Raw genomic sequence first — 57,671 nt, 5'->3', positions numbered from 1 at the left:
TATCAGCTCAGTCATGCGTTGATCGCATTCGGGCGCGGCGAGTGGCTTGGTGTGGGTCTGGGCGGCAGTGTTGAGAAACTGTTTTATCTGCCCGAAGCGCACACCGATTTCTTATTGTCGGTGCTGGCCGAAGAATTGGGTTTTGCCGGTGTGGCTACCGTGATCGTATTGTTTATCTGGCTCATTACACGCGCATTTGTTATTGGCCGTCTGGCGGCCAGGCTGGGCAGTCCTTTCGCGGCATTGGTGGCGCAGGGTATCGGTATTTGGATCGGTGTGCAGGCGCTGATCAACATGGGCGTCAATATGGGTGTCTTGCCTACGAAAGGGCTGACACTACCGCTGCTGAGTTTTGGTGGTAGCAGCATTACGGCGAATTGCATCGCATTGGCGGTTTTACTGCGTATCGACTGGGAAAACCGGCAGCGGCTGCGGGGGCTGAACGTATGAGCGCGCACACCATTTTAATTATGGCAGGCGGTACCGGCGGACATGTGTTTCCAGGTTTGGCGGTGGCTGATTACTTGCGGCAAGCCGGTTGGCGCGTGGTTTGGCTGGGAACCGAGGCTGGAATGGAATTAAAACTGGTGCCGCAACGGGGTTATGAAACCGAAATAATCAGTTTTTCCGGATTGCGGGGTAAACGGTTGGCCACGTGGTTACTATTGCCGCTGCGTTTGCTTAAGGCGTTCTGGCAGAGCCTGCGGATTATTCAACGCGTGAAGCCGGATGTGGTTCTGGGCATGGGCGGTTATCCGGCTTTTCCGGGTGGCATGATGGCCTCGCTGCTCAACAAACCATTGGTGATTCATGAGCAGAATTCGGTCGCCGGGTTAACCAATAAAATCCTGGCGAAGCTGGCGGATAAAATTTTTCTCGGTTTTCCCGGCGCTATCCGAGGCGATCAGGATAAAACGGTTTGTTCCGGTAATCCGGTGCGATCGGAAATTACACGCATAGAAGCGCCGGAGAAACGCTTCCAGGAACGGCAGGGCAAGTTGAATGTGCTCGTCGTGGGCGGCAGCCTGGGGGCGCAAGTTCTGAATACCGTGGTACCGCAAGCGCTTAAATTAATAGCGGAGAATGTGCGCCCGGCAGTGGTGCATCAAACGGGGACGGCGCAAATGGAAACGGTCAAAACGGCCTATCAAGCACTGCAATTGGATGGCGAAGTGACAGCGTTTATCGACGATATGGCCAAACGCTACGCGGACTGCGACGTGGTGTTGTGCCGCGCCGGTGCGTTGACAGTCGCGGAATTAAGCGCGGCCGGGGTCGCCAGCATCCTGGTGCCGTATCCGCATGCCGTCGACGATCATCAAACCGGCAATGCGCAATTTCTTTCCCGTCATGGCGCTGCTGTGTTGTTGCCGCAGCATGAATTGACCGCGCAAAAGCTGGCGGATTTATTGACGGATTTAACCCGGGAAAAATTGCTTGACATGGCGATGGCAGCGCACAGTCAGGCAAAACCGCAAGCAACCCGGATCGTGGCTGAAGGTTGTATCGAATTGAGCGGAGCACTGCATGAAGCATAAAGTCAAACATATCCATTTTGTCGGGATTGGCGGCGCGGGCATGAGCGGTATCGCCGAGGTTTTTGTCAACCTGGGGTATCAGGTCAGCGGCTCCGACTTGATGAGTAATCCGGTGACGCAGCGTTTGGCCAGGCTCGGCATCAAGGTTTATGCGGGTCATGCTAGCGAGCAAATTGCCGGAGCGGATGTCGTGGTGACCTCCACGGCGGTGAAACCGGACAATCCGGAAGTGGTCGCCGCCAAAAACAAAAATATTCCCGTCGTGCCGCGCGCCATGATGCTGGCGGAGCTGCTGCGCCTGCGCAGCGGTATCGCGATTGCCGGCACGCATGGAAAAACCACCACGACCAGCTTGATTGCCAGCATTCTGGCGGCGGCGGATATGGACCCGACGTTTGTCATCGGTGGAAAACTGGAAGCGGCGGGTTGTCATGCCAAACTGGGCAGCGGTGAGTTCATCGTTGTTGAAGCGGATGAATCGGATGCTTCGTTTTTGTATTTGCAGCCGATGCTCGCCGTCGTGACGAACATCGATGCGGATCATATGGAAACCTACGGTCACGACTTCAGCCGCTTGAAGCAAACTTTTGTCGATTTCGTGCAGCACTTGCCTTTTTACGGCATGGCGGTGGTTTGTATGGACGATGCCAATATCCGCGAAGTCATGCCGTCGATTACCAAACCGATCACCACGTACGGTTTGTCCGAAGAAGCGCAAGTACGCGCCATCGATATCCGGCAAGATCATCACCGGATGAGATTTACTGCGGTGGTCGGTGTGAACGGTTCCGCCCGCAAACTGGATATCACGCTGAATCTGCCCGGTTTGCATAACATTCAGAATGCCCTGGCGGCAATTGCGGTCGCCAATGAAATCGGCGTGCCGGATAGCGCCATCGTCAAAGCGTTGGCGGAATTCAAAGGGGTTGAAAGACGCTTCCAGCAATACGGCGATATCCGCTTCAGCGGACAGAAAAGTTTTGCGCTGGTGGATGACTATGGCCATCATCCGGCGGAAATGGAAGCAACCATCAAAGCGGCACGCGGTGCGTTTCCAGGCCGCCGCCTGGTAGTGGCTTTTCAGCCGCATCGCTATACGCGCACACGGGATGTATTCGAGGATTTCACCCGCGTGTTATCGCAAGTGGACGTGTTGCTGCTCACGGAAGTTTATCCCGCGGGTGAAGAGCCGATTGTCGCAGCGGATAGCAAATCGCTGGCGCGCTCTATCCGGGTGCAGGGCAAAGTGGAACCGATTTATATCGAGGAAGTGGATGATTTACCGGCAGCGATACTGGATATCGTGCAGGACGGTGATGTTGTGCTGGTGATGGGCGCGGGTTCGGTAGCGAGAGTGGCGCCGCACATTGCGCAAATGGGAAAGAAGCTGACCGTGGTTAATGGCTATGAATGCTGAGGATTGATGAGACATGACCGCTTTGCCGCAAAATACGAGATTTGCCATGCCGATAGCCGACCACACAACCGGTGAGACAGGCGTGTCCGCATTGCGGGGCGAAATGCGCCTTGCTGAGCCGATGAGCAAACATACAACCTGGCGCGCGGGAGGTTATGCGGATCGTTACTACCAACCGGCGGATCTGGATGATTGGGCGGATTTTCTGCGTGCATCGCCGCATGAAGTCATCCATGTGATTGGACTGGGTAGCAATTTGCTGGTCAGGGACGGCGGGCTGCGTGGCACGGTGGTGGCGTTGCATGCGCGCTTAAACGATTTGCGCTTGATCGAGCAGAATCAATCCGGCGGGCTCATCTACGCGAGTGCCGGTGTGGCCTGCGCCAAAGTAGCCCGGTTTGCCGCCAAACATCATCTGGCCGGTGCGGAGTTTCTGGCCGGAATACCGGGCACGGTTGGCGGCGCGTTGGCGATGAATGCCGGATGCTACGGTTCTGAAACCTGGGAAATCGTGGCGCAAGTGGAGATCATCAAGCGCAACGGGGAAATCGTAATGCGCCAGCCCGGTGAATACGCGATTGGTTATCGCAGTGTGAAACGGCACAGCGAACCGGCTGGTACGATGGAAGCCGAATGGTTTACCGGCGCCTATTTCCGTTTGGCGCAAGGCGATCAGATGCAATCGCGGCAACGCATCAAGGAGTTGCTGGCGCAGCGGGTAGCCGGTCAACCGCTCAATCTGCCGAATGCCGGTTCGGTATTTCGCAATCCGCCGGGAGATTATGCGGCGCGTTTGATTGAAGCGTGTGGTTTGAAGGGATGCCACATTGGCGGCGCGATGGTGTCGCCCAAGCATGCCAATTTTATTGTCAATACCGGCGCTGCCAGCGCGGCGGATATTGAGGCGCTGATCATGATGGTGCAAAGCAGGGTTAAAAAAGCAATGGCCATCGCGTTGATTCAGGAAGTCCGGATCATCGGTGATGCCAGGAGGCTGACGTAATGGCCGCGCAGCAATTCGGCAAAGTTGCGGTTCTGCTGGGCGGCCGGTCGGCCGAGCGGGAAATATCGCTGCAAAGCGGACAAGCTGTTCTGGATGCATTACTACGCAGCGGTGTCGATGCGTATCCTTTCGATCCGGCGGAGCAAGCCATGGAAAAACTGCTGCAACAAGGTTTCGATAGAGTCTTTATCGCGTTGCACGGCCGTTTTGGCGAGGATGGCACGATCCAGGGCGCGTTGGAGTTAATGGGATTACCGTATACCGGCAGCGGTGTGATGGCCAGCGCATTGGCGATGGATAAATGGCGCACCAAATTGATCTGGCAGGCAGCCGGTATTCAATCGCCGCGCTACGCAGTGTTGCAAGCGGATAGCGATTTTGAACAAGTCGCCGGGACATTGGGTTTGCCGCTGATCGTCAAACCAGCGCGGGAAGGCTCAACCATCGGCTTGAGCAAAGTGAAGCACAAGCAAGATTTGGCAAAAGCGTATCAACTGGCTGCTGAGCACGATGCACTGGTGCTCGCGGAAGAATTTATTGCCGGTAAGGAACTGACCGTGGCGATTCTGGGTGAAACGCCGCTGCCGGTGGTGCGGATTGAAATTGCGGGTGAGCTTTACGATTATGAAGCGAAGTATCTCTCTAATGAGACGAAATACTTCTGCCCGAGCGGTTTACCGATGGAATTGGAAACGGCGATTCAGAGAGAAGCGTTAAAGGCATACCAGATGCTGGGTTGTCAGGGCTGGGGAAGGGTTGATCTGATTTTGAGTGAAACCAATCAGTTTTATTTTCTCGAAGCCAATACTTCGCCCGGCATGACCGGCCACAGTTTGGTGCCGATGGCGGCAAGAACAGCCGGAATCCCGTTTGAGGATCTGGTTTTGAGAATATTGGATCTGGCTCATGTGGAATAACCATCACGCCTTGAATTTGTTATCCAGAATATTGCTCACTTTGGTGGCAATGGCGGTGCTGTATGCGATCAGTTTGCAACTCATCCAGCCACCGTTGTTCCCCATCAAAGAGATTAATGTGCAAGTTATTCACGGGAAAGAGAAAAATAAAGCGGAGTTACAGCACGTGACGCGCGAGCAAATTGAACAGCTGGTCAAGGATGAAATTGCAGGAAATTTTATTTCGGTAAATCTCACTGAAGTGCGCGAAGCTTTTGTAAAATTACCCTGGGTGCGTGAGGCCAGAGTGAAAAGAGAGTGGCCGCATGGTTTGAATGTGACACTGGAAGAGCATGAGGCCTTGGCCTACTGGGGGAGTCATGCCTTGGTCAATACGCATGGTGAGGTGTTCCGGGTGACGGCTGATGCTGATTTGCCGGTGTTTACCGGCCCTAATGAGGCCAGCGCGCATGAAGTGGCGCAGAAATTCCGGCGTTTTAACAAGATACTGACGCCATTGCAGCAGCATATCGCGGAAATAAGCCTGACGCCGCGCTATGCCTGGCGTCTGCAATTGAATACCGGAACGGTTCTGGAATTGGGGCGGAATGAGATTGAAGAGAGATTGGTTCGTTATGTTTCAGTATATAACCACAGTATTGCGCGGTTAAATCAGCAAGAACCATTGGCGTATGTCGATTTGCGCTATCCCAATGGTTTTGCCATCCGCATGCCTGAAGTGATGCAACAAGTACCACGTAAATCCGGCGCGAGGAGAGAAACGTGAGACCACGGAGATGGGATTAGATGAATAAAGCTCGAGAAAATAGAAATTTGATTGTCGGTCTGGATATTGGCACATCGAAAATTGTTGCCATTGTCGCTGAGGTGGTTCCGGAAGGCGGTTTTGAAGTGATCGGTTTGGGCAGCCATCCATCGCGCGGATTGAAAAAAGGTGTTGTGGCCAATATCGAGACGACGGTGAATGCGATTCAGCGCGCACTGGAAGAAGCGGAACTGATGGCGGATTGCAAGATACATGAAGTGTATACCGGCATCGCCGGTAGCCATATCAAAGGTTTTAATTCCGATGGCATGGTGCCCATTAAGGATAAAGAAGTTACCGAAAAAGATGTCGAGCGCGTCATGGAAGCGGCCAAAGCGGTCAATATTCCGGCCGATCAGCAGATTCTGCATATTCTGAACCAGGAATTCATCATCGACGGCCAGGAAGATGTGCGTGAACCGGTGGGCATGAGCGGCATACGGCTGGAAGTGAAAGTGCATATTGTCACGGGCGCAGTTTCGGCGGCGCAGAATATCGTCAAGTGCGTGCATCGCTGCGGTTTGGAAGTGCGTGATTTGATATTGCAGCCGCTGGCATCGGCCATGGCTGTGCTATCCGAGGATGAAAAAGATCTGGGTGTCTGTCTGGTCGACATTGGTGGTGGTACAACCGATATTGCGGTATTCACGCATGGCGCGATCCGGCATACCGCGGTGATTCCGATTGCCGGGGACCAAATTACCAATGATATTGCGATGGCCTTACGCACACCGACTAAGAGCGCGGAAGACATCAAATGCCGCTACGGCTGTGCACTGAGAAGTCTGGCCGATACAAAAGAGATGGTGGAAGTTCCCGATGTCGGCAACCGCGGGTCGCGCCAACTTTCGCGGCAAACGCTGGCGGAAGTGATCGAGCCACGGGCGGAGGAACTGTATTGCTTGGTGCAAGCGGAATTGCGCCGCAGCGGGTTTGAAGAATTGCTGTCATCGGGCATCGTCATCACGGGCGGATCCGCTTCGTTACGCGGCATGGTGGAATTGGGCGAGGAAATCTTTCACATGCCGGTCAGATTGGGGTTGCCCAATTATCATGGTAATTTGAAAGACGTGATTCATACACCGCGCTATTCGACCGGGATCGGCTTGATTCTGGCGGGTATCGAACAGTTGCAGCATCAGCATGGTTCAAGATTACAAGGAGGATCTGCCAAGCAGATTTTCTCCAGAATGAAGGGGTGGTTTCAAAGAAATTTTTAATATCAAATTTCACGGGTTGTATTAGCAGTCAGGCGGCTTTAATTTCAATGTACTAAAGGAGAAACACTATGTTCGAAATCATGAATAACGAAACTCAAGAAGCAGTCATCAAAGTTGTCGGCGTTGGTGGGTGCGGCAGCAATGCTGTGGATCATATGATCCAGAACGGCATGCAAGGCGTTGAGTTCATCAGTATGAATACTGATGCCCAGGCATTGAAAAGCAATAAAGCGCCGACCGTACTGCAACTGGGTACGGGCATTACCAAAGGATTGGGTGCTGGAGCGAATCCTGAAATCGGCCGTGAAGCTGCGCTGGAAGATCGCGACCGTATTGCAGAATTGATTCAAGGCGCGGATATGTTGTTTATCACCGCTGGCATGGGTGGCGGTACCGGTACCGGCGCTGCACCGGTGGTTGCGCAAGTCGCCAAGGAAATGGGTATTTTAACCGTTGCCGTGGTCAGTAAGCCTTTTGCATTTGAAGGAAAACGCTTAGCCGCCGCTAAAGCGGGTATGGAAGCATTGTCGCAGCACGTGGACTCGCTGATAGTGATACCGAATGATAAGCTCATGATGGTCCTGGGCAATGATATTTCCATGCTGGATGCATTCAAAGCAGCCAATGACGTGCTGTATGGCGCGGTCGCAGGCATCGCCGAAGTGATTAATTGTCCCGGCTTGGTTAACGTTGACTTTGCCGACGTCAGAACCGTCATGTCGGAAATGGGCATGGCCATGATGGGTTCAGCAGTCGCAATGGGTGTAGATCGTGCCCGAGTTGCAGCCGAACGTGCGGTATCAAGCCCGCTGCTCGAGGATATCTCCTTGTCCGGAGCGCGCGGCATTCTAGTGAATATCACCGCCAGCTCATCGCTGAAAATGCGCGAAGTGCATGAAGTAATGAACACGATTAAAGACCTGACCGCTGAGGATGCAACGATTATTGTCGGTACTGTCATTGATGAAAATATGGCCGATAATCTGCGCGTTACCATGGTGGCTACCGGGCTTGGAAGCTTGGTCAGCCAAAGCCAAAATTCTCCGTTAACCGTGGTGCATACACGCACTGGTACCGACGACAGGGATTCCGTTTTTTCTACTGAAGAACCGGCTGTGATGCGCACAGGCAGAAGAGGTAATGCCACCGTCGCAGCGATGCGTCAATCAGGCGTTGATCCAATGGATATACCCGCTTTCTTGAGAAGACAGGCCGATTAAATAGATTTAATTTCTCAAGATTTAATTTTCCACAGCTTTGGGAGTGAGAAATTGGAGATCAGAGAATTAAAGAAAGCAATGAATACCCCGCCGCATAAGGTGGGGTATTAAGCCCGGCAAGTCTGCTGCGATAGAGAAGTCTCGGGAATAACTTTAAGCTACAGTAGCTTCTCTGAAGAAACTGATTGCTGGACTTTGTGCCGCTTTGGGTAGATGAGTGTAATGGCTTAATAAAGCCCGATCGGGTTCGTAACGCCCTGTTATTTTGCTTGCTTCACATGTTCCCGTCAATCTGACCGAATATTGCGGCGAGCGGTGTATTTTGCAGCGATACGGCAAGAATCGTAACCGCGCCACGTAAAACTTTGCCACCATTCGCCCTCGATAGCGGGATGACAAGCTCACTGGCTAGCTGTCAATGCAGAATTATCGCATTCATTGCGAATACTTTCAGGGGAGTGGATGATGAGCAATTCGTCATTGCTCTTGATTTTGGAGCTTGTGACTTGTGGTAAGGATTGTTATAGCGATATGAGCGTTAGTGATTCAAGTTCAACATCAACATGAAATTCAATAACGCTCACATCTAAAAAGTTTAGCCCGATTATCCCAATGCAATACGGTTGTTAATCTGTCCCAGTGATTGTTCAACTTGATCGACCAGAATAAGACATAACTCACCGTCCTGCAAATTGGACAAAGCCGCATCGATGGCAATCGCTTCTCCAACGATTTCTCTGACTTTTTGCGTGCGTTTGGCATTACCTAAACCTTCGCGCAATAAAGACAATACTTCTCCATCCGCTCGGCCGCGTTGACATTGATCCTGATACAGCACCACCTCGTCAAATGCATCACCGAGGATTCGTGTCTGCTGACGAATATCCTCATCACGCCGGTCGCCTGCTGCACTAATGACGACTGAACGTTTCTTTGACGGAATATTATCAATCGCACTGACCAGAGCCTGGATCGCATCGGGATTATGTCCGTAATCGGCAATCAAGGTTGCATTGCGGTAATTAAAGAGATTAAAGCGGCCCGGCGCTGTTTGCGTATTGCTGACAAAACTGGCGACACCGGCGTGAATAACCGCCCATTCCAGACCGAGTGCCCAGCCAGCCCCAATAGCAGACATCACATTCTCAATTTGGAAATTGATACTACCGTTCTTCGTCAAAGGGATCTCGTTTAACGGGATACGATATTCAACCGTTTCACTCGCAGCGACAATGCAGCTGCTTTCCACATAAATAACTCGTTTATGCTGCGCGCGATGCATCGCCAGCACCGGATGATGGCGATCTTGAGCAAAGAAAATAACCGAACCGGGGCAATGTTCAGCCATGCTGGCAACCAGCGGATCAGCTGCATTAAGCACCGCATAACCGGTATTGGGCGTTACATTCTGTACAATAATACGCTTAACCACAGCCAGCTCTTCCGCCGTATTGATATAAGCCATGCCAAGATGATCGCCCATGCCAATATTGGTTACAACGGCAACATCGCAACGATCAAATCCCAGGCCCTCGCGTAACAAACCGCCTCGCGCGGTTTCTAACACCGCAGCATCGACATCAGGATGAAAAAGAATATTTCTTGCACTCTTCGGCCCGCTGCAATCTCCGGTATCCATGCACTGTTCGTCAACATAAACACCATCGGTGCAAGTAACGCCAACGCGCTTATGATCTCTCTGCAGGACGTTGGCAATTAAACGGGTTGTCGTTGTTTTACCGTTGGTGCCGGTGACGGCGATCACGGGAATGCGGGCATTTTCTCCTTGGGGAAACATGTAATCAATAATGGCTTCACCCACTGCACGGCCTTTTCCATACGATGGCTGCAAATGCATCCGCAAACCGGGTGCTGCATTTACCTCAATAACGCCGCCTCCCTGGTCTTCTAAAGAACTCATAACATTGTCGCAAACCACATCAACACCGCAGATATCCAACCCTACCACTTTCGCAGCAGCAACTACGCGCGCCGCCAGTTCGGGATGCACATCGTCGGTTACATCGGTCGCCGTGCCCCCTGTTGATAAATTGGCATTCTTGCGTAACACAACGCGCATTCCTTTCACGGGAATCGATTCGGCTGTCAATCCTTGCGCAGCTAAATGTGCGATGGATATCTCATCCAGATGTATCTTGGTTAATGAGGTGACATGACCTTCGCCGCGCATGGGATCGCGATTGATTTGCTCCACCAATTCATAAATGCTGTGCACGCCGTCGCCTATGACTTGCGGGGGTTCGCGCCGGGCGGCAGCAACCAATTTATTACCGACAACCAGCATGCGGTAATCATGTCCGGGGATATAACGCTCTACCAGAACATTATCACTGATTTCGGCTGCAATCATATACGCCGCTTTGACTTGTTCAGCGGTGACAAGATTAACAGTGACGCCTTTACCTTGATTGCTATCCTGAGGTTTTATCACGACAGGCACGCCGATTTCGCAAGCGGCTGCCCAAGCATCTTCGACATCCTTCACTTCCCGGCCAAGTGGTACCGGTATGCCGGCGGCATGCAATAAAGTTTTCGTTAATTCCTTGTCTTGCACAATCGACTCTGCGACGGCGCTGGTACGATCGCTCTCGGATGCTTGAATACGGCGTTGCTTGCTGCCCCAGCCAAATTGCACCAGACTGCCTTCAGTCAAACGGCGAAACGGAATGCCGCGCGCAACCGCCGCTTGTACAATAGCCCCAGTGCTTGGGCCCAGGCGGATATCCTCATTGAGTTCGCGCAAACGATGCAGCGCATCCGCTAAATCAAAAGCGCTATCATCAATAGCCGAGATACATAAAGCTTGTGCCAGCTCAAAAGCCAGCAAGCCAACCTTTTCTTCGCTGTATCCTACGATAACGCGATAGGTATCGGCTTCCGGTGTTTGTACCGTGCGGCTGAATGTTACCGGGCAACCTGCCTGAACTTGCAAACCTAGCGTCGCAAATTCAAGTACATGGGCCATGGTGACTGCTTCATGATGGCCGGCGGGCTGGAGCAAGGAGATCTCAGGAAAACGTTCACGTAGTCTTGCTTCAAAGCCAGGAATGGTATCAATACTATTTTCAGATCCACTACAAAAAACGGTAGCTTCAATCGAAGTATGCTGACTCCATAAATTGGGTCCGCGTAAAGCGCGTATGCGTAAAACTTTCATAACTTAATTCCTTGTGTTTGTAATTCCAGAAGATTCTGATTTTCAGGTTTGTACTTCTCTTGACTGAAACCAAATGTCTCAATTCCAACACGTATAAGATTCGGTTCAATGCCTAATGCCCAAGCGGCACCCACGGCTGCCAATATATTCTCGATTGCCTGCGTGCTTTTCGTCCCGCTTTCTGAAACGATCTCACGCAGATTGATCAGTATCAATTCATTTGAACCCGATACAAGTACAACTCTGCCATTGCGGACTATCACAGCGCGTTTGCCCTGCGTAGGTCCGGTTCCACTTGCGCAATGTTGCTTAATCACCGGTAGCTCCGGTTCGCTGCTGAAATAAATCACTTCACCGTGACACAGCTCGGACATTTCAACCAGCATTTCATCGTTCGCATTGAGGACTGCTGCACCGACCGGGAGTTTTACGTCTTTTTCCACATCGTCAATGGCCGCAGCGGTCGGTGTCACCATATCGACTTGCGAACGGAGCACTGTATAAACCTGTTTGTGCGTTTCAATACCGTGATGGCCAAAATGGTGCTCGGGATCAATATTGGTGATCACACCCACCTGGCAGCTATCGTATGCCAGTCCTTCATTCAATAACACATCAAAACCATTCTCAAAAACAGCAGCTTCAACTGTCGGATTGAGTAAAGTGCGATTAGCTGCCGCCCAGTTAGCGCTGTTGCTTTTATCAATTTGCCGATAGTCCAGATATAGTCCATCGCTGCAAGCCAAACCGGTTTGCTTGCCGGACAGTACAAGCAATCTGGCAACAAGGTAAGCAACCGATGTTTTGCCATAACTTCCGGAAATTCCAACAATGGGGATACGGCCGTTTTCCTGGCCTGGAAATAAGTGATCGACAATCGCTTTTCCGACCGGACGGGGTTTACCAACTGCCGGTCTAATATGCATCAATAAGCTTGGACCTGCGTTGACTTCAACAATAGCTCCGCCTTGTTCATGCAATGGACGTGAAATATCGCTGGTAACCAGATCAATACCGGCAATATCCAAGCCGATGACGCGTGCAGCAAGTGATGCAATAGACGCCGTCGCCGGATGAACCTGATCGGTCACATCAAACGCATGATTACCATTCCTTTGAATCAAAACCTTAATGCCGGTTGGCACGACGGAATCACGATGATACCCTTGGTGAGCGATTTCCATTTGTGCCGCGCTATCCAAACGGATCAAATTGAGCGGGTGATCTTCTGTCGACCCGCGTCGTGGATCAGAATTAATTTGAGATTCTATTAACTCGGCAATGGTTGAGACACCATCCCCCATGACTGATACTGAGTCACCGCGCGTAGCCGCTATGAGGCGTCCACCGACAATCAACAAACGATGCTCGGTTCCGGCAATATAGCGTTCAACCAGTACCTCCGTACCTTCCCGTAACGCCATGCGGTAAGCCGATTCGATTTCTTCCCGCTGGCTTAACTCAATAAAAACGCCACGTCCATGATTTCCATCGCAAGGTTTTATAACAACCGGCATACCAATATCATTCGCCGCTTCCCATGCAGCTTCGGCACTCTCGACAATACGCCCTTCCGGAACAGGAACACCGCAAGATTGCAGCAATGATTTTGTCAGATCCTTATCACGGGAAATACCCTCAGCAATGGCCGATGTCCGGTCTGTCTCAGCTGTCCAAATGTGGCGGCAGCGCGCGCCATAACCCAGCTGTACAAGATTTCCTTTTGCAATAAGACGGGTGGCTGGAATATTACGAGCCATTGCAGCATCTACAATGCATGCTGTGGAAGGTCCGAGCCAAAGTGAGTCGACCATATCACGAAGATGCTGGATTGCTCCCTCGACATCATAAAATGGGTTGGCGGATTGCTGAAAATTCATGGCGGCCAAAACCAATTCACGTGCGGAATGTAAAGCGGCTGTGGTGATTTCCGCTTGCCAGGCGCTTAGTGCAACTTTATAAACACCGCGCACCGAGGTTTCACGTGCTCTGCCAAAGCCGCCGCGCATACCCGCCAGGTTCTGAAGCTCCAGCGTGACATGCTCAAGAATGTGGCATGGCCAAGTACCGTCCTTGACGCGGCGTAAAAAACCGCCGCGCTCTTCATAGCTGCAACGGTGCTCTATCAGAGACGGCAACCATCCGGATAGGCGCTCATAAAAACCTGGAATCTTATCGGAAGGAAAATCTTCCAGTTCACCAATATCCACGGTTGCTTCCAAAGCGGGATAATAAGTCCACATGTTGGGACCATTTAAGTGTTTGATTTCAAGAAATTTGATATCTTTAGTACTATTGCAGTCTAAATTTAAGGAGTCGGACATGGCATTTGAATCGGTAAGAAGAGATGCTATTAACGTTACTCAAATTGATAGGTTTACAAAAAACAAAACAATTTTTACAAACGTCACCTAGGCCACTCTCAAGGAAACTAAAGTATAACTTATTAAGTTGATTATGAATCAATTGGATGAGAGTAAAATTTAATATTTAGAATGAAGTAACCGGCATAAAATAATTATCGATTACTTGTCTCATGGTTCTTTTGGTTGACAAAAATTTGCTTAGATTCAGAATATATAATGTTTGGGTCTTAGGAAGTTAAGCACTTACGGAAGTGTGTTAACTTACTGAGATGAATGTTAAAAATAGATACTATTTCCGTTCTCGGATTGGAGAAGCTAAATTCAGACAACTTATTCGCTATTTTGTTTTGGATTTTACCGCTACAAGTACCGCGCAATTGACCGGTATTTCTATCCGATCCGTCAATACGATTTACCTCAAAGTGCGGCAAAAAATTGCCTACTGCTGCGAACTTGAATCGCCGCTTCAAGGTGCTGTGGAAGTTGATGAATCTTATTTTGGCGCGCAGCGTGTCAGAGGCAAAAAAGGTCGAGGCGCTTATGGTAAAACCATTGTCTTTGGCGTTCTGAAACGCCAAGGGAAGGTATATACGGAGATTGTTCCTGATTGCTCCAAAGCCACGTTACAAGCTATTATCCGTGGGCATGTAGCACCCGATACCATCATCCATTCTGATGGCTGGCGCGGATATGACGGGCTGGTCGATATTGGTTTTGATAAGCACTTCAGGGTTTGTCATGGCAACAATGAATTCGCCAGTGGCGAGCGGCATATCAACGGCATTGAATCTTTCTGGAGCTTTGCAAAAAGGCGTTTGGCAAAGTTCAATGGTGTTCCTGAACATACCTTTTATTTGCATTTGAAAGAAACCGAATTTCGTTTTAATCATCGCCGTGATAATCTCTATCATCAGATTCTCAAATTATTACGTTTAAACCCGCTTTAACTTCCTAAGACCCAATGTTTTTATAATTCTCATTACTCGCTACAGGTGACTTTTGGAAGATATGCCGTTGCACATCATGCTGATTGCATTGGTGTTTTTGTTAGTCTTGTCAGGCTTCTTTTCCCTCTCTGAAACCAGTATGATGGCGATTAACCGCTATCGCTTACGGCATCTTGCCAAGCAAGGTCATCGCGGCGCCCGGCTGACCATCAAGCTGCTCGATCATACAGACCGCTTACTGGGTGTCATTCTTCTCGGCAACAATTTACTGAACACCGCTTCCGCAACTTTGGTCGCCATTATTGTTGCGACTCTATTTGCTCACGATGATTTCGCTTTGATTATGGGAACAATCGCTGTGACCTTTGCAATTCTGGTATTCAGCGAGATCACCCCGAAAGTCATTGCCGCCGCTTATCCTGAACGGATTGCCTTAGCCGCCAGCTATGTATTGACACCCTTGCTGATTATTTTCTATCCCATTGTATGGTTCGTTAATTTATTCGTCAGCGGATTGCTAATCCTGTTCCGGTTAAAACCGCAAAAAGGCAGCTTGGAACAGAAGATCAGCACGGAAGAGCTGAAAACACTGGTGCTGGAAGGCGGGCATTTTATACAGCACAAGCATCAAAGCATGCTATTGAACTTGTTTGACCTGGAAACGATCACCGTTGACGATGTCATCGTGCCGCGCAGCCAGATCGAGGCGATAGACCTGAATGCGGATGACGAAATTATTCATACGCAATTGCTGACTTGCCACCACACCCGCCTGCCGCTATATCGTGAACGCCTGGATAATATCGTTGGCATTGTGCATGTGCGCAAGGTATTGAATCAAATGCAGGGAGGAAAAATAACCGCGGCTACGCTTGAAAAAGTGATGCGTGAGCCTTATTTCATTCCTTCCGGAACATCCTTATTTTCGCAACTGCAATTATTCCAGGAAAACCAGAAAAGAGTCGGGCTGGTCGTTGATGAATATGGTGAATGGATGGGACTAGTTACACTGGAAGACATTGTTGAGGAAATCATCGGTGAATTCACCACACAAGCACCCACTCTGGCCAGCACTTTCTCGAAACAAGAAGATGGCAGTTTTATTGTGGAAGGCAGCACCTTGTTGCGCGAATTAAACCGCAAGCTGGGTTTTCAATTTCCATTGGACGGACCGAAAACTTTGAATGGTTTGATCCTGGAGTATTTCGAGGATATTCCGGAAGCCGGAACCGGTCTTAACATTGCCGGTTATCCGATGGAAGTGATTCAAACTAAAAACCGGGTGGTAAAAACTGTTAAAATCTTTCCTGTTGCTACAGCGGCCGAGTTAAAGCATGCCGAGTAGTTAAAAGGACAACGGGTTATTCATGCAGCGCAATCCCTGCAACGATCAGTAAACCGGGTTGGACGGAAATAACAAAAGCGGTTATCCTTGCGCCGCAATTATAACTTGAAGATTTATTCATCAAAGCGCCCATAGCTCAGCTGGATAGAGTACCGCCCTCCGAAGGCGGGGGTCGCACGTTCGAATCGTGTTGGGCGCGCCAAAAAAACTCCTAAATTCGCAACATCAATGCATTTTCGATTAAATCGCTTCGAAAATGATTATTCAGATCCTTTTCCTTGTTTCAAGAATCGTGTGATAAAAATCATTTAAGCAATGTGGTTTTTACTTCTATACTTTTTCTCGCCTTTGAACAAGCTGAAAATTCCTCAATATTTTTATAGTGCTGAGAACATCTTGTAGTTTGTCGAAGCTATGAGTGGTAAGTCGTTTAAATCTTATGTGAATAATAAGAAAGGAGATTCTGAAATGTTTATGAGATTTTTGATCGTTATGACCATTGCCGTTTTAAGCGGTTGTGCCAATTTTAATTCCGTTGGCCGCAGTAGTTCCCTGGGAGGTGGTAGTTATTCGGAAAACGTGGCAATCCACTTGGATGCTCAGCAGCGAGTGGTGCTTTCTAAAGGAAATATGGAAAAAATTTGTTCGGAACCGAGCCCGGACGCGATGGCAGCGTATGCGGCAGCATTAGGTCTGGGGGTGCAAATACCCAGAATTGGCGGCGGATCACTTGCTCAGGGTGGCAGTAGCTCCATCGCTGATATCGGTTTACGTACACAAACGATTACAGTAATGCGTGACGCCCTTTACCGGATTTGCGAAGCATCAATGAATGGAACAATTAATGAATATCATATGCCGCCTTTGTTAGTCAGAGGAATGGACTTGACCGCGGTTGTATTGGCGACCGAGCAGTTGACGGGCGCAGTAGCAGCTAGCCAAGCAGCATTAGTTGCTTCCGCTAAAGCATCCGCGACAGCCTCCGGGTCTGAAATGCTTCGTGCCAACGAACAAGCACTGGATATTGCTAAGACAGATGCTGCGAATGCAAAAGCCGATTATGATACAGCCAAAGGTAAACTTGCTATCCAGGATCAAGTAGTTATTGACAAACAAACTGCAATGAACACAGCAACCGATGAAGCAGCAAAGGCTCAATTAAAGAATGAGCTTGCAATTGAAAAAGCAAATCAAGAATCGCTTCAGAAAGAAGTAGCGGACAAGAAAAAAGCGCAGGAAAAAGCCGATAAATTGGTTGCGGATATTACAGAAACCCGGGAAGGCGTATTGCGGCAAATGAGTACTTCGACCAATGTTGAAACGGGTGGCGATAAAAGCTTTAACAATCCTGGCGGGGTTGGAAAGAGCTTGCATGATAATTCCGAAAAGAATATTGCGGCGGTTGCAACTGCTGTGAAGGAAATGGTTCAGCATGTGCTTGATAAAGATTACTCTGCTGAAGGTTGCTTATCGTTTTATGGAAATGTCCCCCTCGCGAAGTTTAAGAAAGAAACCAAAAATATTGATTTAACTCCGGATGAACAAGCTGCTGTCCTTAAAATAACTAACGAAGTTCATAAAAATTGTAGAGATGGTTTAGGTGAAAAGGCTAAAACAAAAAATCAAATTGAACTTATAAGAGCCAACAATGCTGTCAAAATACTTCAACATGAAGTAGAACTTGAAAAAATAAAAAACGGACCTAAAAAATTACTTGAACTTGAAATTGAAAAGCTGAAGTTAGAAAATGAAAGTAAAAAGCTTGAACTTGAGAAAATGAAGCAAGAAGAGAAGGTTAAAGATAAAAGTGCGGAAAGAACCAAATAAATTTAAGATTTCGGCAGTGTCAAATTTTCGCAATTAGGCTAGAAACCGAGATCTAAGCTAAACAAATCAATTATGGTTGAATTGAATCCAGACAAGTTAATAATTGTCTGGATTCATATTACATCAAAATCTCAATCGAAAAAGCGCACATTCAAATTCGTAATTGGGTGAGTGTTTAGGCAACAAGGTATACTTGTGGCCAATTCAAAAACAGAGTTTGACAAGTGTTTACCGGAATCATAGAAGCTGTAGGCGAAATAATTCAAATCCAACCGCTCAATAATTTGAGTAGTAGTGGTTTATCGGTAATAATCGCTGTCGGCAATTTAGATTTAAACGATGTCAAACTCGGCGACAGCATCGCTGTCAATGGCGTCTGCCTGACGGTTACAGCGTTAACCGGAGACTTGTTTACCGTCGATGTTTCACAAGAAACACTCAATTGCACCCAAGGGCTCGACCGGACCGGTGCTCACGTCAACCTGGAAAAAGCCATGCGCTTGTCCGACCGTCTGGGCGGTCATTTGGTTAGCGGGCATGTGGATGCTGTTGGCACTGTGGTGAAGTTTGAGCCTGCTGGCGAAAGCTTTGTTTTGGTCATTCAGGCGCCGGAATCCATCATGCGGTTTTTAACGCATAAGGGTTCGATTACCGTCAATGGCGTCAGTCTGACGGTCAACCGGATTGAAGGCAATGAGTTTTCAGTCAATCTCATTCCGCATACGTTAGCGATGACGAATCTGAAAGAACTTGCCCCTGGCATGCTGGCGAACCTGGAAACTGATATGCTGGCCCGTTATGTGGCAAGATTATTAAACATTGAAGGTTAGCTGGAGTAGACAGATATGAGTATCAGTGCCATCCAAGACATCATTGCCGATCTTAAAATGGGCAAAATGGTCATCCTGGTTGATGAAGAAGATCGCGAGAATGAAGGCGATCTGGTGCTCGCCGCCGATTTTGTATCACCGGAAGCGATCAACTTCATGGCGACGCATGGGCGCGGCTTGATTTGTTTGACTTTAACCGAGGAACGCTGTCATCAGCTGGATTTGCCCTTGATGGTATCTGCCAATCGTGCCCCGCTGGGAACCAATTTCACACTCTCCATCGAAGCCGCCAGCGGTGTTACGACCGGCATCTCCGCGGCGGATCGCGCACGAACTGTCCAAGTTGCCGTCAAACCCGATGCCAAGCCGCAAGACATCGTGCAGCCCGGCCATATCTTTCCGCTGATGGCGCAAAAAGGTGGCGTGTTGGTACGCGCCGGACATACCGAAGCCGGCTGCGATTTGGCCAGAATGGCTGGTTTGACAGCGGCATCGGTGATTTGCGAGATTTTGAAAGAAGACGGCAGTATGGCGCGATTGCCTGATTTGATGGTGTTCGCGCAGAAGCATCAACTCAAGATCGGCGCGATTGCGGATTTGATTCAATACCGCAGCCAAACCGAAAGCTTGGTGACGCGGGTCGCGCAACGCACGATTCAAACGCTGCACGGTGAATTCCTACTGACGGCCTACCGCGATGAAATTGCCAACACCGCCCATTTGGCCTTGGTCAAAGGTGAAATCAATCCGGCGGCCGAGACATTGGTGCGGGTGCATGAACCATTATCGGTGGTTGATTTGCTCGACATTCATGACAATACGCATTCCTGGAATATCCATGACGCGATGAAATTGATCGCCGAAGCGGGGCAAGGCGTTATCGTGCTGCTGCACCGGAAAGAAAGCCCGGCAAAACTGATTGAACGTGTACAATCGCAGGAAACGCATGTTTCTAGCTCGCTCAAACCGGATTTGCGCGACCATGGTATTGGCGCGCAAATATTGAAAGACCTCAATGTAGGAAAAATGCGGTTAATGGCGGCGCCCAGAAAAATGCCCAGCATGACGGGATTTGGTCTGGAAGTAACACGGTATGTGGAAAAATAAAAACCATGATTCTCCATTCCCGGCGATCACGCCGCCATTGCGACTAATTAACATAACAGGAGCCGGATATGCCGTACTATGATGAAATACTTGAATTTGAGCCTAATCTGGATGGATCGGATTTGCGCATCGGCATTGTCATGAGCCGTTTTAACATCGATATCGGCGAAGGTCTGCTCGGTGCCTGTACGGCGGAACTCAAAAAAAATGGCGTGCTGGATTCCAATATCCTGATCGCGACGGTTCCTGGCGCATTGGAAATTCCATTGACACTGAAAAGAATGGCCATGTCCGATCAATTCGACGCGCTGATTGCTTTAGGCGCCGTGATTCGCGGCGACACGTATCATTTTGAAATAGTGGCCAACGAGTCGGCCCGCGGCATCCTGATGGTGCAATTGGAAGCGGAAATTCCCGTGGCCAATGGTGTATTGACCACCGATAACGATGACCAGGCGATTGCCCGGATGAGCACCAAAGGCACCGAGTCCGCGCAGGTTGCGCTGGAAATGGCCAATTTGCATATTAAAATTGATGAAATCGATTTATGAACAGCGCCGTGACAGAAACTGATCCATCCATCGGCGGCAAAACGGAAAAATACAAAAGCCGCCGCCGGATAGCGCGCGAATTTGCCGTGCAGGGCATCTATCAATGGCAAGTTGCTGGCGGTTCGGCCAGCTTTATCGAGCAGCAATTACGCGAATCCGACGAATTCAAACATGTCGACGACAAGCATTTTGTGCATGTGCTGCATGGCGTGGTACAGCATGCCGAGGAATTGGAAAAAATCATCCAGCCGCATTTGGATCGCACTCTGAATGAACTCAGCCCGGTAGAGTCGGCGATTTTGCTGCTGAGCACTTTTGAGTTGATTCATCACCCGGAAATCCCCTATCGCGCCATCATCAACGAAGCCATTGAACTGGCCAGAACATTCGGCGGCAGCGACGGCTATAAGTATGTCAATGGCGTGCTGGATAAACTGGCCATTCAGTTGCGTGCCGTTGAAAGCTCGGCACCCAGACCGGTAAAAAACCGCCTCTAGTATCACACCCGCGTGGCCTCGGAATTCGATATCATCCGCCGCTATTTCAAGCGGCCTGTAACGAATGCAGTACTCGGAGCCGGTGACGACGCGGCACTCATCAGTGTACCGGCCGGAGCCGAATTGGCGATATCGACCGACACGCTGGTCAGCGGCAGGCATTTCTTTGCCGATGCCGATCCTTACCGGCTCGGCTACAAATCCCTGGCGGTTAATCTGTCCGACATGGCCGCCATGGGGGCCAAACCGCGCTGGGCATTACTGGCGCTGACACTACCGGAAGAGTTAGTAAACCAGAATACAACATGGTTAGCAGAATTCAGCCAAGGCTTTTTCACGCTCGCTGACCGCTATCATGTGGAATTAATCGGTGGCGATACCACCGCCGGGCCATTGAATATCGGTATACAAATCATCGGTGAGGTTGCAGCCGGGAAAGCGTTACGCCGCAGCGGCGCGCAAACTGGCGATGACATCTGGGTTTCCGGCAAGCTGGGCGATGCCGCTTTGGCGTTGCGACATGAATTACAACAGATCGTTTTAGAACCTGAAGAAATCGCGCAGTGCTTGCCGTCGTTATTGACGCCGGTGGCCAGGGTCGAGCTAGGGCAACGCCTGACCGGCCTGGCGCATAGCGCCATCGACATCTCCGATGGTTTGGCAGCGGATTTGGGGCATATTCTGGTTGCCTCAGAAAAAGCCGCTGGTATTAATATGACTGACATACCTTGTTCAGCGGTAGTAAAAAAATACCGGCAACAATCAATCGTCATCGATTGTCTGCTGGCGGGCGGGGATGATTACGAGTTATGCTTTACGGCAGCTAAAACAAAGCGCCGGGAAATTGAAAAACTGTCCGGCGAATTATCTCTGCCGCTCGCCCGTATCGGCGAAATTTATTCCGGCGCGGGATTGACGGTAAAAGATGCGCAAGGCAATGCAATGACATTGGATAGCAAAGGATATGACCACTTCAACACCTGAAATTGACAATTCACCCAATCCTCCAGCGCCGCAATTCCAGCCGAATGCGGATTTTGTCTACAGCCATGCCGTTCCTTTCATTGCATTCTCCGGCGGCGCGGGACTCAGTCCGTTTGCGCCCGGCACGGTGGGAACACTCGTTGCCTTTCCGTTATTCTGGTTATTCGATCATTATCTGAGTCCGGTTTATTTTCTCTTGCTGATCGACATCATGTTTATTGCCGGCATCTGGGCGTGCGGTCTGTGCGGCAAAGCGCTGGGCGACCCGGATCATGGCGGCATGGTCTGGGATGAAACCGTAGCGTTTCTGCTGGTGCTGTATTTCACCCCCGATCATTGGGCCTGGCAATTGGCGGCATTCGCATTGTTTCGCCTGTTTGACATCGCCAAACCCCAGCCGATCCGGTATTACGATCAACAGCTGAAAGGCGGGTTTGGCGTCATGTTCGATGACATGGTGGCCGCTTTCTTTACGCTCCTGTGTCTAGCCGGATGGAAAGCCTGGGTTTTGTCCGGAACCTATTTTTAGCAGCACCGGTTTAACCTGCCTTTTGCGCCGTAGCGTGCTTCCTGACGTTCGCGGAAGAATTCCTCGTAAGTCATGATGGACTGATTGGGATGAGTGCTTTTCATATGCTCGACATACGTGCTGTATTCCGGCATGCCGACCATCAATCGCAAACTTTGTGAGAAATGGCGCAAAGTCAGAGTAATTTTGTTATACATGGTTAATCTCCATTATTTATTGTTGTTTGCCGCGTAAATGGGCAATAATTCAAACGGCGCTTCCTGTGCGGTGGGATGCCGGACGATGCGCGCTTGCAGCACGGTCCGGACGCCAAACACCAGCATGCTGATCAACACGGCCATGAATAGGCCGGCCAGCGAGGTATTCACGTAGTCATTGAAAATCACCTGCTGCATCTGTTCGATGGACTTGGCCGGTGCTAACACGATGCCTTGCGCCACCGCTTCCTGGTATTTTTCCGCATGGGCGAGAAATCCGATGCGCGGGTTGTCGTGGAAAATCTTTTGCCATGCCGCCGTCAACGTGCAAACGCTGACCCACACCACCGGAATGGCGGTCACCCAGGCAAAGCGATCCTGTTTCATTTTGAACAACACGCAGGTTGCCAGAATCAATGCGATCCCCGCCAGCATCTGGTTCGCGATACCGAACAACGGCCACAGTGTATTAATACCCCCCAGCGGATCGATAACCCCCTGGTACAGAAAGTATCCCCAGCCAGCGACGCACAGCCCGGTGGCAACCAGACTGGCAACGACTGAGTCGGTGCGTTTCATGGCAGGAACAAACGATCCCAGCAAATCCTGCAACATGAAACGTCCGGCGCGTGTTCCGGCATCGACTGCGGTCAGTATGAATAACGCTTCAAACAAAATCGCGAAGTGGTACCAGAAAGCCATCATGGCCGTGCCGCCGATCACTTCCGACAAAATCTGCGCCATGCCGACCGCCAGCGTCGGTGCGCCGCCGGTGCGCGAAATGATGCTATGTTCGCCGACATTCTGTGCGGTCTGATGAATCATTTCCGGTGTCACATAAAATCCCCATTGGGTGATCGTTTGCGTCGCCGATTCTGCGGTGGTGCCGATGATGGCCGCCGGACTGTTCATGGCGAAATAGATACCAGGTTCCAAGGTTGCCGCAGCAACCAATGCCATAATGGCAACGAATGACTCCATCAGCATTGCGCCGTAACCGATGAAGCGCGCATCCATTTCCGACGAAATCATCTTAGGCGTGGTGCCCGAAGCAATCAGTGAATGAAAGCCGGAAATCGCGCCGCAAGCTACCGTCACAAACAAAAAAGGAAATAAATCGCCCGACCAGACCGGGCCGGAGCCATCGATAAACTGTGTCAATGCAGGCATTTTCAGTTCTGGTGAAATCACAATAACACCGATGGCCAAGCCCACGATGGTGCCGATCTTCAAGAAAGTCGACAAGTAATCGCGCGGTGCGAGCAACAGCCAGACCGGCAGAACCGCGGCGATAAAGCCATAACCGATCAACAACCAGGTCAATTGCTCGCCGCTCAACGTGAACATCGCCCCCCACTCGGGATCTTCCTGCACATATTGCCCGGCAACGATAGATAACATGAGCAGCACAAAACCAATGATCGACACTTCACCGATGGCGCAGGGACGGAAATAACGTGCGTAAATCCCCATGAACAACGCAATCGGAATGGTCGCCGCCACCGTAAACGTGCCCCACGGCGATTCGGCCAGTGCCTTAACCACGATCAAGGATAATACCGCCAGCAAAATGAGCATGATGAAGAATGTGCCAAACATGGCAATCATGCCGGGCAATTGACCCAGCTCGGATTTGATCAGATCTCCGAGCGAGCGGCCATTACGTCGCGTGGAAATGAACAGCACGATAAAATCCTGCACCGCACCGGCAAATACCACACCGGCCAACAGCCACAACATGCCTGGCAAATAACCCATCTGCGCCGCTAGGATTGGTCCCACCAGCGGCCCCGCCCCGGCAATCGCCGCGAAATGATGCCCGAACAGCACATACTTATTGGTCGGCACATGATCAAGGCCGTCGTTATGCTTATACGCTGGTGTCATACGCCTTTCATCCAGCTTTAACACCCGGTTCGCGATGAACAAACTGTAAAAACGGAAAGCGATGAGATAAACGCACACCGCCGCGATGACGATCCAGATCGCGCCGATCGATTCACCGCGATTCAGGGCAATGACCGCGAGAGCGGAAGCTCCGGCGAGAGACAGAGCTATCCAGACAAGATATTTTATTAACAGATTCATAAAGGTTCCTAGTAGAAAAACTGTTCTTATTTTACTGAGAATTGCGAAACCGCGTCATTCTGATCGAATGTGACCGCCAGTTTCTTAACACTGTAAGAATTAATATTTTAAGGCGCTGGTGATTTGCCAAAATTTTGCACCTAAGATTATCCAGATTGCGCTTTTAAACGCTAGAGGTGGAAAGTCACACTAACTTGGATGAAGTATTTGAATTAAGATGAAGGCGGATCAAGCGGATTCCAGCGTTGGAATTGAAATGCAATTGCACCATGTTGTTGCGGTGCGCATCAAACCCGGTGAAAACGAATTCCTAGGTTTGATGCGATCGAGCACGGCAGCTAGTGATCGGTGACAGCTTGGCGGAATATCGCATTATTGCAGCCCGCCGCACACTAAAAATCTCCGGAAAAACCGGAGCGGCTCAGAATTCGCTGCCTCGACTGTTATCGACATCTTCTGGACTCACCAGACTGCCGCGATTTCCCCATGCGTTCCTGATATAAGACACAACTTGGGCAATCTCAGCATCGCGAATGAAATGCTGATACGGTGGCATGCCATGGGGTCTCGGATTACCAGCCGTGGCAGGGGGATATCCGCCATACAGCACGTTGCGGATAGTGTTCAGCGAGGGGCTCATGGTCACATTGCGGTTTCCAGCCAGCGGAGGATATATTTTCGGTATGCCTTCGCCTGATTGGCCGTGACAGTCCTGACAGTGTTTTTCATATACTTCTTGCCCGAGTGCTAGATATTGGCGCACCTGTTCCGGCATTTTGCGAGCTTTCCGGGGTGCCTTGGCGTCGCCTTTTTTCTCGCCCAGGGATTGAAGGTAAACCGCTATCGAACGGATATCATAGTCCGACAGATATTGCAGACTTTGCCGGACAATCGTGGCCATAGAGCCGGAAGTCACGGCATGGCTGTTTATCCCAGTGGACAGCAGTTCGGCAATATCCTCGACCGGCCATTCACCCACTCCGGCTTCCAGCGGAGATATCAAAGAGGGTGCATACCAGTAGGTACCCATGATTTTACCGCCGGACAGTTTATCATCCTGACTTGCTCCCAATACATTACGGGAGGTGTGGCAGGCGGTGCAGTGTCCAAGTCCCTGAACCAGATAACTACCCCGGTTCCACTCATCGCTTTTCGATTTATCCGGCTGATAAACACCTTCCTTGAAGTATTGAGTTCGCCAAAGAAACAGGAGAAACTGATTATCGTAAGGTGAACTGATCTTGTGGGGTGGATTGGTCTGTGCGACAGGCGGAAGTGAGCGTAAATACGCGAAAATCGCATCGGCATCCGGCCGGGTAACCTTGGTATATTCGGTATATGGAAAAGCCGGGTACAAATAGCGGCCATCCTTCGACTTTCCGTAATGCAGTGCCTGCCAGAAATCATCGCTGTTCCAGCGGCCGATTCCGGTTTCGTTATCCGGCGTGATGTTCGGTGTGACGAATTGACCGAAAGGCGTATTCAGCTTGCGCCCGCCCGCGTAAGGTTCGCCGCCGCGCGTGGTATGGCACCCCATGCAATTGCCTGCCCGGGCAAGATATTCGCCGCGCCGGACTTGCTCCGTATCGGAGTCAGCCGGTGTCTGAGCCGATGCAGTTTGCACCAGGGATAGCAGCAAACCACCCGCAACCCAAGCGATAATTGGCCACTTGCTCATAAACTCTGCTCCGCTTGAATTTCTCATTGTGTCACTTCCTTTCCGGACAAAATAGTCCGGCAACGCTGCGCCAATTCCGGAGTAAGTGCATCCGCTCCGGCGGATTGCTCCGATACCGGCTGCCCGGGCAGCCACTGCACCAGCGCATTAACTTCTTCCTGAGTCAGTTTCTTGGCTATTTCCGACATGCAATCCGGTACCTGGCCGCGCATGATTCCGCCATTGCGCCAGCCGCCGAACTGTGCCGCCAGATAGGCATGCGGCAAGCCCAGCAGGCCGGGAATGGCCGGTTGCACGCCCATCAGTTTTTCGCCATGACAAGCACCGCATGCCGGAAGATCGCGTCCGGGGTCGCCGGAATACATCAGTGTTTCCACGGATTTGATTTCATCCGGTGTCAGTGCGGGCACTACCGGCTCCAGATAAGCGTAGGGTTGGGCAGCAAAATAATCCGCGATTTCCCGCATGTACTCATCCGACATGTTTTCGAGCAAAATGGCCATCGGCTGATAATAGCGCCGCCCATCGCGAAAATTACGCAATTGATTAAAGAGATAACCAGCCGGTTTGCCCGCAATACGCGGGAAATAGGCATCCCGGTCTATCCGGTCGGCATCTCTGTGGCAGATGATGCAGGGTTTTACCCGCTCTTCGAGGGTATCGGATAGTCCGGATGATGACGGCTCGGCAGCACTTGCCAAGCCGGGAATCATCGCTAACAAGATAAAAGCAAAAAACTTCATTGACGTGGGTCCATGAAAAAAATTAAAACACCGGTAAATCTTCAGAATGTTTTCCTGAAGTTCCGTATTGGCGTCACACTGTCTTGTGGAACGAGCGGGTAAAACTATCAGCCATTCCGGCAGCCGACGTGCAGAATTGCGGCACAGTATTGCAGTGTATATCACTACCTGCAATCCAGACAACCGGGTGATATCCCTCCAGAAAACCTGGGGATACGCTGAGAGACTACTATGTTGGGGGATGCTGCTTTGAAATCAAATTCAAAACGTTTATTGATCACTCGCAAACGGTATGCTATTTCGTCTGATTTTGCCTTCTGATCGTCGCATTAACTTTGCGGTGTTTGAGGTGACTGAGCGCCACCTCTTGCCGCAACTTGTTACTAATGACATTCTCCGGCAGGAAAAACTGCAACGATTGTCATCTGGTTGAGAACACTTCTTAACGCGATTTGGGGCTCTGTACGCGGAAGTTAAGGGTATCTTTCATTCCTTGGCTGCAGGAGTTTCCTGAACATCAATCAGTTCAAATTTGTTATCGCCAAGATATTTGAGTCTTGCTTGGTAATATGAGCCCAGTGCTTTGACTCGTTGGATAGTTAACATTCCTGTTTCCGCGACGAAAACGGAGTTGTCTCTCAGGTCTGCAGCTGCCGAGACTGCCAATTCAAACTTATCTTGCGTAAGCCCGCGATTAAAAACGATTGCGATAGGAGAAGCGGCAATAGCAACCGAAGTATCGCTGTTGGCTTTAGATTCGAATAATTTGAGTTCGATGCGATATGCGCCGGTACTGCCACCCAAAGTATTGGATGCATTGAAAATAGACATGCTTAAGTGATCGTGCAATCCGCCATCGCTGCCAATTTCCCCGATAACCCCTGGAATACTGCTTGTGCCATCGGCGTGATACGAAATGATATTATCAAGCGCGTCGGTGATCTCGATCCGCTCTCCATTTGGTATTGCCGGACTCCATTCGGTGCCATTCCAGAATAATAATTTACCGACAGGCTGAAAACGCAGCCAGTTGCCAGGGGTAAATGCGCCTTTTTCTATGTGAACATCAAACCCTGGTTCATCTGTTGCATATGATCCTCCGCCGATATCACCAAAATCAGGCTCGAATAAATTGCTGTTGACGAATATTTCGGCACCGATTTTCCAAGGTTGTATGTCACTCTCATGATGATGCTCAACCGCGCTAGCGGATGAAAAGAACCCGCTAGCAACTACAGTTACTAACCCAAAAAGTATTTTTTTAAACATGATCAAGCCTCTTAAATTTTTTAAATTACTGTTTTTATTGATACGTGCTGCAAAATTAATTCTGTCGTTATCCTCCTGGCAAAATCGCCCTTACTTAAAAATTGTGTCAATTTCTTCAAAGTATTCCAGCCGGAACTTCGAATCCCCTATGTTGCGCAGGATCGCTTTATAATTTTTTTCATTAATATAGACTGAAGGGATTTCCAGAATTGCCGCTTCAATGTCATAACGTGCGGGTATGGCATAGCGTGATATATCCAACTGCGCCGAATTCAGCTCGAATAAGCTGTTATCCTTTAATTGCAACTGCGCCCGATAATGCAATTTACCCACTTGAACATCGTTCAAGTCCAATAGACTGTTCTTTTCATCGTAGACCGCCGCCACATTCAAAACGGTGGCGGGAGCCAATACCGGAATGTTGCACAGCCTCAGCGTGCATAATTGTTTAGCCAGAAATGCGTCGGTGCGATTAATAACACCGTCACGATTGACGTCGAGCATGGCATTGCTGGATCGCACCGGCTCATTGTTTTGTGCGGCCAGTAAAATCAACGCTACATCGAGTCGATCTACATCGCCATCGAAATCAACGTCACCCGGAATGGATACAGGAATGACCGGTTGTGGTGGATCCGGATCAGGCGCTACGATGCCGCCAGTAAGCGCTAACAATGCTGCGGCGAATTCATCTTCACGCAAGCCCGCGTTGAATAAAATGAAAAACGGTGCTGAAGGAAAGTAACGGGCATTGGAGATCAGTTGCATTTCGATGAGATAAGCACCTGCGGGGCCGCCTATTTCACCTTTCTGGTTTTCCAGGAAGAAACTCAGATGCGTATGCAATACACCATTGCTTCCCGTAATATCTACAACCAGCTCCGGATTGCCCAAGATACCATTGGCAGAAAAAATGGTGCTGCCATCACTACCGAAGATTCCGTCGCTGAAGCATATTAACTGACCGGCACATTGGGATAGATCATTGATTATGTCAGCACTTGCTTCCAGTCCGCCAAACAGTCTGATTTGTGTGCCTTCGGGCGGTTTTCCCCAAGAAGATAAAACCGGGTCCCAGTATTTGAGGGCTCCCAGCGCCCGATAACTCAGCAATTCATTCGGTAGCAATGCATTTTGAATTGACTGGAATCCTGGGTTTTTAGTTTTGAAATCCCCGCCCGGCAGATCTTGAAAATCGGCTGGAAAAATCAGTTTCCCGGTAACAGCTTCTATCGGCAATGTACCCGCTGGTAAATGCAATACTTCGGCTAATCCGTCCAGATCGCAACCTACCGCGCCGGGTGTGCGGCAATAGCCTGTAAACAGAGCATTGCCTTGCCCCCAGACTTCGACATCCAGATGCACGGCAAAAGCTTGCCGGCCGGATAGTAAAACAATGGAGAGTAGATAAAAGCAAAGATAAGTTTTACCGGCTGATGTTTTCAATATAACGATTCCCTGTCGAGATTCCGGATTGTGGCCAGTTTTAGAATGTGGCGCGCGCGCCCAAGATGAAACTTCGTCCCGGTTCCGGTGCAAAATTCCGCAAAAAAGAAACCGAGTTACGTATTTCCTCGTTCAGCAGATTGTGCCCTTTGGCGAATAGCCATAAATTGCCCCATTTGCTCGTTGTGATTTGATAATCTGCCGTTGCGATCAATAAATGGTAGCTATCAGTGGGTGTTTCGTTTTTTCCCGGATAATGTTGCGCTTCAGCCCGGGTATACCTTACGGAGGTATTCCAGGTGGAGTTGCCGTAGCCCAGTTCAGCGCCGTAACGAAGCGGCGGCATACGCGGCACATCGTCGCGGTCGCCAGTGACAAAACGGCCGCGTACATAATCGGAAAATAAACTGAGCAGCAAATTGCCTTGTGGCATTTCATAAAGCGTTGCGTCAATCCTGGATTCGAAGCCGATGAACTCAGCATGCCGTTGATCATAGGCGAGGATCGATACACATTCCGCTTCACTGACACAGCGCTGACGAATTACCTCGTTGTCAATCTCATACACCAAACCGGTATTCCGCAGGTAGATAAAATCGTCAGTGCGGTTGTAGTAACCGTTAGCTCGCGCGCTGATACGTCCTGATTTCCATTCCATTCCTAAATCGGCCATATTCACGGTCTCATTCTTGAGCTGCACATTGCCAATTTCAAAACTGCGAGTCGACAAATGCGGCCCAAGTGCCAGTAGTTCCTGGATATCCGGCGGGCGCTTTCCGCGATTTAAGGTCAGCGTCAATGCGGTATCTGTCCGCGGATTCCATTGCAGTGCCGAGGAGGCGGACAGTGCCTGGTAGTCAAGTGAGCCGGGTAATGGTACTGGCGGCAGGGCGCTGCCGCGTAGTCTCAATTCGTTTACACTGGGATCGATATGCGCGTGTTCAAAGCGGAGCCCGCCACGCAAGATCCAATTATTCCAGGCGTAATCTTGCGTCGTGTATAAGCCCAACGACTGTTGTTTGGTGCGAGGTGCAAACGTTTCTACACCCAGCGCGGAAAAATTGCGATGTATCCAGTGCGCGCCAAAGGTGCCGGTTAGATTCGGAAACGCATGATGACGTACTTCAACACGCCCTTCACCGACATCGTTTTTGAACTTTGTGAAAGGGGACCCGCCTTCCATCTCAGTATGCCCATAGTCGACCAAACCATAGCGGAAACTGACACTTTCAATGCCGCGTGCTGGCTCGTACCACTCAGACTTAAAGTCATAGCGGGTTTGCTGCATGTTAAGGCGAATATTGGGAAACAATGCTTGAGGACCGAAGATATCTTCAAACCCTCTCAAATCATTCAGTTTAGGCAGGATTGTTTCCAAACCATTCAGGTGATTGGGGTCCAGATGATGACTGCCTTTGGGCACGCCGTAGCGATTATCCGTGTGGCTGACCGACATGCCCGCCATGATGTTATGGCCAAGCCATGATATACCGGCAAAACCGCCGATTCCTCTGCTATTGGTATTGGGGATTGTGCCACTGACATTTTGTATCTCTGATAGACCGAATTGTTGTTCTACCAAAGCTTCGTCAATTGCTTTTCCTGGAATTTGAGTATTACCCCGTTTGCGAAAGAAACCGCCCAGATTGAATGCCAGCCGGTCTTTTCCCAGATTCAATTTGAAGGCCGAATTTGTGCCGTCTCCGTTAGTGTCATAGCGGTTCTCGACAGAGCCGCTGATGGGTTTCGTGGTGCGCTTTCCGGGTATGCGATGATCGTTAACATCCACAACACCGCCGATTGCGTTGCCGCCATAACGAACGATTTCCGGGCCTCGCATGATTCTGATTTCTTCGGCAAATAAGGGATCAATCGCCACGGCATGATCCGGGCTCAAGCTGGTGGCATCATGCGTGCCAATACCGTTTTGTAAAATGCGCACCCGCGATCCGGTTAAGCCACGGATCACCGGAATACCTACTCCGGGGCCAAAAGAAGCATTGCTAACACCGAGTTCCTCGTTTAAGGTCTGCCCCAGTGTATTGCCTTGCTGCAAGCGTAGTGAACGGCCTTTCAGTGTACTGGTATTGGGCTGGGAGGGTTGATCCGGTGTGACACCGATAATGTTTATCGGTGTCATTTGAACAGCGGAATTGTGCTCGTTGTTTTCAGACCTAACTTTGGTTGCTGCCGAATCCCCGGCAACTTGTTCCGCTATTACTTTGTCCATTGCACTCATCGTCATTGCCAAAATCATGCTGGCCGCTATTTGCCGCGCGGAATGGAACATATTGGACTGTCTGTTGGCATTTGAAGAATTTTTACGATTAACCACTCGTCATTCAACCTGCTTAATTTTTGCGAATGCATGCTGGTCACTGTAATTTTTAATGGATTCATCGGTTATTAATTTCAGTAATCTGTTTAATTTTGTAAAAGCGCATTTCAAAAAAACTTAAGAAAGCAGCCGTTGCAAGTTACTGCTGAAGCACCAATTCCTGATTGAGTCGTGCCGGAAATTGACGGATCCTTAATGGCTAGAAAAGATTATATTGTGTTACCTTTTTGATATGTTATATCATAACAAATATCAATTCTACTAATTTAAATTAAAATGATGCCAACTGATCGACTACCGGTGACTGTGCTTTCCGGGTTTCTAGGTGCGGGTAAAACGACCGTATTGAGTCATATTCTGAATAACCGGCAAATGCTGCGTGTTGCGGTCATTGTGAATGATATGAGCGAAATCAATATTGATGCTTCCATCATCGAGAAAGAAATTTCATTTAACCGCGCAGAAGAAAAACTCATTGAAATGAGCAATGGCTGCATTTGCTGCACATTGCGCGAAGATTTGCTCATCGAAGTACGGCGGCTAGCTATCGAGAAAAAGTTCGATTATCTGGTTATTGAATCTACAGGTATATCCGAACCGCTACCGATCGCGGAAACATTTACATTCGCTGACGAAAAAGGAATCAGTCTATCCGATATCGCCCGGCTCGATACCATGGTAACGGTTGTGGATGCGGTTAATTTCATGAAGGACTTTGAAGAAGCAAAAATGCTTCATGAGACAGGGGAAAGCTTGGGAGAAGAAGATGAGCGCAGTGTCGCTGATCTCCTGATTGATCAAGTGGAATTCAGTGATGTCATTTTGATCAACAAAATTGACTTGATCAGTCCGGGTGAGTTAATTCAACTCCAAGGTACCTTGCGCAGTTTGAATACTGAAGCTGAAATTATTGCCATCCAAGATGGCCGGGTTGAATTGCACAAGCTTTTAAACACCGGAAAATTCAGTTTTGAGCATGCGCAACAAGCGCCCGGCTGGTTAAAGGAGATGCGCGGCGAACATATACCCGAAACGGAAGAGTACGGCATCAGCAGTTTTGTTTACACAGCCAGGAAACCGTTCCATCCACAACGGTTCTACGATTTCATCCATCAACCTTGGTCAGAAGGAAAATTACTCCGGTCGAAGGGATATTTCTGGCTGGCAACCCGGCCGGATTATGCGGGCCAGTGGAGTCAAGCCGGTGGCATCGCGCACTATGGCTATGCCGGTATGTTTTGGAAAGCTGTGCCCAGGAATGAATGGCCGCACGATGAAGATTATTTGAAATCGATACTGGAGAAATGGCAAGAGCCGCACGGAGACCGGCGGCAAGAATTGGTTTTTATCGGTCAGAATATTGATCAACAAGCGATATGCCAATGGCTGGATGAATGTTTGGTGACCGATGAAGAATCGCAAGCTGGCGAGAAAGATTGGTTAACTTTGGAAGATCCATTTCCTGCGTGGATTTGATCAATAAAAATAGCTTTGATTTTCAACTGAATTTAGGGATTTGTACATAGAATTTCTCTAGCGTGATATGCTTTTACCGGTTAATCACAAGAAGTATTTCTGATCATTCCGGATACTGAAATTTTTAAAAATGTCAGTCGATATCGAACAAATCATCAAAAAATCACGGGAAGTTTGTGCGTCGGCAGGAACAAAATTAACGCACAAGCGAAAAAACGTGCTCATGGTGTTGTTGGCTTCTGCTACGCCTCTTTCGGCTTATGAAATTGTGGACCGATATAAAGCGCAATTCCAGGAATCGTTACCGGTGATGTCCGTTTATCGCATGCTGGATTTCCTGATTCAGGAAAAACTGGTTCATAAACTGGAAACTGCCGGGCAGTATATGTCGTGTGCGCACATTGCATGCGATCATCAGCATGAAACACCGCAATTTCTGATCTGTGATCGCTGCGGCAGTGTCAAGGAAGTCGGCATCAAGAAGCCCATCATCGAGGAACTTGAACGTAGCATTCAAAGCACGGGTTTTATGTTGGCACAGAAACAGCTGGAACTGCATGGAGTTTGTGAGCACTGCCAAAGCCATCCAGCGTGAGCGGTGCCTTATGGCTTGCTACTCAGCTTGTTGAAGGATTGTGGATACAGTGACAAAACCATCATCGCCGATTCCGGTTTCGCTGCTGACTGGTTTTTTAGGCAGCGGCAAAACTACGGTGTTAAACCATTTGGTTCAGCAGCCACTGTTCAGACGAACCCTGGTTGTGATTAACGAGTTTGGTGCAATCAGCCTGGACCATTTACTGGTTGCGCATAGCAATGAAACGTTGGTGATGGAAGTGGGAGATGGTTGTATCTGCTGCGCGATGCGCGGTGATTTGGCCAAGGTGCTTAAAGATATCACCTGGCGCTTTTCCCGCAATGGGGTGCGCAACTACGACAGGGTGATCATCGAAGCCACCGGATTGGCTGATCCGGCTCCAATTTTACATACCTTAATGACGGACAAAAACATTACCGCGCATTATCGCTTGGATGCGGTTGTCACTACCATCGATTGTATCCATGCGATGGATACACTGGATCATCATCCCGAAGCCGTCAAGCAAGCTGCGGTAGCAGACCGGATTATTTTGACCAAAAGCGATTTAATCGATGAACAGCAACGCCGTACGTTGCAACAGCGCTTGGCGATTCTGAATCCCGCCGCTACACAATTACTGGCTGTAAACGGTCAGGTGGATGGGCCATCGGTATTCAGTACTAACTTATTTTCGATAGATCAAAAAACGCCGGATGTTGTCAGGTGGCTGAATGCGGAAGCGTATGCCGGAAATCCTTCAAGCCGGTACAAATTTGTGCGGTATGGTGCAGCGCAAACTTTGTATTCTTCCAAGAGATCCATCGTTAAACAACCGGATATTAATCGCCATGATGATCATATTTTGTCTTATTGTTTTACTTTTGACGAACCGATCGATCCCGAATGGTTTGAGGATTGGCTGGGTTTGCTGATGGCGGTCAAAGGCGCGGATATTTTGCGCATCAAAGGGATAGTGAATATGAAGAATCGTGCGGGGCCGATAGTTATTCATGGGGTTCAGCATATTTTTCATCCTCCGGTGGAATTGACGGGATGGCCATCGGATGACCGGCGCACCCGCATTGTATTCATCACCCGGAATGTTCCTCGTGCAGCGATCGAGGATACATTTTCCGCATTGACCGGATGCGCGGCATTACCGGCAAACACCCATTAGCGGTTTGCGCTAACGGGCGGGATTTTCTGCCTGCAATACTTGAATATGCGCGGCCGCACAGCGTGCTAATGACTTTAAATCGTATCCCCCCTCCAACGCCGAAACAATACGGCCGTGTGCACAGTGATCGGCAATAACCTTGATCTGCCGCGTGATCCAGACATAGTCTTCGTCTTCAAGTTGCAGCTGCGCCATGTCGTCGTCGCGATGCGCATCGAATCCGGCGGAGACGAAAATCATCTCCGGTTTGAAGCGGTCGAGTGCCGGTAACCAGTGATCGGTGACCGCTTGGCGGAATGCCGCACCGTTGCAGCCGCGCGGCAGCGGCACGTTGATCATGCGTTCGGTGGCGCTGTTTGCGCCGCTGTAGGGATAAAACGGGTGCTGAAACGTCGAGCACAGCATGACGTGCGGGTTGTCGTGGAAAATCTCTTCGCTGCCGTTGCCGTGGTGCACGTCAAAATCCAGAATGGCAACGCGTTGCAGATGATGCTGCGCAATGGCGTGCGCCACCCCGGCCGCGATATTGTTGAACAGGCAGAATCCCATGGCACGGTCCGATTCCGCATGATGACCGGGCGGACGGACGGCGCAGAATGCGTTATTGACGGTACCGGCCAGAACCAGATCGGTGGCCAGTACAACCGCCCCCGCTGCATGTAACGCGGCACTGAGTGAAAAAGCATTCATCGCGGTATCCGCATCCAAGGCAATCAAACCAGACGCCGGAGCGGCCTGGCGGATGCTTTCAATGTATTCCGGAGTATGCACGCGCGCCAATTGTTCCGTCGTGGCCAGCGGTGCCTCGTAACGCTGCAATTGCGCCAGCAGCCCGCTGGCATTCAATTCGTTTTCAATGACGATTAAGCGCTGCGGGCACTCCGGATGGGCCATGCCCATATCATGCTTGAGACAATCCGGATGGGTAATATACGCTGTTTGCACGCTATTCCTTGTTACGTTGAAATTCGATGTCGAGTGGAATCCTGGAGCATGCCGGCAGGTGCGGAAAGCCAAAGTTTATACAATCAAACGGCTATACCATGATAAATTATCACTATCCTGAATAATAGCTGTTATCTGTTACGTTTAATTGCATTTTTTCGTCATATGGGGAGTCGTTGATGAATGAGTTTATTGCCAAAATATTGAAGTTTGTTTCGTTTGAATCGCTGGTGGAAAGAGGCTGGCTGGAAATTGCGGAAATTTTAATGCCGGTTTTCCTTTTGGCTTTGGTATTTCTTGGGCTGAGTTTTTATATCCAGCACAAACGCTGGAAAACGGCGGCCTCTATTGTATGCGCTCTGATCGGACTGGTTTATTTGCCGTACGAGTTTTACCGCCAATCGATGGTATCCGCGAGAGCGAATGCCAATGTCAGTGAGATTCAAGGCAGTTTGCAGAGTTATCTGGATTCGGCCAGCTTATCGCACGCCAAGGGGATAGCGGATAAGGAAGCGGCTGCGAGTATATTGGACGAGATGATTCATGGCCTGAATCAGGAGAAGAAAAAAGAACTGGTGCTGATTTCCTGGCTGGTTGCGGAAAATGAAAAGTATGCGCTGAATCAGATTGACAGCAAGCAGAAATCGCTCGGCGACGACATAAAGTCTAATTTGGCTGCGGCAAAAGTTGAGATTATCGATTCACGTCCACCGGTTGATAAAATTTCCGATTCTATCGTTAAAAAGCTGGATGACGACGTCAAAGTCTTAATTGAAAGGAAAATGCAGGGATTCAAGCAGGAAATCGATAGTTCATTGGACGGTTTTAAAGAGAGCATTAATACCTTCGTTCAGGGAGAGCTGAATAATTACCAAACGAGGTTAGCCGGAATTACGCAACAGAATGTCGATGAATTAAGAAATTACTCCAACAAGGCCAATCAGGCGTTTACTGAGCAAGTCAATAAAATCAATCAGGTTTCGTTGAAAAAACTGGATGCGACCAAAGAAAGCATAGAGGGCGTCGGCGCTGCTTCGGATACCAATTTGAAGAATATCGCGCAGCAGGTCAAACAACTGTCGGCTTCGCTCGAGATTGCGCAGAAAAAGAACGATATTTTGTTTGAATATAACGAATGCATGCGAATGAAGGGGGTATTGGATCTGGGTGGAAAAGGCGAGCAATGCAAATCCAAGTATCAGCAGGATTTGTCTGGTTTGAAATAGTCAATCGCTGCCGGTCTGATGGCAGTTATTTGAGATAACCATCAGGCCGTGTCGGCACATCGTCATGTGCGCAGCATGACCAGCATTGTCAGATAGAAGATGTACGCAGTTACAAAAACAATCCCTTCATTGCGCGATACCATCCGCTCACTGCGAAATACCGGCAGGCAAGCAACGGCGACGATTGCCGCTAGCGGCAAATCGATCCATAAAATATCATCCTCAACGCCGATTCCACCAGGGGCGGCCAGCGTAGTCAAACCCAGGATCACCAGAATGTTGTAGATACTGCTGCCGATCAAGTTGCCGATCGCCACGTCCCGGTCATTCCGGTAAGTGGCTACGAGTGTCGTTACCAGTTCCGGCGCGGATGTGCCGATAGCAACGATTGTCAATCCGATGAAAGTATCGGAGACGCCGTAAGTCTTGGCAATGTTCACCGCCCCCGCGACCAGCAAATCCGCACCTAATACTGTTAGCGCCATACCTGTGAACAACAGCAATGACTGTAGAGCATATTGCGGATACCGGTGTGCTTTGGGAATGGGCTTCTCACCAAATTCCTCCGAAAATTCTTTCTTGGTTGCGGCACTTTCCTTGTGGCTTTCTTTGATCAGCAAGATTGTATAAAACACCGCCGCAAATACCAGCAACATACCTTCGATCCGGGACAGAACGCCGTCAAGCGACATTAGAATCAAAATGAAAGCCGATCCGATCATCACCGGCACATCGAGTTTGATGCTCAGAAGCCGGATTGGCAACGGGCGGATAACCGCACTCAGGCCCAGGATAAACAAAATGTTGAGGATATTGGTGCCAGCGATATTGCCGATCGCTAGCGAACCTTTATCCTCCGCGACCGCCGTGATGCCGACCGCCAGCTCGGGGGTGCTGGTTCCGATCGAAACGATGGTCAAGCCGATAACGATCGGACTGATACCGAGCATTGCGGCCACCCTGGTAGCGCTGCGCAGCAGCATCTCGGCTCCTAGGACGATGACTGCCAAGCCGCCGAGGAAGATGATGGCCGGATGTAATTGGATCATTCGCTTTGCTTATCCGTTGCGGGAACCACGAGTACATCCGAAGAAATCCATTGCAAAACCCGGTTAAGGGAATTTTTGAACAGTGTATCGAACAAACCGGTGTTTTCACTGGAGCCCATCACGACCAGATCGATCGCGTGTCGGCGGACATACCGGGTGAGTGAAGTTTCCAATGCTTCGTCCACCGGTACGATGTGCCTGATTCGTAACCGGGGGATGCCGCTGCCGGTGACGAACCGCTCACAACGTTCATGAACTGCGGAACTGGCAAGTTTTAACGCTGCGCTTTCCGGCGCGGAACCCATCGCTTTGGGACGCTCATGTGCGTAAAACACATCCATGGCGGATTGCGGGAACCACTGCGCGGCGGCAAGCAACGCGACACTGGAATTCCCGGATAAGTCGGTGACGGCGACAATATTGCGATACGGCCCATGGACACGATTGCGGACGATCAGCAGCGACTGCTCCAATGTCTGTGACAATTTCTCGACAGTGGATCCTAGCAGAAAACGCCCGAGTGGCTCGTCCCGCGCTACGCCGGTTATCACTAATCCAGCGCCGGTTTGCCTGGCAACGAGGGAGATCGAATCCGCAGGCGCGGTTGAGCGGACCAACCGGATGTCGGCGCGCGATCCCATACCCGCCAGATCCTGGCTTAACTGATGACGCGCATCGTGTTGCAAATCAAACGATTGATCGCCTGCGGCCCACGCCAGGATTTGATCCGGCGCGCAGGGAACATCGAAGACATTGAGCGCTGTCAAATGCGACTGCCAAGCCTGCGCCAGCTGGATAGACCGGTCAAGCGCGCGGTCGCAGCGCGGGCTTAGATCGGTCGCCAGCAGCAAATGCGTCGGCGGCGGGAAGGACGGTGAGGGGGGCGCATCTTTTTCCGTACCCGGTTCGCCGGAAATGCGGCCGCCGGTTTGCATTCCGCCGAGCGTTGCCAATTCCGGAGAACGCGCATCGACGATTACCAAGAGATCGGTTGGCGCTTCGTCCAATACCCGTTTTGTGACGCTTCCCAGCAATAATTCTTCGGTAACGTGCGTACCATGCTTGCCCATAACGATCAGATCGCAATCTTGACGTTCGGCTTGATTGAGGATGGCGCGCGTGGCGTCGCCACACTCCACCTGCGCTTGATACTGATCTTGCGTCAAGCCTGCATTCCGGGCCAGCTCGTGCAGTAAATGCAACGCTTTCTCGCAGGCTTCATGCCGGTAGCGTTTAATGTCATTTTGGGTGATGCCGGCGTAATTCAACAACCCTTCGAACGGCACGTCGAATGCATGGAACAGCACGATACCGGCATCGGGAGCGATCTCACGGGTTATCCGGAGGGCAAGTTCCGAGGCCGGCGAAAAATCGATCGCCAGTAAAGCTTTCTTGTACGAGCCGCGGACGCCGGTTTTCACAATCAATACCGGGCAATGGCATTTGCGCAGCAGATGCGAGGCGGTCGAGCCAATTAGAAGTCGGCGCAATACGTTATCCCCGCGGGAACCGGCAATGACAAGATCCGCGCTCGTTGAGGCGGCGCAAGCCGGGATCGCCGCGGCGGGCAATCCCTCCTCGACTAGAATTTCCGCAGCCACTCCGCGGTTGCGGGAAGTATCGGAAATGATCGAATGCAATTCATTACGCTGCTTATCGATCAGTTTGCTCGTGACGGCGGCAGCCTGGTCTCCGATAAGATCCTGCAGCGAACCCAAAGCGTTCAGCCCGAGAGCATGCATGACCGTGCAGTGGGCCGAAGTTATCCCGGAAATATCGAAGCCTCGCTCGATGGCCTGCAAGGATGGGGATGACAAATCCGTTGCAACAAAGACATGGTTAATCAGTTTCATTAATAGCGCTCCTTTGCGTATGGAATATATGCAACCGGCTTTTCACAAACGGTCGATTCTGGCGATACGCAGGAAAGTTTTTTCCGCTTCAACGCACAGGAACAATAGTAAGCCCAAGCTGAGTATAGCCGCCCAGGAATGAATATCGAGTGTGACACTTTTGAACAGATGATGCATCGGTGCTGTGTAGGTAAAGGCGAGTTGCAGTACGATCAGAATGCCGGACACCAGCAGAACCGCCGGGTTGCCGCGTAGCGTTTCCAGTCTGAATGCGTGTGCCGTAAAATGACGGACATTGAATAGGTAAAACAGTTCGCACACCACAATCATATTGACTGCAGCGGTGCGTGCCGTATCGAGGCTGCTGCCGCGTTGCAATTCCCAATTGAAGATGGCGAATGTCGCGGCTACCATCAAAACGATCACAAACAGAATCCGCAACCCGAGTGCTTGCGTGATCAAAGGTTCGTCGGGCGGGCGTGGCGCAAGCGTCATGACACCCCGCTCCGCCGGTTCAAATGCCAAAGCCAATGCCAGCGTGACCGACGTGACCGTGTTTACCCATAGGATCTGACCGGCGGTTACCGGTAGCGGCAAACCAGCAAAGATCGCCAGCAGAATGACACCGGCTTCGCCGCCATTGGTAGGCAGCATGTGCATCAGCGATTTCTTGATATTGTCGTAAACCACGCGGCCTTCGCGGATAGCGCTGGCAATCGTGGCGAAGTTGTCATCCGTCAAAACCAGATCGGATGCTTCGCGGGCAGCATCGGTGCCTTTTTGACCCATGGCGACTCCTATGTCAGCCGCCTTCAATGCCGGCGCGTCATTTACACCGTCTCCGGTCATTGCCACGAGATGGCCCTGCGACTGCAAGGCGGTGATCAGCCGCAGTTTATGCTCCGGTGTGGCGCGGGCAAAGATGTCAGTGGTGAGCGCATGTTCACGTAACGCGCCGTCATCCAGGTTTTCGATTGCATCACCCGTCAGGGTTCGTCCGGAAACCAGGCCGAGCTGGCTGCCGATCGCCGCCGCCGTGATCGCATGATCGCCAGTCACCATCTTGACCCTCACACCCGCCGAGTGGCATTCGGCGACTGCTGCAATCGCTTCTTCCCGGGGCGGATCAATGATGCTCACCAGCCCCAACAGCTCAAAGCGAGGCATGATGTCGCTGGCTTCAATGTCTTGCCGGTTCTCTAACCATTGCGCTTGGGCGAACGCTAACACCCGTTCACCTGCTTGAGCAGCGCGGGTGACGGCGGCTTCCCAGTAATCGCGATCGATAGCAGTGCCGCCGGATTGCGTTTTACAGAGCACGAAGACGCGTTCTGGTGCGCCTTTCAAAAACAATAGGTGGCGTCCGCCGTGATCGTGATTCAGCGTGACCATGTACTGACGCTCGGATTCGAACGGAATCGCGTCGACGCGAGGCCACTGCGGCGCAGTGCCGGACGGTTCCATGCCCGCTTTGTGAGCCAGCGTCATTAAGGCGCCTTCCGTCGGATCGCCGGTCAGCGTCCAGTTGCCGACGGCATCATGATGAATCCGGGCGTCGTTGCAAAGCAGCGCGCATCGCGCCAAATCCTCGAATCCGGCAATGGCTGCCGGGTCGATACTGACACCGTTGATGTGAAAGCCGCCGTCGGGCGCATATCCTGCGCCTGACACCGTTATCTCACAACCGGCCAATACCAGCCGGACGGCGGTCATTTCATTCCGGGTCAGCGTACCGGTTTTGTCGGTACAGATCACCGAAACCGAGCCGAGGGTTTCGACTGCCGGCAGACGTCTGACAATGGTTTTCTTGCGCGCCATGACCCGGGTGCCGATCGCCAGAACGATTGTCACGATGGCCGGCATACCTTCGGGAATCGCGGCGACTGCCAGTCCGACAACTGCGAGAAACAAATCGAATAATGGAAGTTGAGCGATGTAATAACCGTACAACAGCGTTACTGCCGCGACCCCCAAAATGAAAGCAGTGATTTGCCGAGCAAACTGATCTAGCCGCCGTGTCAGCGGCGTCACCAGGCTTTTGACATCGCTGACCATCGCACCGATGCGTCCGATTTCCGTAAGCACGCCGGTAGCGACAACGATGCCTTGCGCTTGACCATAACTCACCAGCGTCCCGGAATAGCACATATTGGTCCGGTCCGCCAGATTGGCTTGCTGGGATATGGCGGCCGATTCCTTCTCGATCGGTGCCGATTCGCCCGTGAGAGCGGATTCGATGACTTGCAGATTCCGCGTATGAATCAGGCGCAAGTCAGCGGGAATTTTGTCGCCCGATTCCAGCAACACCACATCGCCGGGAACCAGTTGTGCCGCATCGATGTGCTGGCGCTCGCCGTTGCGCACGACCGCAGCGCGTGCTGCCAGCATATCGCGGACTGCGTCGAGCGCCCGCTCAGCCTTACCTTCCTGGACGAATCCGATGACGGCGTTAATGACGACAACGCCAAGAATGACCAGCGCATCGACTAATCCGCCTAATGCAAGGGTAACCGATCCAGCCAGCAACAGAACGTAGATCAGAGGATTGTGAAACTGCAGAAGGAATCTAAGCCACGCTGCCCGGTGGACCGGTTCCGGCAGACGGTTTTCGCCGAAATCGCTCAAGCGCCGAGCGACCTCTTGCGTCGTCAACCCCGATTGTTTGGAAGTTTTCCAGATAGCGGTGACTTCATCGGGCGGCAATGCATGCCATGCCAATCCGTTGAGGTTTTTGCCGGATGATTTTTCATCGTGTTTCGCAGCGTTATTTTCCATCGTTATGCTGATTCCTCATCGTCAGTACATGGAACCTCAATCAAGGTGCGGGAAACCCAATCCGTATTGTAATCCTCATCCGGCGTGAAATAGCGCTCGCGCATTGGGCAATCAGCGAGCGAGCGGCCGTATCGGGTAAGTTTGCGGCAACAACGGTGGCAATCGTGTTCAAATCATGAAACATAAGCGCTTGTGTGATGGGAGTGCCGGCTAAAATAAAACGCTATGGTGCAGGGTCTATGCTTGCGGGTAATTTCCTACCAAGATGGAAATACACGAAAATTTTACTGGCAATCACTGGTAGAGTAAACCTTGGTGTGGCAATGATTCATTTAATCAATTAATTCCAAATGATAATCTCTCATCGCCGCAAGGATCGGTGTCGTTCTGACAATAAATGCTCATCAAACGGAATTGTAGCTGACGGACTCAATCAGTTGCTGTTGATGTTGCAAAGCTGATGTGGCGGTTAATCAATGGGTTAACACTATGATATTCAAAAAAATCATATTTTTATGTCTGCGTAAGCCAGCCGCCGCTCATGCAAAGCTCTTTAGAGTTGATTTAATTGATGCTATGTTTCGAAAATAAATAACGATGTAAGGAAATCGCATGGGGCAGGTAGCAGAAATTGTAGGCCGCGGGTTGGCACACTTCTTAACCAAGCCGGTGCGGCAGAGCGTTCAGGTGGCAACGATCAGTCAGGAAAAACTGGCAGCTACTTTGCAGCCTGGCGATGTGCTGTTGGTGGAGGGGGATACCCGTGTCAGCGTAGCCATCAAATACCTGACGCAATCCACCTGGTCGCATGCCGCCATCTACATTGGGAACGTGCTGCCGCACAGCGCACCCTGGCAGTTGCCCCAGGTATTGATAGAGGCCGATCTGAAGGAAGGTGTGCGCGCGATAACACTTGCTCACTATGCGCAAATGCATACCCGGATTTGCCGTCCGGTCGGTTTGAACGATGAGGATCGCAAACGTGTGGTGGATTTTGTTATCGCGCGCATCGGCCAGCACTATGATCTCAAGCATATTTTCGATCTTTTGCGCTATTTGCTGCCGACAATGCCGGTTCCGACACGGTTCCGCAGACGTATGTTAGCCCTCGGCAGTGGAGATCCGACACGGGCGATCTGTTCGACGCTGATCGCGCAAGCGTTTGAGTCGGTGCGCTATCCGATATTGCCGGAGATTCAACGTACCTGGTCGGATGATCCGAGGCATACCGATTGCTACGCGGATATCTACCATATTCGTCATTATAGTCTGTACACCCCGCGCGATTTTGACATCTCGCCCTACTTCGACATTATTAAGCCGGTGATTGAAAATGGTTTTGACTACCGCTCACTGGCTTGGAGCGACAAAGATCGCGAATCTGGTTGTGAATCGGCGGAGTGAGCGTAATTTAAGTAAACTCTACCCCGGTTTGCTGTAATCCGATTAAATCGATGTTCGTGGCGTTCACCTCGGAATTGGCCGCAATTTCGAGGAGTTGCGCCTGTGATAGCGTGCCGCCGCTGCCTGTCAGCAATCCGGCATACAGGTTGTGATCTGCGGGTGACGGTGCGCTGCCGACAACGTTCTGGTACACCGTATCCACAAAAGCGTCATTATCTGGATTACCCAGCACACCGATCACCAGTTGCGAAACTTGCAGCATGCTTTGACCGGAATCGAACAAACCAAGCCCAATGCCGACATAGTCCGGGTGTGCCTGAATGGTTGGTGCATCGAATGCCGCGCCGATCAGTCTGACCGTATTGCCGGCAGCTTGGCCGTCATTGAGGTCAATCGCGACTTTTTGATCGGCAAATTGAAAACGTTCGATACCGGTGAGCGTATCGTTACCCTCCGTCCCGGAAACCGTCATTCCCAAGCTTGTGCCGAGAACAGTGTAATTCGCACGGTTGCCGCTATAGACGGCAGTGTCGGCACCTAAACCGCCATTTAGCGTGTCATTGCCTTCCAAGCCATTCAACGTATCGTCTCCACCGGCTGCAAGAATAAAATCATCCCCGGATGTACCGGTCAAATTGTCAGGGTCATCGGTGCCGAACAACACATTGGGCGGTACCGTACCGGTCTCGCCGGAAAAATTGGCGGGGGAATTAGTCCCCGTCGAACCATCCCGGTTGAGTGACTTTATGCCATCGACGGGTAATCCGGCATAAGTTATCGTGCCGCCAAACATTCCGGGAAAAGTGACGGTGCCGCTGCCGGTAAACAAAAAGCCATTCGGAATGATGAAATCGGGTGTGATTAAACCCAGCGCTGAAAATCCCTGCGTTGCAACCAATACGGACTTGTTCAGGGTTGTCTCGCTGGGAAGGTTCGTCGGGAAAGTATACGTGTGGGTGGTGGCGCCGCTGGTCGAGGTGATCGTATGTCCGGCCCACTCGTCCTGATCGTTGGCATCTCCAGTAAATTCGATGAATTGAACGGTTCCGTCAGCATTGGAATACACTTCGTTAATGTGAAATATGTGGAATGTCATTTTCTTCTCCCTCCCTTAAGCTGGAATATGGCAGCCAATCCATTGAAGCTGCTGACATGATATAACGATAACCGGAAATGAAAAACTGTATCTGCTGGATATTGGATCACTCCAGGGTAAGCGGATGCATCGTGGAATGGCATCAAATAATCTGATTAAAATACTTTTCCCGGTTGCTGCGTGCAATGGAATTTCGTTTTAATCTTCAATGTGATAATCTTTATCGTGCGATATGAAAACCAGCGCGCGCTCACCTGCTTCAAGTTCTTGAGACTTATACATTATGTTTTCATATTCCAAGATAGTGCTTTAGCTCATTAAATCAGCCAACCTCCCTTGGATATGGAACAACAACGCGTAGAAAAATCATTATTTTTACTGGCCACGCAAATATTACTGCTGGCATCGTTGTATTTCGCCGGAGGAAAAGCAGGATTAAACGCACCTTATCTAGGTTCAAGTATCACCTTGTTTTGGCCGCCCTCCGGAATTGCTTTGGCGGCACTGTTGCTATGGGGATTGCCCTGCTGGCCGGGTATATTCTTGGGGGCGCTTGTCACAAACCTGTCTACCGGTGATCTCACCTCGCCCGTTGCTTTGGCAATCGCTATAGGCAATACCGCAGGTCCGGTATTAGGAGCAGTGTTGCTCAGAAAAGTGCTGGGCTTTCAAAACAGCTTTATACGCGGACGCGATGTAACGGCCTTCTTGCTGATCGGGCCCGGTAGTATGCTGCTGACCGCCAGTATCGGTGTTTTTGCGTTGTATGCCGGTGGAATGTTGCCATTTGATTTGTTATCCCAAGCTTGGACCGGCTGGTGGCTTGGAGATACTGTGGGTGTTCTGGTGTTCACGCCATTCCTGCTGTTCCTGATGAATCTCCGGCGCACCCCGGTATCGCCGTCACAGATCAAGCTGGAATTTATTGCAGTGCTAAGCAGTTGTGTGTGCCTGACGTGGCTGATATTCGGCGGCATTACGGCCATCAGTCAACTCATGCTGCCGCTGGCTTTCCTGGTTTTTCCCCCTTTGATATGGGCGGGTTTACGTTTAAATGCGTTAGAGACTTTTATTGTGGTGCTGGCGATTGCCTCGATTGCAGTCATAGGCACGGCGCAAGGGTCCGGTCCTTTCTCCAGAGGCGATGTCCAGCTTGATCAATTAGTGTTATGTGTTTTTGTTGCAACGATTACGCTCATCGCTTTTATGATGATCGGTATCCAGGCGAATCAGCGTCAGGCGGAGCAGCAATTGCAGGATAGTGAATCACGCTTGCGTCTGGCGCTGGCGGCGGCAAATCAAGGTCTGTATGATTTGAATGTGCAAACCGGGGAAGCGGTAGTCAGTCCTGAGTATGCCCGCATGCTGGGTTATGATCCGCGATCTTTTGTGGAAACGGATAGGCGCTGGTTAGAACGTTTGCATCCGGCAGACCGGGATGCCGCTTACCAAGTTTACAGCGACTACATCGGTGGTTTACGCGAGGATTACCGGGTGGAATTCCGGCAACTTACGCAACAAGGTGAGTGGAAATGGATACTCTCGCTGGGAAAAATCATTGAATGGAATCAGCAAGGCCAGCCGTTGCGCATGCTCGGTACGCATACCGATATCAGTGAACAAAAGCGCGCGGAAGCAGAATTGAGCACGGCTTTGGAAGAATTGAAAGTGTCCGAGCGCCATCAACGGGAATTGCGTGTGCTGGCAGAACGGGAACAAAGCCGCATGGGCGCATTACTGTCCGCCATGAACATGGGCATTTTATTTGAAGACAATGAACACCGGGTGGAGTATGTCAATCCGGCATTCTTGCGGATGTGGGGTATCGGCGAGCACGAGAATTTATTGAATAAACCGGCCAGAACCATCCTCGCGAGTTCCGACGAGCGTTTTGCGCAACCCGGTCACGCTTCCAAGCATGTGTTGAATACGCATGAAATCAGCGAGCGCTGCGAACTCGAATTGACTAACGGGCGAACGTTCACTCAATTATCGTATCCCGTGAATGATATCGAAGGGCTGATTATCGGACGCTTATGGATTTACGAGGATATTACGCAAGAGCGGCAAACCGCGCAGCAGCTGCTGTATCTGGCGGAACGTGATCCGTTGACCGGTTTGTATAATCGTCACCGCTTCCAGGAAGAGTTGCACAATCTGATTGCCATCGCATTACGCCAGCGGCAGAAATTTGCGCTATTGTATTTTGATCTCGATGATTTCAAATACATTAATGATACTTTCGGGCACCGGGCCGGTGATACCGTGCTGGTCCGGACAGCGGGAGAGATTTCCAGCATTGTGCGGCATATCGAAGTATTCGCCCGTTTGGGCGGCGATGAGTTTGCCATTCTGAGCCATCTGCAACCGGAGGACGATTTGAGTATCCTTCCCGCCCGGATTGTAACGTCCATCTCATCGATTCCGCTGCATTTCCGCGACACCAATATCCGTCTGACGACCAGCGTGGGTGTCGCTATTTTCCCCGAGCACGGCGAAACTGCCGAGGATTTGGTGGCGCATGCGGATGCAGCGATGTATCAGGCCAAGAATCAGGGCAAGAATACCTGGGCAGTTTACGATCCTCAGCGTGATTCGTCGGAAGCCATGATGCACCGGCTGACCTGGTACAATCGGATTGCTCAGGCGCTGGAGCAGAATCTGTTTGAAATTCATTTCCAAGGTGTCTACGAAACCGCTCACAATGCACTGACTCATTTAGAGATTCTCGTCAGGATGCGCGATGTGAATGAACCGGCGCATTTAATCATGCCGGGTCAATTTATCCCCATAGCGGAAAAGAACGGCCAGATTGTCACGATCGACCGCTGGGTGATCAAGCGCAGCATCGAACTGCTCAGCGAGAATCCGGATATGCCGCCAGTTGCGATTAATATTTCCGGCCGCACGTTTGACGATCCGGCGATTCCCCAGTACATCCGCAATCTTTTAAGCGAACTGCGCGTGGATCCGAGGCGGTTGATCATCGAGCTGACCGAAACTGCGGCGGTGTCAGACATACAAGACGCGCAACGCTTCATCGAAGCGGTTCATCAAGCCGGTTGTTGTGTTTGCCTGGACGATTTCGGCAGCGGTTTTTCCACGTTCGGTTATCTGAAATACCTGGGAGTCGAAATCCTTAAAATCGATGGGTTGTTTATTCGCGATCTCCCCAATAACCGCGACAATCAGATTTTTGTCAAAGCCATGGTGGAAGTCGCGCGCGGACTTGGCAAGTTAACCGTGGCGGAATTCGTTGAAGACGCGGCTACGCTGAGTATGGTGAAAAATCTGGGAGTCGATCTTGCGCAAGGTTATTATTTTGGCCGCCCAAGCGCGCAAATTCCCGTTAAATCCTGATTCAGGATTCAGCAACGGTTTGGCTTCCTAGCCGAGTTCGGCGCTTATTCTGGCGATACGCATTTCGCGCACACGCGCATTGATGGCCGCGGGCAATGCCGTGGCATCCGGGATGCGCTGGCTCAATTCGGCAGCAATGGCGCCGGCATCGACGCTTCTGGCCGCGGCATATGCTTGCTGAAACCGTCCGGCTTGAACATAAGGCTTGGTGGCATAGCCGGGGCGGCCGTGAAAATCGCACGCGCAAGCCTGCAAAAATTCTTCGAACCGGCCGGGCTTGCGGTAGGCATCGACCGCTTGCAACATGTCCGCCAGCGTGGATGGTTTCAGTTCTGCGGCGCGATGCACGTCGCCGTGGTAACGGGCGACCAATAAAGCCAGATCACGGGCATCTTTAGGTACCCGGATGCGTTCGCATACATTCTGCGTCAATTCGATGCTGCGCGCCTCGTGACCGATATGGCGAGGCCACTCCTCGGGTGGCGTAGTGCCTTTGCCCAGATCATGCATCAGCGTGGCAAAGCGCACTGGCAATGAATAATCTTGCGCCGCGGCGTAATCGATCGCCAGCATGATATGCACGCCGGTATCGATTTCCGGATGCGCGTGCGCCGGTTGCGGAACGCCGAACAACACATCGACTTCCGGCATGATGCGCGCTAATGCGCCGCATTCGCGCAACATGTGGAACATCCGGGACGGGTTATTCTCCATCAAACCGCGCGACAGCTCCTGCCAAACGCGCTCTGGCACCAGCGCATCCACTTCGCCGTTATGCACCATGTCGCTCATCAAGGCGAGTGTCTCTGGGGCAGCGTGAAAATTGAAACGCGCGGCAAACCGTGCTGCACGCAGGATGCGTACTGGGTCTTCGGAAAACGCGGGGCTGATATGACGCAGAATACCGGCTTCCAGGTCGGCGACGCCGTTGAAAGGATCGATGATGTTGCCATCTTCGTCTTTGGCGATTGAATTGATGGTCAAATCGCGCCGCGCCAGATCTTCCTGCAACGTGACCTGCGGTGAAGTGAATACTTCAAATCCTTTGTAGCCGCGCGAAATTTTCCGTTCCGTGCGCGCTAGGGCATATTGTTCATGCGTTTGCGGATGCAGGAAAACCGGAAAATCCTTGCCGACCGGACGATAACCGAGCTGCTCCATTTCCTCGGGCGAAGCGCCGACGACGACATAATCATGATCTTTGACCGGCAATCCCAGCAGTTCATCGCGAACCGAGCCGCCCACGAGGTAAGTTTTCACGGGTTATTTCGCCCTGACAACGCCCAGGCGCTGCTTGAGTGTCGGCGCATCTTGACCGTGATCCAGCACCTTGGCGTAATACATCGAGTTTTTCAAAACCTTTTTAACGTAATCGCGCGTTTCGTTAAAAGGGATCGTCTCGGCGTAAATCGCGCCTTCCAGCGGCATGGTATTGTCACGCCAGCGTCTGGCGCGTCCGGGCCCGGCGTTATACGCAGCGGAGGCCAGCAACGGCTGATTGTCCAGCGTGCCGAGCACGTGCTTGAGATAATAGGTGCCCAGCTGCAAATTGGTATTCACGTCGACGACCAGGTGCTGGCGGAAATTCGGTATGCCCAATTGCTTGGCCACCCACTCGGCGGTGGCGGGCATCAATTGCATCAAACCGGCTGCTCCGGCGTGCGATTTGATATCCGCAATGAAGCGGCTTTCCTGCCGGATCAAACCGTATACCCAAGCTTCGTCCAGTTCATGTTGCCGCAGAACTTTTTTGAGGGTTTCACGGTGTGGCGATAAGAAGCGCAAACTGAAGTCGTGCTGCGCGACGGTACGGTTGGCGGTGTTGATCGCACGGTCATATAGACCTTGGCGGCGGGCAACTTCCGCCGCGGCCAGCAGCTCGGCATCGCTGAAGTTGCGGATAGTCCAGCTCCATTCCCGCAGCGCTTCGGTGCGCAAGTTCATGCGCGAGAAAGCCAACGCACGTTGCAGGCCGGGGTTACGCTCCATGGCGGATACTTCCGCGTTACTGACGCGGTAAGTTTTGTCCGCGATGGTCAGTATGGTGCCCAATTCTTCTCTGGCCAGCTGACCATAAAAACTGTGCTCGTTACTGAGCGGAATAAAAATGTCGTTGGCATCCGGCGTTCTGCCTTTAGTTTTTAACGCACGCGCTTTCCAGTAGCGCCAGGTATCGATTTGCTGTTCGGCGGGCGACATCCGCTCGATGGTTTTCAGTACCTCATCCCAATTGCTGGCGCGCAAAGCCGCGCGAACGTGCCATGCCAGCACGGTATCCGAGGGCGGATAATACGGCGTCATGTTTTGCGCTTCCCGGAACCAGTCCAAAGCGCGTGAATCATGCCGCATGGCGGCGCGATGTCCGAGTCTTCCGAGGAAATAAGAACGATCGGATGCGGTCAGCTGATCCTTGACTTTCAACCACTGCACATACGCCGGGTTGGTATCGTTACGCAGCAGACGTAACAGAGCGAACAAGACAATTTCACGGTCACTGCGTGTTGTGATTTTTCGTTTCAGAGTTTCCAGGTAACGCTGCGGATTCTTCGCGGCATTATTCAACTCGGTGCTGTTCAGCGCTTCTATGCTGGGTAAATAGCGGTTTGCATGCGTAGCCACGCCGGTTTGATTTTCTTCCAATGCCAAGCGGATTCGCGTCCAAATGTCTTCAACTTTGATCTGACCGCTAGATATAAGCGCTTGAAAAACAGGCGTACAGCTATCCGGCAGACTGGCCGGTGTAAACCATAACGCGCGGGCTTCGGCCAGCACTGTACGGTCGTTGGTATTCAGGCGGCGCTGATAGTAATAGCACAATAATTCATTATCTTTATTCACCAGCAGCGGATATTCAGCGTCAAAAAGCGCCCATTGCTGATTCTTGCCCAGCATTTTGAGCCAGTCACCGCGCATCCGGTCTGCAACCAGAGCGCCGTCGTAACGCGACAAGAAATAGCGGATATTTGCGTTATCGGTGGTGCGTAGCAGCATGCGTTGCTGGTAGTAATCTACATAAGGCCATAGCACATGGCGTTGCAACCGCGCGGCGGATTCATCGAGGCGCTTGGCATTGCCCGACTGGAATGCTTCCCGTGCAGTTAAGAAATCAGCATCCTGGCTGGCTGATAACGTTCCCCAATAAGCTAAAAGGATTAGTCCAACAAGATAATTTCTCATAGCTTTTAACCGGATAAACTCAAGGAAGGGTAATTAAGAAACGGATGCAAGTATTTTACAACGAATCAAGCGGGAAGAGCATTGCAAAGTACCGCTGCGGGATGGATGCAAGGATACGCGCGTGGAATGGGAGGTGTGTTCCGGTCAGGCAAACCCTTCCGTCTTACGGATTATTTGTTCATAGTACAGCGGTTCTCGATATCCGCCATGATGGAATCGGCGTAGCTGAGATCAGACTTCACGATGGCGCCAAAGTAGGGATGCCGGTAGAGATCGGTAAAATCGCGCATGAGATCGCACCAGTCTTCCAACACAATGAACTCGTTGCTCCTGAGATGGTACGAACTGATGCGCGGTTCAAGGAATGCCAGCGCCCATTGATTGACGCGCTCAATATCCGCGGGACTGAAATCCTGCGTATCGTTACGCTTTGCGCGCGCTATCAGGTCCGCAAGTTCTTGTTCCGATGCAACCGCCAGATGCGCTTGACTGATTAGTCCCGCGAGCGATAGCTGATGCGCGATCTGAATCGCCTCGCGGTTCTGTTGCAGCTCAAATACCACCAGCACCATACCCGCTACCACGGCGAGGTTGGTGATGATGGTGATTAGCCGTTCAAGTTTCATTGGTATTCTTGATTGTTATTTTGCATTCAGTCTTTTCGGAATTTTTTACCAGCTCTTGTAACTTGTTGTGTCATAGAATAGCTTCCATAACGCTTTTGTTTCTGGTTATTTTAAACTGTTGCCGATAAGGCGTAACTGCATTATCAAGATAGGAACATCGTCTTTAATAATGCTCCATAGCGTATCGTTATCAATTCCGAGATAACCGTGAATAAGCCGGTTGCGGGTTGCAATTACCTGCCGCCAAGGTACTGCGTTAAAGGTTTTTTGTATTTCATCCGGTATATGCGTTGCAGCTTCTCCGATAAGTTCGAGGTTTCGCACGGTGGCGTCGTAATTCAAACCTGAAGCCACAAACGCTGCTTGATCCAATCCTTCTGTATAAACCAGTACCTTTTCCGCAAAGCCAATCATATCATTCAGATAAAACCGCCATTCGCGCTCAGACATCAATCGCTTCTCTCTCAATAAAAGGCTTTAATTCAGGGCGTAATGCTTTTTCTGTGACCAAATCGACTGGACGCCCTAATTGATCTTCCAGCAAAAATTGCACGCCAAAATATTTCTTGGAGGTCGCCGGGCCGTCAAAAGCGATCACAATATCGATATCGCTATTCTCTCCAGCTTCATCGCGTGCAGTAGAGCCGAACAGCACCAAGCGTGTTACGCCGAAACGTTCGATCAAATCAGGCTTAAGCAGACGAAGAGTGTCGAGAACTTGCTGGCGGTTCATCATGTTTATAAGCGCGGTATTACTGATAAGCCGCTATGCTACCGCATCGTCAACAAAATTTGCGCAAAATAGCTTCTTTTTTACTAGGACGGCTGTAAGGTGGAAGCCTGGCAAAGCGTTCCACCAAAAACAGATAAATGTATAGCGAGACGTTGTAAACGGTGGAGCACTCTAACGGGCTTTCATCTCACGGGTTGGCTCCTTCGTAGGTACTGCAGTGTCCTCTCGAACGAAAAGTTAGGAATCTTTGAATAACACATGAAGATCTTTGAAAACTTCTTCATGTGGATGGGCAGCGATGTACTGCTCCAGTTTTCTGACCCTATCCATCAGCGCAACGGTATCAACCTCGGCAGGTTTGTTTCCGTATGGCTCGCTTGATTCAAATACGGAATCCACTCTCCGAAAGAACACCTGCAGCGCCTGCATAATGTAAGAAATCTCAGGGTTGTTTACAGAGAGGTTGATTGAAATAAGCGTGAAGTATTTCATAAGGGGTAGCATTATTCAAACTCTTATGAGGTTTGACGGTATTGTAGAAGTTAATGAAACGGGAAAGCAGAATGCGCCGATCGGCGCAGTCTTTAAAGGAAATCTGGCTGTGCCACATATCCATCAGGGTGCGGATGACTCGTTCGGCTTTGCCATTGGTTTGCGGACGATTGATGCGGGTAAACTTCTGTCCGATACCGTGTTGTGTGCAAGCTTTGCCGAAGGCATGGCCGTCAGTTCCTTTAAATTCCTTGCCGTTATCGGAATAAGCGCAGTCGATCTGATACGGACATTGGGCAATGACAGTGTCTATGAGAAAGCGAGCTGCGCTGTGTTGAGTTTTATCGGGAAAAATATCGGCATACAGCTCCCTGGAAAAATCATCGATGGCCACAAACAGGTACTCGCGAGGTTCATTGGCGGATTGCCCTTTCAACAAGGAAAGCCGCTTGGTATCAAAGTGAACAAGCTCACCTGGGTAAGACTTGTTATAGCGTTTGGCTTCACGCTTGAGCCGTTCCTGGATGGCTTGTTCGACCTTAGCCAGGCGCTTAAGACCGTATTGCAACGTCTTGAACCGCTGATTGGTGCTGTCACGCGGCGTAAATTCCTGCAGTCTCGCGCGTTTCAGTACATCATAAATCGTTGGCCGGCTGACATGAAAGCGTTCCGCCAAATGCGCCACCTTCCACAGCCGGGTTTGATAAAGCCGCCAGATTTCCTGACGATCTAATAAAGTTAATCGGGTGCGTTTGTGTATGTTCATCTACAGTATTCTCCCAAATACTGTAAACAACGCTAGTAATTCTTACAACTTAATATATAAGACATTTTGTCCAATAATCTTGTACGTAACACGAAACCAGGTCTCCAATCGCGAATATTGCGATCACCCCGTGAGTTTTTTTCTCAACCCAATCTTTCACCCCCCAAGCGCCGCAGGCAACTGCTCCGGTTGTGTACCCCCTGCCTGGGCCATGTCCAGCCGCCCGCCGCCGGCTTGTTACGCGACGAGCTTGATCAGTTCTCGGCTTTGATTTTGTCGTTTTAACAGTTCCATCACGCAAACATTAATCTGCCTTTAGGCTCCGGGATCGCTCTGCCCAATTCGCGAGCGGTTTCTATCCATTGTTCGATGACGGTTTTTATATTGGCAACAGCTAACTCGTAGGTTTCTCCGTCTGCCATGCAACCGGGTAATTCCGGAGCTTCGGCGATGAAAGTATGATTGTCTTCGCTCCAGTAAATGATTAATTCGTATTTAATCAATGCCATACTTCCTCATGCGATACTTCGTCAATAGCATTCCAACCTATAAGCAGGCAGTTTTGATTACTGCACGACTTTCGTTTCAACCCACCCTTTTACACCTTGAAGCGCCGCAGGCAGTTGCTCCGGTTGCGTTCCCCCAGCTTGCGCCATGTCCGGCCGTCCGCCGCCTTTGCCGCCGACTTGCTGGGCGACAAAGTTGACCAGTTCTCCGGCTTTGATTTTGCCGGTGAGGTCGGCGCTGACACCGGCGATTAGCGTGACTTTGCCGTCGGTGACGGTGCTAAGCACAATCGCGCAGGATTTCAGTGTGTCTTTGAGTTGATCGAGCGTTTCGCGCAGGGTTTTGGCGTCGGCGTTTTCCAGGTTGGCGGCCAAGACTTTCACGCCATTAACATCCTGTGCTTGCGATGCCAGGTCGGCGCCTTGCGAGCTGGCCATTTTGGTTTTCAGGCGTGCCAGTTCTTTTTCGGTTTGCCGCACGTTGTCGATGATTTGCGCGATTTTTTGCGTGACTTCCTGCGGGTTGGCTTTTAATGCGTGGGCGATTTCGAGCAGTTGCGCTTCGCGTTGCTGCACGTAATCGATCGCGCCTTTTCCGGTCACCGCTTCGACGCGGCGGATACCGGCGGCAACGCCGGATTCGGCAACGATTTTGAATAAGCCGATTTGACCGACTTGCGGCACGTGCGTGCCGCCGCATAATTCGGTGGAGAATTCGCCCATGCCGATGACGCGCACCACGTCCGTGTATTTTTCGCCGAACAGCGCCATCGCGCCGCGTTTGATCGCATCGTCGTATTTCATCGAAGCCGCTTCGACCACCCAGTTATTGCGGATTTGCTCGTTGACCAGGCGCTCAGTTTCACGGATTTCGTCGGCGCTCATCGGTACGTTGTGCGAGAAGTCGAAACGCAGCCGGTTAGGATCGACCAGCGAACCTTTCTGCGTGACATGCGTGCCGAGCACTTTGCGCAATGCCGCGTGCAGCAAGTGCGTTGCGGAGTGATTGTTGGCGGTACTGACGCGGGTTTGCGGATTGACCCGGGCTTGCACGGTATCCCGCACTACCAGGCGGCCGCTGCGCAGCAGGCCTTTGTGCCCGAATACCCCGGCTTGAATTTTTTGCGTGTCGGTGACTTCAAAAGTGCCATTGGCAGCGAGCAATTCGCCGCAGTCACCGACCTGACCGCCGGATTCGGCGTAAAACGGCGTTTGATCGAGCACCACCACCGCTTCGTCACCGGCTTCGACAAAATCCACCGCGCTGCCTTGCTTGTAAATGGCCAATACCTGGCCTTCGTGCTGTAACCTGTCGTAACCGTAGAACGTGGTTTGGTCACCTTTGTAGTCGAGGCCTTCCTGCATCGCGAATTTGTTCGCGGCGCGTGCTTGCTCGCGCTGGCGTGCCATGGCTTGTTCAAAACCGGCATGATCGACAGCGATATTGCGTTCGCGGGCGATATCGGCGGTTAAGTCGATCGGGAAACCGAAGGTATCGTAGAGGCGAAAAGCGGTTTCGCCATCCAGTGTTTTACTGTTCTGGCTGAGCGCGGCTTCCAGAATTTGCATGCCGTTTTCCAATGTTTCGGCGAAGCGCTCTTCTTCTTGCAGCAGCACGGCGGCAACGCGTGTTTTGGCAGCGGTCAGTTCCGGATACGCTTGACCCATGACTTGGCTCAAGTCTTCCACCAGTTGGTGAAAGAATGGTTGTTTCTGTCCCAGCTTGTAACCATGCCGGATCGCGCGGCGGATGATGCGGCGCAACACGTAGCCGCGACCTTCGCTGCCCGGGATGACGCCGTCGGTGATCAAAAACGAACAGGCGCGGATATGATCGGCGATGACTTTGAGCGAATTGTCGGCAAGGTTCTGCGTGTTGGTGGCGCGTGTAGCGGCTTTGATCAGGCTTTGAAACAGGTCGATGTCGTAATTGCTGTGCACATGTTGCATGACGGCGGAAATACGCTCCAGCCCCATGCCGGTATCGACCGACGGTTTCGGCAGCGGATGCAGCGTACCGGCGCTGTCGCGGTTGTATTGCATGAATACCAGATTCCAGATCTCGATGTAGCGGTCGCCGTCGGCGTCAGGAGAACCGGGTGGGCCGCCTGCCACGTCCGGGCCGTGGTCGTAAAAAATCTCGGAACAAGGGCCGCACGGGCCGGTATCGCCCATTTGCCAGAAATTATCCATGGTGGAAATCCGCACCACGCGGGATGGTTCGACACCGACTTCATTGAGCCAGATGTCGGCGGCTTCGTCATCTTCCGCGTAGACCGTCACCCATAATTTTTCTCGCGGGATATTGAGCGTGCCGGTTAGAAAATCCCAGGCAAACAAAATGGCGTTGCGCTTGAAATAATCACCGAAGCTGAAGTTGCCGAGCATTT

General features: G+C 50.9%; 45 protein-coding genes, 1 tRNA gene and 1 pseudogene (2 of these 47 only partly in view). 24 read left to right on the top strand and 23 right to left on the bottom strand.

Annotation, left to right across the window (positions count from 1 at the left end; all coding sequences use genetic code 11):
* From ftsW to ftsZ, 8 genes are all read left to right on the top strand, one after another.
* Positions 1-450 carry the 3' end of a putative lipid II flippase FtsW gene (gene ftsW, locus R2083_RS14690; protein WP_317531958.1) on the top strand. Its footprint begins 711 nt before the window's first position, so 450 of the gene's 1,161 nt are visible here — the last part of the coding sequence; its start codon lies beyond the left edge, outside the window; its stop codon occupies positions 448-450.
* The gene (gene murG, locus R2083_RS14685) at positions 447-1,538 is read left to right on the top strand and encodes an undecaprenyldiphospho-muramoylpentapeptide beta-N-acetylglucosaminyltransferase (protein WP_317538900.1); all 1,092 of its coding nucleotides are present in this window, start codon (positions 447-449) and stop codon (positions 1,536-1,538) included. The genes ftsW and murG overlap by 4 nt, the downstream gene beginning before the upstream one ends.
* Positions 1,528-2,955 carry a UDP-N-acetylmuramate--L-alanine ligase gene (gene murC / locus R2083_RS14680; RefSeq protein WP_317538899.1) on the top strand — a complete coding sequence of 476 codons (1,428 nt, stop codon included), beginning with the start codon at positions 1,528-1,530 and terminating at the stop codon, positions 2,953-2,955. The genes murG and murC overlap by 11 nt, the downstream gene beginning before the upstream one ends.
* 46 nt (positions 2,956-3,001) lie before the next feature.
* A complete protein-coding gene (gene murB / locus R2083_RS14675; protein WP_317539009.1) occupies positions 3,002-3,958 on the top strand; it encodes a UDP-N-acetylmuramate dehydrogenase in 957 nt (318 codons plus the stop codon).
* Complete coding sequence (locus tag R2083_RS14670; protein ID WP_317538898.1) at positions 3,958-4,875, top strand: D-alanine--D-alanine ligase; 918 nt, start codon at positions 3,958-3,960, stop codon at positions 4,873-4,875. Before murB ends, R2083_RS14670 begins: the two co-directional genes overlap by 1 nt.
* On the top strand, positions 4,865-5,641 hold the full coding sequence (locus R2083_RS14665) for a cell division protein FtsQ/DivIB (RefSeq protein ID WP_317538897.1): 777 nt from the start codon (positions 4,865-4,867) through the stop codon (positions 5,639-5,641). Before R2083_RS14670 ends, R2083_RS14665 begins: the two co-directional genes overlap by 11 nt.
* Positions 5,642-5,661: 20 nt before the next feature.
* Positions 5,662-6,900, top strand: coding sequence for a cell division protein FtsA (ftsA, locus tag R2083_RS14660; protein WP_317531953.1), 1,239 nt, complete (start codon positions 5,662-5,664; stop codon positions 6,898-6,900).
* Positions 6,901-6,968: 68 nt separating this feature from the next.
* Positions 6,969-8,120 carry a cell division protein FtsZ gene (gene ftsZ, locus R2083_RS14655; RefSeq protein ID WP_317531952.1) on the top strand — a complete coding sequence of 384 codons (1,152 nt, stop codon included), beginning with the start codon at positions 6,969-6,971 and terminating at the stop codon, positions 8,118-8,120.
* 604 nt (positions 8,121-8,724) lie between these two features.
* Here the strand turns inward: ftsZ and cphA (R2083_RS14650) are convergent.
* Both cphA (R2083_RS14650) and cphA (R2083_RS14645) read right to left on the bottom strand, forming a co-directional pair.
* Complete coding sequence (gene cphA / locus R2083_RS14650) at positions 8,725-11,298, bottom strand: cyanophycin synthetase (RefSeq protein ID WP_317531951.1); 2,574 nt, start codon at positions 11,296-11,298, stop codon at positions 8,725-8,727.
* Positions 11,295-13,622 (bottom strand): cyanophycin synthetase, encoded by a 2,328-nt coding sequence (cphA, locus tag R2083_RS14645; protein WP_317531950.1) that lies wholly within the window; start codon positions 13,620-13,622, stop codon positions 11,295-11,297. The genes cphA (R2083_RS14650) and cphA (R2083_RS14645) overlap by 4 nt, the downstream gene beginning before the upstream one ends.
* 311 nt (positions 13,623-13,933) lie before the next feature.
* Between cphA (R2083_RS14645) and R2083_RS14640 the strand changes: the two genes are divergently transcribed.
* From R2083_RS14640 to R2083_RS14595, 10 genes are all read left to right on the top strand, one after another.
* Positions 13,934-14,611, top strand: coding sequence for an IS1595 family transposase (locus R2083_RS14640; RefSeq protein WP_317537134.1), 678 nt, complete (start codon positions 13,934-13,936; stop codon positions 14,609-14,611).
* A gap of 61 nt (positions 14,612-14,672) precedes the next feature.
* On the top strand, positions 14,673-15,956 hold the full coding sequence (locus R2083_RS14635; protein ID WP_317538896.1) for an HlyC/CorC family transporter: 1,284 nt from the start codon (positions 14,673-14,675) through the stop codon (positions 15,954-15,956).
* A gap of 125 nt (positions 15,957-16,081) precedes the next feature.
* A tRNA-Arg gene (locus R2083_RS14630) sits at positions 16,082-16,158 on the top strand.
* Between the two features lie 266 nt (positions 16,159-16,424).
* Positions 16,425-17,783: a hypothetical protein gene (locus R2083_RS14625; RefSeq protein ID WP_317538895.1), complete on the top strand. Its 1,359-nt coding sequence runs from the start codon at positions 16,425-16,427 to the stop codon at positions 17,781-17,783.
* A gap of 224 nt (positions 17,784-18,007) precedes the next feature.
* Positions 18,008-18,613: a riboflavin synthase gene (locus R2083_RS14620; protein ID WP_317538894.1), complete on the top strand. Its 606-nt coding sequence runs from the start codon at positions 18,008-18,010 to the stop codon at positions 18,611-18,613.
* A 15-nt stretch (positions 18,614-18,628) separates the two neighbouring features.
* Positions 18,629-19,720, top strand: a complete 1,092-nt coding sequence (ribBA, locus tag R2083_RS14615) for a bifunctional 3,4-dihydroxy-2-butanone-4-phosphate synthase/GTP cyclohydrolase II (RefSeq protein ID WP_317538893.1) — start codon at positions 18,629-18,631, stop codon at positions 19,718-19,720.
* A gap of 68 nt (positions 19,721-19,788) precedes the next feature.
* Positions 19,789-20,271, top strand: a complete 483-nt coding sequence (gene ribH, locus R2083_RS14610) for a 6,7-dimethyl-8-ribityllumazine synthase (RefSeq protein WP_132426948.1) — start codon at positions 19,789-19,791, stop codon at positions 20,269-20,271.
* On the top strand, positions 20,268-20,768 hold the full coding sequence (nusB, locus tag R2083_RS14605; protein ID WP_317531946.1) for a transcription antitermination factor NusB: 501 nt from the start codon (positions 20,268-20,270) through the stop codon (positions 20,766-20,768). The genes ribH and nusB overlap by 4 nt, the downstream gene beginning before the upstream one ends.
* 12 nt (positions 20,769-20,780) lie before the next feature.
* A complete protein-coding gene (gene thiL / locus R2083_RS14600) occupies positions 20,781-21,752 on the top strand; it encodes a thiamine-phosphate kinase (RefSeq protein ID WP_317538892.1) in 972 nt (323 codons plus the stop codon).
* Positions 21,733-22,281, top strand: a complete 549-nt coding sequence (locus R2083_RS14595) for a phosphatidylglycerophosphatase A (RefSeq protein WP_317538891.1) — start codon at positions 21,733-21,735, stop codon at positions 22,279-22,281. The genes thiL and R2083_RS14595 overlap by 20 nt, the downstream gene beginning before the upstream one ends.
* Here R2083_RS14595 and R2083_RS14590 read toward each other — a convergent pair.
* The 7 genes from R2083_RS14590 to R2083_RS14560 all read right to left on the bottom strand — a co-directional run bounded on the left by R2083_RS14590 (position 22,278) and on the right by R2083_RS14560 (position 31,992).
* A complete protein-coding gene (locus R2083_RS14590) occupies positions 22,278-22,478 on the bottom strand; it encodes a YbdD/YjiX family protein (RefSeq protein ID WP_317538890.1) in 201 nt (66 codons plus the stop codon). The genes R2083_RS14595 and R2083_RS14590 overlap by 4 nt on opposite strands.
* Positions 22,479-22,490: 12 nt before the next feature.
* Positions 22,491-24,566: a carbon starvation CstA family protein gene (locus R2083_RS14585; RefSeq protein ID WP_317538889.1), complete on the bottom strand. Its 2,076-nt coding sequence runs from the start codon at positions 24,564-24,566 to the stop codon at positions 22,491-22,493.
* Between the two features lie 421 nt (positions 24,567-24,987).
* The gene (locus R2083_RS14580) at positions 24,988-26,244 is read right to left on the bottom strand and encodes a cytochrome c (RefSeq protein ID WP_317538888.1); all 1,257 of its coding nucleotides are present in this window, start codon (positions 26,242-26,244) and stop codon (positions 24,988-24,990) included.
* A 23-nt stretch (positions 26,245-26,267) separates the two neighbouring features.
* Positions 26,268-26,987, bottom strand: a complete 720-nt coding sequence (locus R2083_RS14575) for a cytochrome c4 (protein ID WP_317531940.1) — start codon at positions 26,985-26,987, stop codon at positions 26,268-26,270.
* Between the two features lie 486 nt (positions 26,988-27,473).
* Positions 27,474-28,256, bottom strand: coding sequence for a hypothetical protein (locus R2083_RS14570; RefSeq protein ID WP_317538887.1), 783 nt, complete (start codon positions 28,254-28,256; stop codon positions 27,474-27,476).
* A 90-nt stretch (positions 28,257-28,346) separates the two neighbouring features.
* Complete coding sequence (locus R2083_RS14565; protein ID WP_317531938.1) at positions 28,347-29,702, bottom strand: dockerin type I domain-containing protein; 1,356 nt, start codon at positions 29,700-29,702, stop codon at positions 28,347-28,349.
* Between the two features lie 40 nt (positions 29,703-29,742).
* The gene (locus tag R2083_RS14560) at positions 29,743-31,992 is read right to left on the bottom strand and encodes a TonB-dependent receptor (protein ID WP_317538886.1); all 2,250 of its coding nucleotides are present in this window, start codon (positions 31,990-31,992) and stop codon (positions 29,743-29,745) included.
* Positions 31,993-32,316: 324 nt separating this feature from the next.
* Between R2083_RS14560 and zigA the strand changes: the two genes are divergently transcribed.
* From zigA to R2083_RS14545, 3 genes are all read left to right on the top strand, one after another.
* Positions 32,317-33,516 (top strand): zinc metallochaperone GTPase ZigA, encoded by a 1,200-nt coding sequence (gene zigA, locus R2083_RS14555; protein WP_317538885.1) that lies wholly within the window; start codon positions 32,317-32,319, stop codon positions 33,514-33,516.
* A 130-nt stretch (positions 33,517-33,646) separates the two neighbouring features.
* A complete protein-coding gene (locus R2083_RS14550) occupies positions 33,647-34,111 on the top strand; it encodes a Fur family transcriptional regulator (protein ID WP_317538884.1) in 465 nt (154 codons plus the stop codon).
* Positions 34,112-34,160: 49 nt separating this feature from the next.
* On the top strand, positions 34,161-35,273 hold the full coding sequence (locus R2083_RS14545; protein ID WP_317538883.1) for a GTP-binding protein: 1,113 nt from the start codon (positions 34,161-34,163) through the stop codon (positions 35,271-35,273).
* A gap of 9 nt (positions 35,274-35,282) precedes the next feature.
* On the opposite strand, the gene R2083_RS14540 is transcribed toward R2083_RS14545, so the two are convergent.
* Complete coding sequence (locus tag R2083_RS14540) at positions 35,283-36,218, bottom strand: histone deacetylase family protein (RefSeq protein ID WP_317538882.1); 936 nt, start codon at positions 36,216-36,218, stop codon at positions 35,283-35,285.
* A gap of 179 nt (positions 36,219-36,397) precedes the next feature.
* Between R2083_RS14540 and R2083_RS14535 the strand changes: the two genes are divergently transcribed.
* A complete protein-coding gene (locus tag R2083_RS14535) occupies positions 36,398-37,444 on the top strand; it encodes a hypothetical protein (RefSeq protein ID WP_317531932.1) in 1,047 nt (348 codons plus the stop codon).
* Between the two features lie 62 nt (positions 37,445-37,506).
* Here R2083_RS14535 and R2083_RS14530 read toward each other — a convergent pair whose 3' ends face one another.
* Genes R2083_RS14530 through R2083_RS14520 form a run of 3 tightly spaced genes read right to left on the bottom strand, consistent with a single transcriptional unit; the run spans position 37,507 to position 43,121 of the window.
* Positions 37,507-38,493 carry a calcium/sodium antiporter gene (locus R2083_RS14530; RefSeq protein WP_317538881.1) on the bottom strand — a complete coding sequence of 329 codons (987 nt, stop codon included), beginning with the start codon at positions 38,491-38,493 and terminating at the stop codon, positions 37,507-37,509.
* Positions 38,490-40,346 carry a universal stress protein gene (locus R2083_RS14525; RefSeq protein ID WP_317538880.1) on the bottom strand — a complete coding sequence of 619 codons (1,857 nt, stop codon included), beginning with the start codon at positions 40,344-40,346 and terminating at the stop codon, positions 38,490-38,492. Before R2083_RS14525 ends, R2083_RS14530 begins: the two co-directional genes overlap by 4 nt.
* Positions 40,347-40,388: 42 nt before the next feature.
* Positions 40,389-43,121: an HAD-IC family P-type ATPase gene (locus tag R2083_RS14520; RefSeq protein ID WP_317538879.1), complete on the bottom strand. Its 2,733-nt coding sequence runs from the start codon at positions 43,119-43,121 to the stop codon at positions 40,389-40,391.
* Positions 43,122-43,733: 612 nt separating this feature from the next.
* Between R2083_RS14520 and R2083_RS14515 the strand changes: the two genes are divergently transcribed.
* Positions 43,734-44,525, top strand: coding sequence for a YiiX/YebB-like N1pC/P60 family cysteine hydrolase (locus R2083_RS14515; RefSeq protein WP_317531928.1), 792 nt, complete (start codon positions 43,734-43,736; stop codon positions 44,523-44,525).
* A gap of 7 nt (positions 44,526-44,532) precedes the next feature.
* Here the strand turns inward: R2083_RS14515 and R2083_RS14510 are convergent, their stop codons facing one another.
* Positions 44,533-45,621, bottom strand: coding sequence for a calcium-binding protein (locus R2083_RS14510; protein WP_317538878.1), 1,089 nt, complete (start codon positions 45,619-45,621; stop codon positions 44,533-44,535).
* A 342-nt stretch (positions 45,622-45,963) separates the two neighbouring features.
* On the opposite strand from R2083_RS14510, the gene R2083_RS14505 reads away from it, so the two are divergent.
* Positions 45,964-48,981, top strand: a complete 3,018-nt coding sequence (locus R2083_RS14505) for an EAL domain-containing protein (RefSeq protein WP_317538877.1) — start codon at positions 45,964-45,966, stop codon at positions 48,979-48,981.
* A gap of 27 nt (positions 48,982-49,008) precedes the next feature.
* On the opposite strand, the gene R2083_RS14500 is transcribed toward R2083_RS14505, so the two are convergent.
* From R2083_RS14500 to alaS, 9 genes and pseudogenes are all read right to left on the bottom strand, one after another.
* Positions 49,009-50,241 (bottom strand): multifunctional CCA addition/repair protein, encoded by a 1,233-nt coding sequence (locus R2083_RS14500; RefSeq protein ID WP_317538876.1) that lies wholly within the window; start codon positions 50,239-50,241, stop codon positions 49,009-49,011.
* 3 nt (positions 50,242-50,244) lie between these two features.
* Positions 50,245-52,158, bottom strand: coding sequence for a lytic transglycosylase domain-containing protein (locus tag R2083_RS14495; RefSeq protein ID WP_317538875.1), 1,914 nt, complete (start codon positions 52,156-52,158; stop codon positions 50,245-50,247).
* Between the two features lie 170 nt (positions 52,159-52,328).
* Complete coding sequence (locus R2083_RS14490) at positions 52,329-52,784, bottom strand: hypothetical protein (protein WP_317538874.1); 456 nt, start codon at positions 52,782-52,784, stop codon at positions 52,329-52,331.
* Positions 52,785-52,889: 105 nt separating this feature from the next.
* Entirely contained in the window at positions 52,890-53,234 is a 345-nt protein-coding gene (locus R2083_RS14485) for a DUF86 domain-containing protein (RefSeq protein ID WP_317538873.1), read from the bottom strand.
* Positions 53,227-53,520: a nucleotidyltransferase family protein gene (locus tag R2083_RS14480; protein ID WP_317538872.1), complete on the bottom strand. Its 294-nt coding sequence runs from the start codon at positions 53,518-53,520 to the stop codon at positions 53,227-53,229. Before R2083_RS14480 ends, R2083_RS14485 begins: the two co-directional genes overlap by 8 nt.
* Positions 53,521-53,959: 439 nt before the next feature.
* Positions 53,960-54,775, bottom strand: coding sequence for an integrase core domain-containing protein (locus R2083_RS14475; RefSeq protein WP_317537428.1), 816 nt, complete (start codon positions 54,773-54,775; stop codon positions 53,960-53,962).
* Positions 54,776-54,911: 136 nt separating this feature from the next.
* Positions 54,912-55,006 (bottom strand): annotated as a pseudogene (locus R2083_RS15435) (DHHA1 domain-containing protein); the annotation flags it as partial.
* Positions 55,007-55,068: 62 nt separating this feature from the next.
* Positions 55,069-55,284, bottom strand: a complete 216-nt coding sequence (locus R2083_RS14470; RefSeq protein ID WP_317538871.1) for a type II toxin-antitoxin system HicB family antitoxin — start codon at positions 55,282-55,284, stop codon at positions 55,069-55,071.
* 57 nt (positions 55,285-55,341) lie between these two features.
* A protein-coding gene (gene alaS / locus R2083_RS14465) for an alanine--tRNA ligase (RefSeq protein WP_317538870.1) crosses the window boundary here: on the bottom strand, positions 55,342-57,671 show its 3' portion. 268 nt of this gene lie beyond the right edge of the window; only the last 2,330 of its 2,598 coding nucleotides appear in the window; its start codon lies off the right edge, out of view; its stop codon occupies positions 55,342-55,344.

Source organism: Nitrosomonas sp. Is35, assembly GCF_033063295.1.
Taxonomy (GTDB): domain Bacteria; phylum Pseudomonadota; class Gammaproteobacteria; order Burkholderiales; family Nitrosomonadaceae; genus Nitrosomonas.
Note: the sequence above shows the minus strand (reverse complement) of the source record. Positions and strands in the feature narration are given on the sequence as shown.

Coding starts and splice junctions, on each gene's coding strand:
- murG (WP_317538900.1), top strand. CDS start 447: ATGAGCGCGCACACCATTTTAATTATGGCAGGCGGTACCGGCGGACAT.
- murC (WP_317538899.1), top strand. CDS start 1,528: ATGAAGCATAAAGTCAAACATATCCATTTTGTCGGGATTGGCGGCGCG.
- murB (WP_317539009.1), top strand. CDS start 3,002: ATGCCGATAGCCGACCACACAACCGGTGAGACAGGCGTGTCCGCATTG.
- R2083_RS14670 (WP_317538898.1), top strand. CDS start 3,958: ATGGCCGCGCAGCAATTCGGCAAAGTTGCGGTTCTGCTGGGCGGCCGG.
- R2083_RS14665 (WP_317538897.1), top strand. CDS start 4,865: ATGTGGAATAACCATCACGCCTTGAATTTGTTATCCAGAATATTGCTC.
- ftsA (WP_317531953.1), top strand. CDS start 5,662: ATGAATAAAGCTCGAGAAAATAGAAATTTGATTGTCGGTCTGGATATT.
- ftsZ (WP_317531952.1), top strand. CDS start 6,969: ATGTTCGAAATCATGAATAACGAAACTCAAGAAGCAGTCATCAAAGTT.
- cphA (WP_317531951.1), bottom strand. CDS start 11,298: ATGAAAGTTTTACGCATACGCGCTTTACGCGGACCCAATTTATGGAGT.
- cphA (WP_317531950.1), bottom strand. CDS start 13,622: ATGTCCGACTCCTTAAATTTAGACTGCAATAGTACTAAAGATATCAAA.
- R2083_RS14640 (WP_317537134.1), top strand. CDS start 13,934: ATGAATGTTAAAAATAGATACTATTTCCGTTCTCGGATTGGAGAAGCT.
- R2083_RS14635 (WP_317538896.1), top strand. CDS start 14,673: ATGCCGTTGCACATCATGCTGATTGCATTGGTGTTTTTGTTAGTCTTG.
- R2083_RS14625 (WP_317538895.1), top strand. CDS start 16,425: ATGTTTATGAGATTTTTGATCGTTATGACCATTGCCGTTTTAAGCGGT.
- ribBA (WP_317538893.1), top strand. CDS start 18,629: ATGAGTATCAGTGCCATCCAAGACATCATTGCCGATCTTAAAATGGGC.
- ribH (WP_132426948.1), top strand. CDS start 19,789: ATGCCGTACTATGATGAAATACTTGAATTTGAGCCTAATCTGGATGGA.
- nusB (WP_317531946.1), top strand. CDS start 20,268: ATGAACAGCGCCGTGACAGAAACTGATCCATCCATCGGCGGCAAAACG.
- R2083_RS14595 (WP_317538891.1), top strand. CDS start 21,733: ATGACCACTTCAACACCTGAAATTGACAATTCACCCAATCCTCCAGCG.
- R2083_RS14590 (WP_317538890.1), bottom strand. CDS start 22,478: ATGTATAACAAAATTACTCTGACTTTGCGCCATTTCTCACAAAGTTTG.
- R2083_RS14585 (WP_317538889.1), bottom strand. CDS start 24,566: ATGAATCTGTTAATAAAATATCTTGTCTGGATAGCTCTGTCTCTCGCC.
- R2083_RS14580 (WP_317538888.1), bottom strand. CDS start 26,244: ATGAGCAAGTGGCCAATTATCGCTTGGGTTGCGGGTGGTTTGCTGCTA.
- R2083_RS14575 (WP_317531940.1), bottom strand. CDS start 26,987: ATGAAGTTTTTTGCTTTTATCTTGTTAGCGATGATTCCCGGCTTGGCA.
- R2083_RS14570 (WP_317538887.1), bottom strand. CDS start 28,256: ATGTTTAAAAAAATACTTTTTGGGTTAGTAACTGTAGTTGCTAGCGGG.
- R2083_RS14560 (WP_317538886.1), bottom strand. CDS start 31,992: ATGTTCCATTCCGCGCGGCAAATAGCGGCCAGCATGATTTTGGCAATG.
- zigA (WP_317538885.1), top strand. CDS start 32,317: ATGATGCCAACTGATCGACTACCGGTGACTGTGCTTTCCGGGTTTCTA.
- R2083_RS14550 (WP_317538884.1), top strand. CDS start 33,647: ATGTCAGTCGATATCGAACAAATCATCAAAAAATCACGGGAAGTTTGT.
- R2083_RS14535 (WP_317531932.1), top strand. CDS start 36,398: ATGAATGAGTTTATTGCCAAAATATTGAAGTTTGTTTCGTTTGAATCG.
- R2083_RS14530 (WP_317538881.1), bottom strand. CDS start 38,493: ATGATCCAATTACATCCGGCCATCATCTTCCTCGGCGGCTTGGCAGTC.
- R2083_RS14525 (WP_317538880.1), bottom strand. CDS start 40,346: ATGAAACTGATTAACCATGTCTTTGTTGCAACGGATTTGTCATCCCCA.
- R2083_RS14520 (WP_317538879.1), bottom strand. CDS start 43,121: ATGGAAAATAACGCTGCGAAACACGATGAAAAATCATCCGGCAAAAAC.
- R2083_RS14515 (WP_317531928.1), top strand. CDS start 43,734: ATGGGGCAGGTAGCAGAAATTGTAGGCCGCGGGTTGGCACACTTCTTA.
- R2083_RS14510 (WP_317538878.1), bottom strand. CDS start 45,621: ATGACATTCCACATATTTCACATTAACGAAGTGTATTCCAATGCTGAC.
- R2083_RS14505 (WP_317538877.1), top strand. CDS start 45,964: ATGGAACAACAACGCGTAGAAAAATCATTATTTTTACTGGCCACGCAA.
- R2083_RS14495 (WP_317538875.1), bottom strand. CDS start 52,158: ATGAGAAATTATCTTGTTGGACTAATCCTTTTAGCTTATTGGGGAACG.
- R2083_RS14490 (WP_317538874.1), bottom strand. CDS start 52,784: ATGAAACTTGAACGGCTAATCACCATCATCACCAACCTCGCCGTGGTA.
- R2083_RS14485 (WP_317538873.1), bottom strand. CDS start 53,234: ATGTCTGAGCGCGAATGGCGGTTTTATCTGAATGATATGATTGGCTTT.
- R2083_RS14480 (WP_317538872.1), bottom strand. CDS start 53,520: ATGATGAACCGCCAGCAAGTTCTCGACACTCTTCGTCTGCTTAAGCCT.
- R2083_RS14475 (WP_317537428.1), bottom strand. CDS start 54,775: ATGAACATACACAAACGCACCCGATTAACTTTATTAGATCGTCAGGAA.
- R2083_RS14470 (WP_317538871.1), bottom strand. CDS start 55,284: ATGGCATTGATTAAATACGAATTAATCATTTACTGGAGCGAAGACAAT.